Annotated in this window: 52 protein-coding genes, 4 pseudogenes and 1 riboswitch (2 of these 57 cut by a window edge); of the genes and pseudogenes, 26 read left to right on the top strand and 30 right to left on the bottom strand. The window is 35.9% G+C overall.

Annotated elements, in window-relative coordinates; genetic code table 11:
* Together A9G03_RS12450 and A9G03_RS07900 are read right to left on the bottom strand one after the other, a co-directional pair.
* Nucleotides 1–127: the 5' portion of a GyrI-like domain-containing protein gene (locus A9G03_RS12450; protein WP_143425834.1), read on the bottom strand. Its footprint begins 95 nt before the window's first position; only the first 127 of its 222 coding nucleotides appear in the window; it begins with the start codon at nt 125–127; its stop codon lies beyond the left edge, outside the window.
* Nucleotides 75–386: an AraC family transcriptional regulator gene (locus A9G03_RS07900; RefSeq protein WP_143425833.1), complete on the bottom strand. Its 312-nt coding sequence runs from the start codon at nt 384–386 to the stop codon at nt 75–77. Before A9G03_RS07900 ends, A9G03_RS12450 begins: the two co-directional genes overlap by 53 nt.
* 306 nt (nt 387–692) lie before the next feature.
* Between A9G03_RS07900 and A9G03_RS07895 the strand changes: the two genes are divergently transcribed.
* Both A9G03_RS07895 and A9G03_RS07890 read left to right on the top strand, forming a co-directional pair.
* Nucleotides 693–1,550, top strand: coding sequence for an RNA ligase family protein (locus A9G03_RS07895; RefSeq protein ID WP_179854750.1), 858 nt, complete (start codon nt 693–695; stop codon nt 1,548–1,550).
* A 3-nt stretch (nt 1,551–1,553) separates the two neighbouring features.
* A complete protein-coding gene (locus A9G03_RS07890) occupies nt 1,554–2,696 on the top strand; it encodes an AAA family ATPase (RefSeq protein WP_065798872.1) in 1,143 nt (380 codons plus the stop codon).
* Nucleotides 2,697–2,768: 72 nt separating this feature from the next.
* On the opposite strand, the gene A9G03_RS07885 is transcribed toward A9G03_RS07890, so the two are convergent.
* Nucleotides 2,769–4,166, bottom strand: coding sequence for a glycoside hydrolase family 1 protein (locus A9G03_RS07885; RefSeq protein WP_065798871.1), 1,398 nt, complete (start codon nt 4,164–4,166; stop codon nt 2,769–2,771).
* A gap of 10 nt (nt 4,167–4,176) precedes the next feature.
* Nucleotides 4,177–6,039: a beta-glucoside-specific PTS transporter subunit IIABC gene (locus A9G03_RS07880; protein ID WP_065798870.1), complete on the bottom strand. Its 1,863-nt coding sequence runs from the start codon at nt 6,037–6,039 to the stop codon at nt 4,177–4,179.
* Nucleotides 6,040–6,297: 258 nt separating this feature from the next.
* Here A9G03_RS07880 and A9G03_RS07875 point away from each other — a divergent pair, with 258 nt between their 5' ends.
* Complete coding sequence (locus tag A9G03_RS07875; protein ID WP_065798869.1) at nt 6,298–7,461, top strand: MFS transporter; 1,164 nt, start codon at nt 6,298–6,300, stop codon at nt 7,459–7,461.
* 161 nt (nt 7,462–7,622) lie between these two features.
* Here A9G03_RS07875 and citG read toward each other — a convergent pair whose 3' ends face one another.
* From citG to A9G03_RS07795, 17 genes and pseudogenes are all read right to left on the bottom strand, one after another.
* Nucleotides 7,623–8,510, bottom strand: a complete 888-nt coding sequence (gene citG, locus A9G03_RS07870; protein WP_065798868.1) for a triphosphoribosyl-dephospho-CoA synthase CitG — start codon at nt 8,508–8,510, stop codon at nt 7,623–7,625.
* 220 nt (nt 8,511–8,730) lie between these two features.
* Nucleotides 8,731–10,275 (bottom strand): annotated as a pseudogene (locus tag A9G03_RS12730) (DNA translocase FtsK); the annotation flags it as partial.
* 903 nt (nt 10,276–11,178) lie between these two features.
* Nucleotides 11,179–11,715 (bottom strand): annotated as a pseudogene (locus A9G03_RS12725) (DNA translocase FtsK 4TM domain-containing protein); the annotation flags it as partial.
* A 91-nt stretch (nt 11,716–11,806) separates the two neighbouring features.
* On the bottom strand, nt 11,807–12,343 hold the full coding sequence (locus A9G03_RS07860) for a gamma carbonic anhydrase family protein (RefSeq protein WP_065798867.1): 537 nt from the start codon (nt 12,341–12,343) through the stop codon (nt 11,807–11,809).
* A gap of 2 nt (nt 12,344–12,345) precedes the next feature.
* Nucleotides 12,346–13,644 carry a Bcr/CflA family multidrug efflux MFS transporter gene (locus A9G03_RS07855; RefSeq protein ID WP_065798866.1) on the bottom strand — a complete coding sequence of 433 codons (1,299 nt, stop codon included), beginning with the start codon at nt 13,642–13,644 and terminating at the stop codon, nt 12,346–12,348.
* Between the two features lie 93 nt (nt 13,645–13,737).
* Nucleotides 13,738–14,427 carry a 16S rRNA pseudouridine(516) synthase RsuA gene (gene rsuA, locus A9G03_RS07850; RefSeq protein ID WP_065798865.1) on the bottom strand — a complete coding sequence of 230 codons (690 nt, stop codon included), beginning with the start codon at nt 14,425–14,427 and terminating at the stop codon, nt 13,738–13,740.
* 23 nt (nt 14,428–14,450) lie between these two features.
* Entirely contained in the window at nt 14,451–15,179 is a 729-nt protein-coding gene (locus A9G03_RS07845; RefSeq protein ID WP_065634757.1) for a class I SAM-dependent methyltransferase, read from the bottom strand.
* Nucleotides 15,166–17,193 carry an oligopeptidase A gene (prlC, locus tag A9G03_RS07840; protein ID WP_065798864.1) on the bottom strand — a complete coding sequence of 676 codons (2,028 nt, stop codon included), beginning with the start codon at nt 17,191–17,193 and terminating at the stop codon, nt 15,166–15,168. Before prlC ends, A9G03_RS07845 begins: the two co-directional genes overlap by 14 nt.
* A gap of 94 nt (nt 17,194–17,287) precedes the next feature.
* Nucleotides 17,288–17,545 (bottom strand): BolA family protein, encoded by a 258-nt coding sequence (locus tag A9G03_RS07835; RefSeq protein ID WP_065634759.1) that lies wholly within the window; start codon nt 17,543–17,545, stop codon nt 17,288–17,290.
* 82 nt (nt 17,546–17,627) lie between these two features.
* On the bottom strand, nt 17,628–17,903 hold the full coding sequence (locus A9G03_RS07830) for an STAS domain-containing protein (RefSeq protein WP_065634760.1): 276 nt from the start codon (nt 17,901–17,903) through the stop codon (nt 17,628–17,630).
* A gap of 3 nt (nt 17,904–17,906) precedes the next feature.
* Complete coding sequence (gene mlaC / locus A9G03_RS07825; protein ID WP_065634761.1) at nt 17,907–18,551, bottom strand: phospholipid-binding protein MlaC; 645 nt, start codon at nt 18,549–18,551, stop codon at nt 17,907–17,909.
* 2 nt (nt 18,552–18,553) lie between these two features.
* On the bottom strand, nt 18,554–19,144 hold the full coding sequence (gene mlaD / locus A9G03_RS07820; RefSeq protein ID WP_065634762.1) for an outer membrane lipid asymmetry maintenance protein MlaD: 591 nt from the start codon (nt 19,142–19,144) through the stop codon (nt 18,554–18,556).
* Nucleotides 19,145–19,155: 11 nt separating this feature from the next.
* Nucleotides 19,156–19,935, bottom strand: a complete 780-nt coding sequence (gene mlaE, locus A9G03_RS07815) for a lipid asymmetry maintenance ABC transporter permease subunit MlaE (RefSeq protein ID WP_218056897.1) — start codon at nt 19,933–19,935, stop codon at nt 19,156–19,158.
* Entirely contained in the window at nt 19,935–20,750 is an 816-nt protein-coding gene (gene mlaF / locus A9G03_RS07810; RefSeq protein ID WP_218056898.1) for a phospholipid ABC transporter ATP-binding protein MlaF, read from the bottom strand. The genes mlaE and mlaF overlap by 1 nt, the downstream gene beginning before the upstream one ends.
* Before the next feature lie 279 nt (nt 20,751–21,029).
* Nucleotides 21,030–21,728, bottom strand: a complete 699-nt coding sequence (locus A9G03_RS07805) for a methionine ABC transporter permease (RefSeq protein ID WP_065634764.1) — start codon at nt 21,726–21,728, stop codon at nt 21,030–21,032.
* The gene (locus A9G03_RS07800; protein WP_065634765.1) at nt 21,729–22,772 is read right to left on the bottom strand and encodes a methionine ABC transporter ATP-binding protein; all 1,044 of its coding nucleotides are present in this window, start codon (nt 22,770–22,772) and stop codon (nt 21,729–21,731) included.
* Nucleotides 22,772–23,923, bottom strand: a complete 1,152-nt coding sequence (locus A9G03_RS07795) for an amidohydrolase (RefSeq protein ID WP_065798863.1) — start codon at nt 23,921–23,923, stop codon at nt 22,772–22,774. The genes A9G03_RS07800 and A9G03_RS07795 overlap by 1 nt, the downstream gene beginning before the upstream one ends.
* Before the next feature lie 180 nt (nt 23,924–24,103).
* Here A9G03_RS07795 and A9G03_RS07790 point away from each other — a divergent pair, with 180 nt between their 5' ends.
* On the top strand, nt 24,104–24,946 hold the full coding sequence (locus tag A9G03_RS07790) for a MetQ/NlpA family ABC transporter substrate-binding protein (protein ID WP_065798862.1): 843 nt from the start codon (nt 24,104–24,106) through the stop codon (nt 24,944–24,946).
* 42 nt (nt 24,947–24,988) lie between these two features.
* Here A9G03_RS07790 and A9G03_RS07785 read toward each other — a convergent pair whose 3' ends face one another.
* Nucleotides 24,989–25,321 carry a rhodanese-like domain-containing protein gene (locus A9G03_RS07785; protein ID WP_143425832.1) on the bottom strand — a complete coding sequence of 111 codons (333 nt, stop codon included), beginning with the start codon at nt 25,319–25,321 and terminating at the stop codon, nt 24,989–24,991.
* Nucleotides 25,322–25,442: 121 nt separating this feature from the next.
* Complete coding sequence (pepN, locus tag A9G03_RS07780; RefSeq protein ID WP_065798861.1) at nt 25,443–28,076, bottom strand: aminopeptidase N; 2,634 nt, start codon at nt 28,074–28,076, stop codon at nt 25,443–25,445.
* A 158-nt stretch (nt 28,077–28,234) separates the two neighbouring features.
* On the opposite strand from pepN, the gene pncB reads away from it, so the two are divergent.
* From pncB to mdtH, 6 genes are all read left to right on the top strand, one after another.
* On the top strand, nt 28,235–29,428 hold the full coding sequence (gene pncB / locus A9G03_RS07775; protein ID WP_065798860.1) for a nicotinate phosphoribosyltransferase: 1,194 nt from the start codon (nt 28,235–28,237) through the stop codon (nt 29,426–29,428).
* Between the two features lie 170 nt (nt 29,429–29,598).
* Complete coding sequence (gene asnS / locus A9G03_RS07770) at nt 29,599–30,999, top strand: asparagine--tRNA ligase (protein ID WP_065634806.1); 1,401 nt, start codon at nt 29,599–29,601, stop codon at nt 30,997–30,999.
* 292 nt (nt 31,000–31,291) lie between these two features.
* Complete coding sequence (locus A9G03_RS07765) at nt 31,292–32,497, top strand: porin (RefSeq protein WP_065798859.1); 1,206 nt, start codon at nt 31,292–31,294, stop codon at nt 32,495–32,497.
* 309 nt (nt 32,498–32,806) lie between these two features.
* A complete protein-coding gene (locus A9G03_RS07760; RefSeq protein WP_065798858.1) occupies nt 32,807–33,952 on the top strand; it encodes a porin in 1,146 nt (381 codons plus the stop codon).
* 133 nt (nt 33,953–34,085) lie between these two features.
* A complete protein-coding gene (locus A9G03_RS07755) occupies nt 34,086–34,544 on the top strand; it encodes a methylglyoxal synthase (RefSeq protein ID WP_065634807.1) in 459 nt (152 codons plus the stop codon).
* The gene (gene mdtH, locus A9G03_RS07750) at nt 34,545–35,756 is read left to right on the top strand and encodes a multidrug efflux MFS transporter MdtH (protein ID WP_065634772.1); all 1,212 of its coding nucleotides are present in this window, start codon (nt 34,545–34,547) and stop codon (nt 35,754–35,756) included.
* On the opposite strand, the gene A9G03_RS07745 is transcribed toward mdtH, so the two are convergent.
* Together A9G03_RS07745 and lpcA are read right to left on the bottom strand one after the other, a co-directional pair.
* Nucleotides 35,734–36,513 carry a class II glutamine amidotransferase gene (locus tag A9G03_RS07745; RefSeq protein ID WP_065634773.1) on the bottom strand — a complete coding sequence of 260 codons (780 nt, stop codon included), beginning with the start codon at nt 36,511–36,513 and terminating at the stop codon, nt 35,734–35,736. The two genes, mdtH and A9G03_RS07745, sit on opposite strands and share 23 nt — an antisense overlap.
* A gap of 1 nt (nt 36,514) precedes the next feature.
* Nucleotides 36,515–37,090, bottom strand: a complete 576-nt coding sequence (gene lpcA / locus A9G03_RS07740) for a D-sedoheptulose 7-phosphate isomerase (protein ID WP_065634774.1) — start codon at nt 37,088–37,090, stop codon at nt 36,515–36,517.
* 369 nt (nt 37,091–37,459) lie between these two features.
* Between lpcA and ribH the strand changes: the two genes are divergently transcribed.
* The 11 genes and pseudogenes from ribH to gorA all read left to right on the top strand — a co-directional run bounded on the left by ribH (nt 37,460) and on the right by gorA (nt 47,697).
* A complete protein-coding gene (ribH, locus tag A9G03_RS07735) occupies nt 37,460–37,930 on the top strand; it encodes a 6,7-dimethyl-8-ribityllumazine synthase (protein ID WP_065634775.1) in 471 nt (156 codons plus the stop codon).
* 4 nt (nt 37,931–37,934) lie between these two features.
* Nucleotides 37,935–38,354, top strand: coding sequence for a transcription antitermination factor NusB (nusB, locus tag A9G03_RS07730; RefSeq protein ID WP_065634776.1), 420 nt, complete (start codon nt 37,935–37,937; stop codon nt 38,352–38,354).
* Nucleotides 38,355–38,374: 20 nt separating this feature from the next.
* Nucleotides 38,375–39,436, top strand: coding sequence for a TrmH family RNA methyltransferase (locus A9G03_RS07725; RefSeq protein ID WP_065634777.1), 1,062 nt, complete (start codon nt 38,375–38,377; stop codon nt 39,434–39,436).
* Between the two features lie 149 nt (nt 39,437–39,585).
* A complete protein-coding gene (nadR, locus tag A9G03_RS07720; RefSeq protein WP_065798857.1) occupies nt 39,586–40,521 on the top strand; it encodes a multifunctional transcriptional regulator/nicotinamide-nucleotide adenylyltransferase/ribosylnicotinamide kinase NadR in 936 nt (311 codons plus the stop codon).
* Nucleotides 40,522–40,583: 62 nt separating this feature from the next.
* Entirely contained in the window at nt 40,584–41,360 is a 777-nt protein-coding gene (ubiE, locus tag A9G03_RS07715) for a bifunctional demethylmenaquinone methyltransferase/2-methoxy-6-polyprenyl-1,4-benzoquinol methylase UbiE (protein WP_065634779.1), read from the top strand.
* A gap of 20 nt (nt 41,361–41,380) precedes the next feature.
* Nucleotides 41,381–42,889 (top strand): annotated as a pseudogene (gene ubiB, locus A9G03_RS07710) (ubiquinone biosynthesis regulatory protein kinase UbiB); the annotation flags it as partial.
* Nucleotides 42,890–42,991: 102 nt separating this feature from the next.
* Complete coding sequence (gene tatA, locus A9G03_RS07705; RefSeq protein ID WP_065798855.1) at nt 42,992–43,207, top strand: twin-arginine translocase TatA/TatE family subunit; 216 nt, start codon at nt 42,992–42,994, stop codon at nt 43,205–43,207.
* A 3-nt stretch (nt 43,208–43,210) separates the two neighbouring features.
* Nucleotides 43,211–43,525: pseudogene (gene tatB, locus A9G03_RS07700) on the top strand (Sec-independent protein translocase protein TatB); the annotation flags it as partial.
* A 23-nt stretch (nt 43,526–43,548) separates the two neighbouring features.
* The gene (tatC, locus tag A9G03_RS07695) at nt 43,549–44,319 is read left to right on the top strand and encodes a twin-arginine translocase subunit TatC (RefSeq protein WP_065798854.1); all 771 of its coding nucleotides are present in this window, start codon (nt 43,549–43,551) and stop codon (nt 44,317–44,319) included.
* A gap of 47 nt (nt 44,320–44,366) precedes the next feature.
* The gene (hldE, locus tag A9G03_RS07690; protein WP_065798853.1) at nt 44,367–45,791 is read left to right on the top strand and encodes a bifunctional D-glycero-beta-D-manno-heptose-7-phosphate kinase/D-glycero-beta-D-manno-heptose 1-phosphate adenylyltransferase HldE; all 1,425 of its coding nucleotides are present in this window, start codon (nt 44,367–44,369) and stop codon (nt 45,789–45,791) included.
* A gap of 553 nt (nt 45,792–46,344) precedes the next feature.
* Nucleotides 46,345–47,697: a glutathione-disulfide reductase gene (gene gorA, locus A9G03_RS07685; RefSeq protein ID WP_065798852.1), complete on the top strand. Its 1,353-nt coding sequence runs from the start codon at nt 46,345–46,347 to the stop codon at nt 47,695–47,697.
* A 73-nt stretch (nt 47,698–47,770) separates the two neighbouring features.
* On the opposite strand, the gene A9G03_RS07680 is transcribed toward gorA, so the two are convergent.
* The gene (locus tag A9G03_RS07680) at nt 47,771–49,120 is read right to left on the bottom strand and encodes an MFS transporter (protein WP_141671571.1); all 1,350 of its coding nucleotides are present in this window, start codon (nt 49,118–49,120) and stop codon (nt 47,771–47,773) included.
* 201 nt (nt 49,121–49,321) lie between these two features.
* On the opposite strand from A9G03_RS07680, the gene A9G03_RS07675 reads away from it, so the two are divergent.
* The 5 genes from A9G03_RS07675 to A9G03_RS07655 all read left to right on the top strand — a co-directional run bounded on the left by A9G03_RS07675 (nt 49,322) and on the right by A9G03_RS07655 (nt 53,896).
* Entirely contained in the window at nt 49,322–49,930 is a 609-nt protein-coding gene (locus A9G03_RS07675; protein WP_255307736.1) for a DNA-3-methyladenine glycosylase I, read from the top strand.
* A gap of 5 nt (nt 49,931–49,935) precedes the next feature.
* Nucleotides 49,936–50,526 (top strand): YdcF family protein, encoded by a 591-nt coding sequence (locus tag A9G03_RS07670; RefSeq protein WP_065798851.1) that lies wholly within the window; start codon nt 49,936–49,938, stop codon nt 50,524–50,526.
* Nucleotides 50,527–50,712: 186 nt separating this feature from the next.
* Nucleotides 50,713–52,074: a tRNA uridine-5-carboxymethylaminomethyl(34) synthesis GTPase MnmE gene (gene mnmE / locus A9G03_RS07665; RefSeq protein ID WP_065798989.1), complete on the top strand. Its 1,362-nt coding sequence runs from the start codon at nt 50,713–50,715 to the stop codon at nt 52,072–52,074.
* Nucleotides 52,075–52,865: 791 nt separating this feature from the next.
* Nucleotides 52,866–53,069 (top strand): heavy-metal-associated domain-containing protein, encoded by a 204-nt coding sequence (locus A9G03_RS07660; RefSeq protein WP_065798850.1) that lies wholly within the window; start codon nt 52,866–52,868, stop codon nt 53,067–53,069.
* A 320-nt stretch (nt 53,070–53,389) separates the two neighbouring features.
* Nucleotides 53,390–53,896, top strand: a complete 507-nt coding sequence (locus A9G03_RS07655; protein ID WP_065798849.1) for an STY0301 family protein — start codon at nt 53,390–53,392, stop codon at nt 53,894–53,896.
* Nucleotides 53,897–54,015: 119 nt separating this feature from the next.
* On the opposite strand, the gene thiD is transcribed toward A9G03_RS07655, so the two are convergent.
* The 4 genes from thiD to trkA all read right to left on the bottom strand — a co-directional run.
* On the bottom strand, nt 54,016–54,810 hold the full coding sequence (thiD, locus tag A9G03_RS07650) for a bifunctional hydroxymethylpyrimidine kinase/phosphomethylpyrimidine kinase (RefSeq protein WP_065798848.1): 795 nt from the start codon (nt 54,808–54,810) through the stop codon (nt 54,016–54,018).
* 11 nt (nt 54,811–54,821) lie between these two features.
* On the bottom strand, nt 54,822–55,463 hold the full coding sequence (gene thiE, locus A9G03_RS07645) for a thiamine phosphate synthase (RefSeq protein WP_065798847.1): 642 nt from the start codon (nt 55,461–55,463) through the stop codon (nt 54,822–54,824).
* Nucleotides 55,464–55,472: 9 nt separating this feature from the next.
* Nucleotides 55,473–56,252, bottom strand: a complete 780-nt coding sequence (gene thiM, locus A9G03_RS07640) for a hydroxyethylthiazole kinase (RefSeq protein WP_065798988.1) — start codon at nt 56,250–56,252, stop codon at nt 55,473–55,475.
* Between the two features lie 68 nt (nt 56,253–56,320).
* Nucleotides 56,321–56,423: riboswitch (TPP riboswitch) on the bottom strand.
* 39 nt (nt 56,424–56,462) lie between these two features.
* Nucleotides 56,463–57,671 carry the 3' portion of a Trk system potassium transporter TrkA gene (gene trkA / locus A9G03_RS07635; RefSeq protein ID WP_255307739.1) on the bottom strand. The gene runs 195 nt beyond the window's last position, so 1,209 of the gene's 1,404 nt are visible here — the last part of the coding sequence; the start codon falls outside the window, past its right edge; it ends in the stop codon at nt 56,463–56,465.

Raw genomic sequence — 57,671 nt, 5'->3', positions numbered from 1 at the left:
TTTTCGCTTTACTTTGTGGTAACCACTGCTCAAGTAGATAGATGATAGCTTGGTTATTGTCTGGCGAACCAATATCACGTACTTTGGCACAACGGAGGCGCGGGAATGGTTTTACTGACAATACCATAGGGATTTTTAGCAATAGGCTTGTCTATTGAAATAGCAAAATCGACGTGATGCTGTTCTAAATGTGTGATAGCGGGATTGGTGTAATGGATACCATAACATCGGTATTTTTCGTTATCGAATAAGTTGTTCTCTTGTCGCCATTTAATGAGTTTATTGACAGTTTGATGTTCTAACAGTGGTGAACCATGATGTTCGATAACCGCTAAATTTGTTGTGGGAAATCGCACAATTTCAACATCCATAATAACCTTAGTCACGTCATCTTCGTTTACTACTTATAATCATACTGAAATTCTTTATTGTTACTAGCATTGATTGTTAAATTTTATAAATTGACTTGACAAGCTAGCTGCACAACCAGATAATGGCGCCGTTTTTTTAACCTAAACTTTTTATTATAGCGAGGTGGCAAAATGCCTGTAGTTAACACTTTATCTTAATGCCGACACGGTATTTTCTATCATATTGTATTTTTGCTTTTACCTCTCAAAGCATTCTCGTTACACTTCAATTTATAGATTTTTGCCTTGTCGGTTTTCCCTTATATTTTTGGAGAAAACATCATGACAATGGAATCTTATATTCAAAATTTAGAATTAATTAAATATCCAAGAACACCTCATTTACAGGGTTCACGCTTACAATTTGGTGATAGCACTGACGGACAGCGCGCTTATAACGAGTTATATAATTGTTATATTGTCGTTGAAGAAAAACTCGATGGTGCTAACTGTGCTATAAGCTTTTCGCAAAGTGGCGAACTGTTATTACAATCGCGCGGCCACTACTTAATGGGTGGGTCAAGAGAGCGTCAATTTAATCTATTAAAACACTGGGCTAGTGTACATGAACATTGGCTATTAGAGCGATTAGAAGATCGTTATATTATGTATGGTGAATGGTTACATAAAAAACACACTATATTTTATGATGCATTACCTCACTATTTTTGTGAATTTGATGTTTGGGATAGACAACAACAATGTTTTTTATCGACCCAAAAGCGGCACCAACTATTAGCTAATGGTCCGGTTTTATCGGTACCGGTGCTATTTGCGGGACAAGCACCGACTAAATTAGCTGACTTATTAGCATTAGTTAAACAATCTTTAGCTAAAACTCAGCATTGGCAGGCTTGTTTTGAAAAAATAGTAACACGTGAAAAGCTAGATTTAGCTAAAGCGTGGCAGCAGTGTGACCGCTCGGATTTAATGGAAGGACTGTATTTAAAGATCGAAAGTGAACATCACACAATCGATCGTTTAAAATGGGTGAGACAAGATTTTGTGCAAGCTATTTTAGACGCTGGCCAACACCATTTAGAGCAACCGTTTATTGCCAATCAACTGGCCGATAATGTCGATTTATACGCACCACAGTTAACCGTCAATTGGAATCAGCAAGTTGATGTAGGGAGATAAATAATGGACTATTTACAATTACAACAGCAAGTGGCTAACAGTATTGCTAAAGATAATTTTGATGACTGGTTAACGTGTATTCCAGCGTTAACTGCGCTTATTACCACACCACAAGACCCGTTACATCATGGTGAAGGTAATGTTTGGATACATACACAAATGGTATTGCGCGCATTAATTGAACAGACTGAGTTTGCAAAAGCTACTCAGGAGCAACAATTTGTGTTATTTATGACCGCATTGTTACATGATATTGCTAAACCAGAAACTACCGTGATTGATGAGGTCACGGGTAAAATCAGTCAACCAAGACACTCCCAAAAGGGGGAAATTCGTAGCAGAGTATTGTTGTGGCAAATGGCCGTACCTTTTGAACTACGTGAACAGATATGTCGTATTATCGCGGTTCATCAGGTTCCGTTTTTTGCGTTAAGTGATGCACATCAGCGCTATTCACCCCAATACCTTGTGCATCGTCTGTCATGGCAATTACCGGTTTGGATGCTATGCTTGCAAGCGAAAGCAGATATGCTGGGGCGTATCTGTACTGATAAAGCTAGAGTATTGGATGAAGTTGAGTTATTTAAACAACTTGCGTTGGAAGAAGATTGCCTTTATAAACCTCGTCAATTTGTTGATGATTATACGCGAGTACACTATTTTCGCGGCAGTAATGTCCTGCCTGATTATGCGCTATATCCACAACAAGGATCAAAAGTGATATTGATGTCTGGTTTACCGGCTTCGGGCAAAAATAGTTGGGTAAGCAAGCATTATCCAACATGGCCAGTTGCTTCTTATGATGATGCGCGCAGTGAACTCAAATTAAAGCATGGTGAAAATGAAGGATTAGTGATTCAATTTGTATTAGCTAAAGTGAAACAATGGTTACGAGATAAGCAGCCTTTTATTTGGAATGCCACACATTTATCACAAGACATGCGGCAAAAAGCACTCGATCTACTTTATGCCTATCACGCTGAGGTTGAAATCGTTTATATAGAACAACCGGAACAAGAGTTATATCGGCGTAATTTAAAACGCGATACAAGCTTAGCGAATAAAAAAATTCAGCGTATGTTTAGTAAATGGCAAGTTCCCTCACCGACCGAAGCACATCAGGTTAGCTATGTGATAAATCAGTAACTAGCACAATTTGCAACAAGAGAATGGGGCTTTATTTAGCCCCATATTTGTCAATTGATAGCTATGAAAGGGTTAAACTCCATTATCTTTAATTACTTTTTGATACCAATAGAAGCTATCTTTTTTAATTCGATTAAGTGTTTTTAAGTCATGATCATCTCGATCAACATAAACAAAGCCATAACGTTTTTTAAATCCTTGATGAGAACTTAATAAATCAATAACTGACCATGGGCAATAACCAAATAACTCAACACCATCTTCAATCGCATCATGACAAGCTGAAATATGAGCTTTAATATAATCAATGCGGTAATCATCATGCACTTTATTATCTGTTGTTAATTCGTCTGGTGTACCTAAGCCATTTTCAGTGATGATTAGGGGTAAGCGGTATTGTCGATAATATTCATTTAGGACTAAACGTAAACCCATTGGATCAATTTGCGCACCGTAAGTGCTTGCTGTTAAATTCGGGTTTTTTTCAATTTTAAAGTAACCATACAGATCAAAATCGATATCATTATGTTTAGTGCCAAATGGATGCTTTGCGTCTTCCGGTAAATAGCTTGCGACTAATGTTCGATAGTAATTTACCGCAATAAAATCCGGTTTAGCTTGTTTTAATATTTCGGCATCTTCTGGTTGTGTAATAGGGTAGATACCACAACGTTGCAAATAATGTTTATAGTATCCCGGATAATCTCCAAAACAGTACATTTCTAGGGCATAATTAGTTTTAAAATTATCATTCATTTTAGCTGCCCAAACATCCATTGGTTTATTACTTGCAGGATAAGTCATGGTGGATGATACCGCTGGTCCTACTTTGCTTCCAGCAATTAGTTCATGACAATCATTTGTTGCCATCGCATGCGCAACAAACATGTGATAATCCATTTGAGCTCTCACTTTTTCAGCATCGGCTGGTGCGACTTTATACATGTTCATTCGTTCGTTAACACGAATCATCAAATTTTGTTCATTATTGATTTGCCAATGTTTTACCCGATCACCAAATGCTTTATAGCAGATCTGAGCATAGCGTCTAAACGCATCGACACAACGACGGTCTTGCCAACCATTATATTTATCAACTAATGCAAAAGGTAAATCAAAATGATAAAGGGTAATAAATGGAATGATATCGTTTTTGATTAATTCGTTAATTACTCGATTATAAAAATCGATCCCAGCTTGATTTATTTCACCATCGCCATCAGGAATAATACGTGCCCAAGATATGGAAAAACGATAAGTTTTAAGTCCAAGCTCTTTAAACAACGCAATATCACTCTCTACATGGTGATAAAAATCACTGGCAACTTTGCTATCGGCTTGCACTGCTGAACGTTGAAATGAATTATAATCAGCAACGGTCATTCCCTTACCATCGGCATCCCATCCACCTTCAATTTGAAATGCAGAAGAGGATGCACCCCACCAAAAATCCTTAGCAAATGTTTTCATATTTTTACCTCTAAACTTGAATAAATAATAATTGGTCTTGATAATTAACGTCGATATCTTTGGTGTAGTCGACATTTTTATATTGTTCTGAATTAACGACAATTATTGATGTTGTTAAATCGTATTGTTGTTGCTTAATCTTATCGATGTCAAAGGATACAATTTTAGTTCCTTGTTTAATGTGTTGCCCCACTTCAACATAAGATTGAAAATATTTGCCTTGCAGTTTTACCGTATCGATACCAATATGTATTAATAGCTCTAATCCATTATCTAATTTTAAACCAATAGCATGTAAAGTGGGATAAAGTACTGTAACTGTGCAATCTGCTGGTGCAATGACTTCACCAATTTCTGGAGATATAGCGACACCTTTACCCATCGCGCCAGATGCAAACACTTCATCTTTAACTTCACTAAGCGCAATAACATGCCCTTTAATAGGGGAGGTAATAGTTTGATCGGAAAGTAATAAATCTGGGCTATGCGTTTGGTTTGATGTAGAATTTTCCTCACTGGGTAGATCTTGAAATCCAACAATCATCGTTAAAATGCATGAACCGAAAAAGGCAAAAGATATGCCAATTAAATAGCATAAAAATGCAGTTGTACCGGCTTCAGCGTAAACGGGAATAGTTAAAACCCCTTGATTGGCAAAAGCAGTACCATACGATCCTCCCCAGCCCATTAGTCCACCCGCGATAGCGCCACAAATAACCGCACAAATCATCGGCTTTTTTAATCTTAAATTCGCACCATAAATTGCGGGCTCAGTAATACCAAATAAAGCGGTAATGGTTGCCGATGCCGCAACTGTTTTTAAATTTTTATTTTTGGTTTTGAAAAATACACCTAATGCCGCGCCAGCTTGTGAAAAGTTTGCCGCTCCAGCGAAAGCAAGTAAGTTCTGGCGTCCAGTTTGCGCTACGTCATTAATGCCGATTGGTACAATTGCTCGATGCGCACCAAAGATGACTAATATACACCATACACCACCGATAAATGCCCCTAATAAAATAGGACTAACACCCATAATGTAGTAATAGATCCAGTTTATAAATTCGCCAATGTAGATACCAATAGGACCGAAAATAAGTAATGTAGCTGGTATCATAATCAGTAATGAAAAGGTTGGTACCATGATAATTTTCAATACTTCAGGGATGATAAATTCTAAAAATCTTTGTACGTAACTTAAAATAAATATGGCTAAAATAATTGGAATAACGCTAGAAGTATAACTTGCTTTGGTTAATTCAATAGTAAACAGCGTAACTTCAGTTTTACTTGCCATTAAATTGACAATTGATGGATAGCATAACGTTGCACCAATTATCATCGATATAAATTCGTGGGCTTTAAATACTTTAGCCGCAGTATAGCCTAGTATTATTGGCATGAAGTAGAAAACTGCATCTGATGCAGCATGTAAAATCGTGTAGGTGTTATAAGTTTTTATATCAGTTTGATAGTAATAATTACCAATCATAACAGCAATTGCTAAAATCCCTTTTAACATACCGGATGCGGCAATTGCCGGAATCACGGGCGTAAAAATAGCAGCAAAAGCGTTAAGAATTTTTACGCCAATTGATACTTTAGGGGGCGTTTGTTCGCTGGTCTCTAATTTTCCGAGCAATGGCATGATTTCTTGATAAATTTTGGTGACTTTATTTCCTAGTACCACTTGATATTGTCCACTGCTTTCTACAACCGAAATAACGCCCTCTGTTTGTAATAATTTTTCACGATTAGCTTTGTTGCTATCAACTAATTGAAACCTTAAACGAGTAAAGCAATGCGTTAAGCTAATAACATTAGCTTTACCGCCAACTAATTGTAAAATTTGTTGTGCAATTGTTTGATAATCCATTATTTTCTCCATTACATTACAGAATGGTTACACACTGATAAAAACTAAAACCCGCCAAATAAGGTATAGGGAATATCGGTTATAAAAATTTATAGAAGATATTTTCTGCTAATTTGTAAAATTATTTTTATCGTTGTTTGACTTACTTCAAGCTAACATAGTTTAAAAATTTAGACAAGATGGATTTGTTTGTTGCTAAATATCTAATTTAGATATATTTTTACATAAAGTAATTATAAGCAATAAAATGTTGTTCAAATGAAAGTGGCAAAAAAAAGATCGTATTTGTTGTTGTGTATTGTGTTTTTTTTCTGGTATGCACAATATATTTATATTCCTTATCAAACCCCTTATTTAGCTGCAATCCATATGACGACCAATTTTATTGGTATGGTGGTTAGCGCCTATGGTGTTTCACAGTTATTTTTACGCATACCTGTTGGATTATTAGCCAATGTTAAAGAAAAGCATAAGATATTTATCGTATTAGGATCGTTTTTAGCTGGATTTGCTTCAATTATTCGTCTTATACAACCTACTGGTTGGGGATTTTTGATTGGTAATATTATTTCGGGATTTGCCAGCGCCATGTGGATTTCATTTATGGTGTTGTTTATGGGGTTTTATCCTAAATCGAAAAAAAGTTATGCCACTAGCTTAATTATTATGGTGAATAATCTTGGTATTTTTTTAGCATTTTTATCAAGTACCTTGCTATTTGAATATTTTGGGATGCAATTTATCTGTTTACTCAGTTGTTTAAGCGGATTTATTGCTTTTATCTTAGCTATCAGACTGAAATACCCTGAAAGAATTCATCACAATTTTGATTATCATAATTTGTTTAACGTGTTTTTTGATCGTAAATTACTGTTTTTTTCTTTGTTGGCTTTAATTCAGCAAGGGATACAAATGTCGACAACTATGTCATTTACTAATCAGATATTAAGTGGATTAGGTGCTAGTTCAAGCTTAATTGGTTTATCTTCAATAAGTTATATGTTGGCATCAGTCTTGTTTGGTAAAGTAGGGGCAAGTAACTTGGTTAATAAATTGAGTATATCTACTTGGATTATCCTGTCTTTTATGTTGCTGGCGTTGTATTGCATTTTGATACCGAAAGTTTCATCACCTTATGCCATTTTATTACTACAAGTTATTCCTGGAATGGGCACAGGAATATTATTTTCTTTTCTAACTTTTGAAGCAACATCTACTATTCCAGCTTATGCGCGCTCGGCGGCGATGGGTTTATTTCAAGCGATTTACGCGTTGGGTATGACATTGTTTCCTGTTATTGTTGGATACGTGAGTTTACGATATTCAATGAGTCTCGCTTATTTTATTTTAGCTATTATGGCTATTTTAGGGGCTGTTTTGTATGGGATTTATCATTTAAAAAGAAATAAAAAACAGGATTGATGTTTTTGGTTACCGCCTTGATATATATGAATTTAACCACAAATGACGTGAATGTTATAAGTTAAAGTAATATAACACCATTTTGCATAGGGTTAAGTTAATCAAAGCCAATCAATAACCTTAATACGGTCAATCCATCTGATTATTGTTATACAGATGAATTAGTACTGTGATAAGAACCAAGTAATGGCGATAAGATCAGCTGAGCCACCAGGACTTAAATTGCGTTTTATTAACTCGTTATCAAGCTTATTTAAATTTTGTTGACCATGAGTATGAATCACACCGCCTTGTAAAATCAGTTTTTTAGCTTGTTGTTGGACAAAGGCCAATCCATCAAGTCCCCCTCTTGCAACCAAATTGGTATCTTGGTTAAATGCGAGCAGATATAACAAGGTTTGTAATAAGCAAGTTTCTTCATCGTAGCCACTTTGCTGCATATTTTTTAAAATAGGGAGTGAAATATTTTTAACTGTTGCGTAACCTGACTCCGCTTCTCCCCGTGCACCAGAAAGGTTGTGGAGTTTATACAGCTTTTCACCAATTGAATAAGATGGATTATTTTGTTTTAATTCCTTATTGACGATACCTTGGCATATTATTGATACTTGCTCGCAAATTGTTTGCATTTGACATGCTAAGCCGAGCTGTTCGAGTTTGCCTATAGCACCAAGTATTAAACCGAAAGCAAATATACCACCTTTATGAGTATTGATTTGATTGGTCGCATTAAACATAGCTTGTTCACATTGTATGCCTATGGGTCTAATACCGTTTAAAAATACAGTGGGTTCTAGATAGGCTGCTTGTTTACCATATTGATAGAACTGTTCAAACCAAGTTGAAATAGCTGAAATGCTTTGGATAAATGTTTGAAAATCCATATCACGGTGTGCGCCATTATTGTTCATATCAACTAGCCCTGGTTTAGGTGATAAGCAAATTTCCTTAATTAATGCCTTAATAGCTAGTTGCGCAGGTAAACTAAAGTTTTTATGGTTGATGAGTTGCGATTCTAATAATGTCACTTGCTGTGAATATTTACTCATTATTGTCTAATACCTATCAAACGGTTACTGTATTTTGGTTGTATTAACGAGATGCTTAGGTTGTGCTAAGTTGATCTCGTATTCGGGGTAACTTAATGTATTTTAAGTCTATTATTTAAAGCTCTGTAATAGGTGTTAACCATTTATACTAAAATCGGCGGATTGCACGCCTATTTCATCCACCTAATGATTTAGTAACTAGATGGATTTATTATTACGACTAAAAATCACCATGTGAATGTGGCACAATCACTTCTCGAGTGCCGTTATGACTTGGTGCACTAATGATGCCTTCAATCTCCATTTGTTCAACTATTCGCGCTGCTCGGTTATAACCAATTCTAAATTTTCGTTGCACACTAGAGATAGAAGCCCTGCGCGTTTCAACCACGAACTCTACAACTTGATCAAATAGCGGATCGAGATCTTCATCAATATTGTCAGCATGACTGCTATCATTATCCTCAGTTGATACCGTCACATTTTCAATATATTTTGGTTTGCCGCGAGCTTTCCAGTCTTGCACAACTGCATGAACTTCTTCATCACGGACAAAAGCACCATGTACACGAATAGGAATCGAACTATTCGGCGCTAAATACAGCATGTCCCCCATGCCAAGTAGTGATTCGGCGCCCATTTGATCTAAAATAGTACGTGAGTCGATTTTACTTGATACAGTAAAAGCAATACGGGTTGGTATGTTGGCTTTGATTAAACCAGTGATAACATCAACCGATGGACGCTGGGTGGCTAACACTAGGTGAATACCCGCAGCTCTTGCTTTTTGGGCTAGGCGTGCAATTAATTCTTCCACTTTTTTACCAACAGCCATAATTAAATCAGCAAATTCATCGACCATAACCACAATGTAAGGCAATTTTTCCAATGTTGGCATGTTAAGATCCATGCTATCAGTAGGTTTCCAAAGTGGGTCAGGAATAGGTCTACCCATCTCTTCTGCCTGTTTTATTTTTTCATTATAGCCGGCAATGTTGCGGACACCTAAAGCTGACATTAATCGGTAACGTCTTTCCATTTCGTTTACACACCAATTAAGTGCGTTCGCCGCATCTTTCATGTCGGTAACTACTTGCGTTAATAAGTGCGGTATACCTTCATAAATAGAGAGTTCAAGCATTTTAGGGTCGATCATAATGAACCTGACATCTTCAGGTTGTGATTTGTATAAGATGCTTAAAATCATGGCATTAACACCCACAGACTTACCAGAGCCTGTGGTGCCTGCGACTAATAAATGTGGCATCTTAGCCAAATCTGCAACAACCGATTGCCCTGAAATATCTTTTCCTAATACGATAGTCAATGGTGATTGTGCATTGCGAAATTGTGGGCTGTCTAATACTTCTCTAAAGTAGACAGTCTGCCTATTTTTATTAGGTAACTCGATACCGACATAAGGTTTACCCGGAATAACTTCTACAACTCGCACTGAAGGCATTGATAGTGAACGAGCAAGATCGCGATCAAGTGTTGATATTCGGGCAGCTTTAATACCGGGAGCTAGTTCAATTTCAAAGCGGGTGATCACAGGTCCTGGCATATAATCAACAACTTTGGCTTTAACACGATAGTCGGCTAAACTTTTTTCAATCAGTTCAGACATTGCATTTAATGCAGCATGATCGACTTCGATTCGAGTTGTTGGCGGTGCAGTTAATAAATCCAATGACGGTAGTGGCGTTGTTGGTTTTGGTAGTGGTTTATCATCTCGTCTTAATAATGGGTGAATTAAACTATCGTTTTCATCATCAATGGTAATTGGGTTATTGTGACTTTGTTCAACATCTGTATCGTCTAGATAGATGTCATCAATAACAGGGTTTTCATTTTTTAACGATTCAAGATCAACATCTTCGGGGATGTGTCTTTCAATCTCGGCTGTAGGATGTTCAATCTGAATTTCGGGTTCTTGATGTGTTGGTTGCTCATCGTCTTGAGTCGATGATTCTGGTTCGTTCGATATAAATTGGTTTGGAGCGATTGCATCGTTCGCTGAGGTAGATTCGTTATTATTTAACGTAAATAACGGTTTACTAGGCGCATCTGAAATGGTGTATTTATTTTCATCAAAAGGCTGCACTTTTTCTGAGTCTTTTGTTGTTTGGTTTGCTGTTGCTTGTAAATTATTGGCTAAATTTGATTGTGGCAACGTAGTATTAGTTTGATCTTGTGAAAGCGCTAACTTTCGTTCATTCATATTTTTTATAATCACTTCCATACGCGCTAAAATATCGTTTGGATCCAGATCTTTTTTAGGCTCATCATTAACTGGTGTGCTAGATAAATCAGGTTGATTGTTAGTCGTTTGCTCAAGCGACTGTAACAATTGCTCTGCTGTTTGGATTAATGCTTCATCATCCTTATTGAGTGTTATAGGATTGTTTTGTTCAAGCTGATTAGTGTCATCTAAATGACTAATCACTTTTTCTTCATTGGCTGTTATAGATAAAGGTTGCTCTGTATCTAAATTGACTTTATTGCTCTCTAATGGAATAACAACAGGCTGCTCTTTTGTTTGCGTTGTTAGTGCAATGTCTTTATCCCGCTGTTTGGTAACAGTGTGAGTGCTTGCACTGGCTTTATGTGATGAAAATAACCAGGTAATCGGCGTTAAAAGCAGCATGACTAATGCCCCAAGTTTTTCCATCAATAGTAACCATGATAATCCCGTTAATAGGGTTATACAGGCAAGGCTAACAATGAGTAATATAATCGATGCTGTAAAGCCATTCATTATAGGTAATAGGCTTTCGATAACAATTGAACCTAGGTATCCTCCAGCTTGGAATTGTTCTGCATCACGAATATTTAAAGTGAAAAAACCAGTACTACTAAAGATAAATGCTAAAATACCAATAATTCTGAATGATAAACTAAAATAGTTGATAGGTGCATTAGCGTGACGATAAAAATAGATCACTAATTGCAAACTAAAAAATAGCGCAAAAAAAGGAACGCTGTAAGCAATAAAGCCTAAAAATTGGAATAGTATATCCGATGCATATGCACCAATATAGCCGCAATAATTGCTGATAGGGGTATGCCAAGCAGTGCGTGACCAGCCGGGATCTGATGCATTGTAAGAAAATAGTGATAAAAATAAGCAGGCAGATAACGCTATTATTATTAATAAAATGAATTGGCTAAATATCTGTCTTCTGGTTGTTTTTGGCTTTTTCAAGTACGTACCTAAAAACGATTGCAATTAAAATTGTTGGCATTTTATCATAAATTACTTTTGCTCACAGAGTGAATAAAATATAAAACGTAATTTATTGTGACTGTGAGCGATTAATTGCCATTAGATTTTTATTAAACCTTTGTCCATTTTTGACATAATTTTGGGCATTTTTAATATTTGCTGCAATTTCGGCTTCGGTAAGTTGCCGAATTATTTTCGCTGGTGATCCCATAATTAAGCAGCCTTCTTGATAAGGTAAACTATGAGTAACTAAAGAATTAGCACCGACCAGACAGTTTTTAGCAATTTTGGCATGATTTAAAATAGTACTTCCCATTCCGATTAAGACATTGTCTTCAATTGTGCAGCTGTGAAGAATCACATTATGACCAATCGTGACATTTTCACCAACAATACACGGTATGTTAGTCTCAATATGTACGGTACAATTATCTTGAATGTTGCTGTTTTTGCCAATATGAATACTTGCAATATCACCTCGTAAAACGGCGTTAAACCAGATGGATACTCCTTGTTCTAGAGTCACATTACCAATGATATCAGCCGATTCGGCAATAAAACAATCTGGGTGAATTTGTGGGCATAAATCATCTAATTGATAAATCATGGTTATTTCCTTTTAATATTTTTGACACTCAAAAATAAGCCAACCGCGAGAAAATTACACAGTACCATAGAACCGATCATTAACCACTCTGTGGTATTATCATTAATTGGTGTTATCGTTTTATGAATCGAGACTAGCATTGATAATGATATACCAATTGCTCCAGCTATGGCGAATCGAATCGTACCAGCAAGTGACGATGCTGTACCGGCAATATGCGGATAGAAGTCTAATACCACAGCCATACTATTACCGCCAACTGTTGACATGCATCCAATGTAACCTGCAATACACACGACTAAATAGATAAATCCAAAATTAAATAATGTTCCAATTAAAAGCCCTATCGCCATGATAAATTGGATTAACAGCCCTAATTGCATCATTTTGATAGAACCAACAAGTTTAACAAAGCGGCTATTTAAGGTATTCATCAATACCATTACCATAATATTAAGTGCAAAATAGTAACCAAAATTGGTGGATGCAACGCCATGTAAGTTCATGTAAACAAAAGGCCCTAAACTTAAAAATGAAAATAATCCAGCACCAGCAAATGCGCCTATTAGCATGTAAGTTAAGGCTTGGCGATGTCGAAATAGTGTAATGAAATTACTTAATATTCGAATGATACTAAATTTATCACGTTTAGCTTTGGCAAGTGTTTCTGGAATATAACTTACCACCAAGCCAAAGCAAATGATTGCCATTAGGCAAATGGTATAAAAGTTTGCTTGCCAATTAAACCAATACAAAATAAAACCACCAATGATCGGCGCTAATAATGGTGCTACGTTAGAGATTAACATCACAAAGGACATCATTTTTGAAAACTCATCACGGTCACGATAGATATCTTTCATTAAAGCATTAATCACTATTGTGGTTGCAGCAGCTGCAATCCCATGGAAAAAACGTGCAGTTATCAATTGATTAATATTGCCAGCAATAGCACAACCAAAGGCGGCAAAAACAAAAATAATCAGACCAATAATAAGAATATTTCGCCGGCCATAACTGTCTGTAAGTGGTCCAAATAAAAGTTGGCCAAAGGAAAACCCTAATAAATAACAGCTAATTGTAAGTTGAACGGTTGCATCAGCTACATTAAAGTCGTGAGCAATTGTTGGCATACTCGGTAAATACATATCAATGGATAAAGGCATTAACATAGATAGCAATCCAAGGATAAAGATCAGTGCTTTTTTAGAAATTTTAAATTCTACTTGCGTATTTGAGTTTTGCACGTTTGGGTTCCTATAAAATTCTTCAACTAAAAGTGCATGATGATGTGGCAACATAATCGATAATACCGTTAATTATGACTTAACGGTGTTTATTGACTTTAAGAGACAATCATTTATTCACTTTTATTATTACGATAAAATTTGAAGCTAACTAAAAGAGTTGATTTCTTCTTCAGTAAGTGGACGGTATTCGCCCTCAGGAATATCTAACATAATGTTGCCAATTTGTTTTCGATGTAACTGAACAACATGATTATTAACTGCGGCAAACATACGTTTAACTTGATGGTATCGACCTTCACTAATGGTTAGCTCTGCGTGATATGGGTCAATAATATTTAGTTTAGACGGCTTTGTGAGTGACTTCTCACTTTTTAGTTGAATGCCTTTGGCAAATATATCGATGAGTTCGATGCTTAGGGGGTGTTCAACCGTGACTTGATAGACTTTTTCACAATGATGTTTGGGTGAAGTAATACGATGTGACCACTTACCATCGTCTGTTAATAGTACTAAACCTGTTGTATCAAGATCCAATCTGCCGGCTGCGTGCAACTTTTCAGACATTGGTTCATCGATAAAATATAGAATAGTTGGATGATCGGGATCATCGGTTGAGCAAACATAACCTTGTGGTTTATTGAGCATAAAATAACGATGTTCGGTGATTGGCACAATTTCGAAGCCATCGTACTCAACCACTTGTGTAGGTGATAATTGGTAGGCGCCTGATTTTATTATGTCGCCATCAACAGTCACTTTTTGTGCTCTAAGTTCTTTATTCACGATTGTTCTGCTTATACCTAAGTGATGAGCTAGAAATTTATCTAATCGCATAATCTGGGTAATCTTCCTCTGTTTTAAAAAGGTGTATAAATATCAAAACGGTGATTTTTAGTTTTAATTTCGGCTGTTGGTTTTTGCTCGGCTAAAAATGGCGCATAATCAGGTCGTTTAACGACTACGCGTTTTTTAGCTAATCGTCTAGCTGGTTCAAGTAAACTATCTGAATCTAAGTCACTACCCACTAACTGTTGAAAAATGCGCATCTCTTTTTTGACTAATGCACTTTTTTGTCGATGTGGAAACATTGGATCAAGATAAACCACATCGGGTTTTTCGTGCAATGACAATAGACCTGTTTGGCTTGAATTATAAATCAGGTTTAACCGTTGCTGTAACCAATTGCCTATTATTGGATCTTGGTAACCTCGCTGTAAACCATCAGCTAATAATGCAGCCACAACGGGATGCCTTTCAAACATAGTGACATGACAACCGATTGCTGCTAATACAAATGCATCACGACCAAGTCCAGCTGTTGCATCTACTACTGTTGGTAAATACTCACCTTTTACGCCTACTGCTTTGGCAATGGCTTCACCACGCCCACCACCAAACTGACGACGATGAGCCATTGTGCCAGATACAAAATCTACTGTTACAGCCCCGAGTTTTGGTTCGTCGGTTTTTTGTAATACGAGTTGAGCGGTATCAGTCACTAAAGCAAAGGGAACAGTGGGATGCGTGGATAACCACTGCTCAGCTAATAATTTTAGCTGAGCTGGATTAGAACTAGTGGATACCATAGTGACGAAGTAGTGCCTCAAGTTGCGGTTCACGTCCACGGAAATTTTTAAATAATGTCATAGGTTCATCACTGCCACCTTGTGACAAAATATTGTCCAAAAATGCATTACCGGTTTTAGCATTAAAAATGCCTTCTTCTTCGAAGCGTGAAAAAGCATCGGCTGATAACACTTCGGCCCATAAATAACTGTAATAACCAGCGGCATATCCGCCTGCAAAAATATGACTAAAAGCGTGAGGGAATCGCCCCCATTCAACCGTTGGTACGACAGCAACTTGTTTTCTAACCTCCGCCAAAGTGGTTAAGATATCAGGCGTTTTCTGGCTATGAAGTTTAAAATCAAATAAACCGAACTCTAATTGACGTAATATAAATAATGCAGCTTGATAGTTTTTCGCATCGAGCATTTTTTCTAGCATTTCTGGCGGTAAAGGCTCACCGGTTTGATAGTGTCCTGAAATGAAGGCCAACGCTTCGGGTTGCCAACACCAGTTTTCTAAAAATTGACTTGGTAATTCAACCGCATCCCAAGCTACACCATTGATACCTGCAACTGATGATACGTCAATTTCGGTTAACATATGATGCAAGCCATGACCAAATTCGTGAAATAGGGTGGTTACTTCGTCATGAGTAAATAACGCGGGTTTATCACCGATTGGTCGATTAAAGTTACAAGTTAAATAAGCAACGGGTTTTTGTATGTGACCATCTGCAAAACGCATGCGACCAATACAATCATCCATCCATGCACCACCACGTTTATGTTCACGAGCATACAAATCAAGATAAAAACTGCCTTTTAGTTCACCATTGGCATTAAATAAATCATAAAATTTGACTTCAGGGTGCCACACTTCAACGCCAAGCCGTTCTTTAGCGGTAATCCCAAAAATACGATGGACGACTTCAAATAAGCCATTTATCACTCGTTGTTCAGGAAAATAAGGTCGGAGTTCTTCGTTATTAATGGTATAAAGGTATTGTTTTTGTTTTTCACTGTAATAGGCAATATCCCAAGGTTTGATATCGCTGGCACCAAAAAATTCATAGGCGTAGCGTTTCAAATCCGCTAATTCTTTTTCACCTTGTGGTTTAGCTTTATTGGCTAAATCAGTCAAAAACTCAGTAACTTGATGGACTGATTGCGCCATTTTAGTGGCTAGAGATTTGTCAGCATAAGTATCAAAACCAAGTAATTTAGCGAGTTCATCTCTTAATGTTAAAATCTGCTCGATGATTTGTGTATTATCCCATTTACCTGCATTTGGTCCTTGATCTGAAGCCCGCGTATTATAAGCTTGATAGAGCTCAAAACGTAACTCACGGTTATCACAATAAGTCATAACTGGTTGGTAACTTGGAATATCTAAAGTAATTAACCAGCCGTCTTGTCCTTTTGATTTGGCTTGTTCTTTTGCCGCGGCAAGCGCACTTTCAGGCATACCAGACAACTGTTTTTCATCTGTTATTAGTTTTGTCCAGCCCATCGTTGCATCTAATACATTGTTGCTATATTGTGAGGATAATTCTGATAATTTGGCAACAATTTCACCATAGCGTTTTTGTTTATCATCAGCTAAGCCTATTCCCGACAATTCAAAATCACGCAGTGCATTGTCGATCACTTTTTTCTGTGCTTTACTTAAAGTATTGTAATTTTCGCTTTGTTTTAGTTGCTTATAAGCTTGATATAAAGGTTTATGTTGTCCAACCCATGTGCTGTATTCTGATAATAATGGTAAACATGCTTCATAAGCTTTACGTAATTCAGGGCTATTTTTTACAGAATTAAGGTGGCTGACCGGTGACCAAACTCGTCCAAATTTTTCATCCATTTCATCAATGGGTTGAATTAAGTTGTCCCAAGTATACTCACTATTTTGTTTTAGCACTGTTTCAATTGTGTTGCGACAATTATTTAGGGCCTGCTGTACAGCAGGTAGAACGTGCTCAGGCTTGATTTGAGAAAATAGCGGTAATGGAGCATTGGTTAATAATGGATTGGTCATGTTGCGATACCTTTCTACAAAGATTTTGTTTAGTGATTAAACATTATGTGCGGGTAAAAAAACGCAAGTCAAGTATTTTGTGTTAAGGAATAGTTTATAATCCCATTAATTTGCGTTCACGTTGCCATTCTGTTGGTGTATAGGTTTTGATAGATAATGCATGGATACGGTTATCATTAATAAATTCGGCTAAAGGTGCATAAATTAATTGTTGTTTTTTGACTCGGCTCAAATCTGCAAATAGTTCACTGACTGCAATAACCTGAAAATGACTACCATCGTCAGTCATAACATATACATTGTCAAGGTTAAGAGAACTATTTAATTTGTCTATAATTTGTTGTTTGTCCATGATTGTAACTCAGTATGAATATTCTAACTTTATATTAAGTTGTTTAAGCTAATATTTATGTTTGGTAATAACACAATATGAATTAAGCCATAATAACTGGCTGTAAGTCATACAGTGCAATTAAAGTTTGTAATTGTGGATTAATGCCCATTAATTTGGTTTGATATTTAGTACAAAAATAAACTAATGTTGCTAGTCCAGAAGAGTCAACTCGAGTTAACTGAGCAACATCAATAGTTGTAACGCCATTTAAAATACTATGCTGAGTTGACCATATTTCATTAAGGGAGTGAGCATCTAGCTCACCCTTTAAATATAAGACATTATCTTGTTTGTCTGCTTTGATTCGCGACATCATAGGTTAGCCTTTTGGTTTAGCATTAGGATCAATTTTACGATTTGAAAGATCAGTTAATTGCTTAGTTAATGCATCAATACCATCTTGACGTAATATAGTCGACCACTCATTTTGTTTAGTGGTAATCATACTTACACCTTCAGCAATTAAGTCGTATGCCTTCCATTCCCCTGTGACAGTGTTTTTACGCCATTGAAAATCAATACGTAATGGTTGCTGGCTTTTATCTGGTTGGATTAATAATACGCGAATTGAAACTAAGCTTTTACCTGTTAGGTCTTTTGCTGCTTCAACTTGATAAGTTTGACCGTTGTACATAGATAGCGCTTGGGCAAAAGCTTGAACTAAGTAGTTTTCAAATGCATCGAAATAAGCAGTACGTTGCGCCTCAGAAGCACTTTTGTAGTAATTACCTAAAATTAACGCACCAGCATATTTAACTTGCACATAAGGTAATAAATCAGTTCTAACTATTTCCTTCAATTTATTCGGATTGGTCTTGATTGTAGCTGATTGAGATTTAATGGTATTAAAAATCTTATCTGCTGCAACTTGCATATCTTTGTATGGGTCGTTATCAGCAAGCGCAAATGTGCTGAATGCTAATGCGAATACGAAAAAAATTGCTTGTTTAAATCTGATTAACATAATTACTCCTTACTTTCATTGGTATCTGGTGTAGTTTGTTTTTTGTCCTTATCTGAAGAACCACCTGCACTATAAAGGAATTGCCCAATTAAATCCTCTATAACCATAGCCGGTTTTGTATTGTTAATAACTAGGCCTTCTTGAAAATAAGCAGGCTTATTATCTTTTGCTATTGGTGTACTACTAGGAATATCGGCGTCTAATGCATCTAGATCATGTTCAAGGTTTTGGTCCAGTCCGAAATTGATATCAATAAACTGTTCGCCTAATAAACCAGAGGTTTTAATCGATAATGCGCTTGAGCTAGGAATTTTATCATATTGTGCATCAATATCTATTGCCACATAAGGTTTATACACATCATTTTCAGATGATTGTAATGTGATGTTATTGACCCGACCAATTACAACTCCACCTATTTTGATTGGTGAACGTGCTTTTAATCCACCAATATTATCAAATACAGCATAAACACGATAAGTGTTATGACTGCTAAATGATGTGGGGTCAGTCACTCTAAAGCATAAAAATAGTACTGAAAGAATAACCAGCACCATAAATAATCCAACGGTAATTTCGACTTTACGACTCATGTTTAATGACCTCAATTACTAAACATTAATGCGGTTAGGATAAAATCTAACCCCAAAATAACTAATGATGAATAGACAACGGTGTTTGTTGTTGCCCGGCTAATTCCTTCAGACGTTGGTACACAATCGTAACCATTAAATAGTGCAATCCAAGTACTGGCGATTGCAAAGGCGAAGCTTTTAATAAAACAATTGCCTAAATCGTGCCACCAATCAACATTACTTTGAATGGATGACCAAAAAAAGCCAGCGTCAATTCCTTTCCAGTCTACACCAACTAAAACACCACCCAAAATGCCAACAGTGACAAAAATAGCCGTTAAAAAAGGCATACTAAAAAAGCCCGCCCAAAAGCGTGGTGCAATGATTCGTCGTAGCGGATCGATTGCCATCATTTCCATGCTTGATAACTGTTCTGTGGCTTTCATAAGACCTATTTCAGCTGTTAAGGCAGAACCCGCACGACCTGCAAATAATAAGCCAGCAACGACTGGACCAAGCTCTCTAAGTAGGGCAAGCGCAACCATCATTCCTAAACTTGCTTCAGCACCAAAGGTGGTTAAAATAAAGTAACCTTGAAGAGCAAGTACCATACCGATGAAAAGACCTGATACGATAATAATAGTCAGTGATTGTACACCGACAAAATAAAATTGTTTGATAAGTAAGGGGAATTGTTTACCAAATTGTGGTCGGCCAATCAGTGCGCCAAATAGCATCATTCCCGAACGCCCAACCATTGCAATGGTATTAATGGTTGCTTGTCCAAGTTTTGCAAGTAAATTCAACATTATTTTATACCTCTGCTTAGGTCTAATTTATAATCATCAGCAGGATAATGAAATGGAACCGGACCATCAGCCAGTCCTTCCAGAAATTGTTTTACACGCAAATCATCATTATTGCGTAATTCTTCAGATGTACCACCAGCAATAATATGTTGTTCTGCAACAATATAAGCATAATCAGCAATACTTAGTACTTCATTCACATCGTGGCTAACAACAATACAGGTTAATCCAAGTGATTGGTTAATTTCAGATATAAGTTTAACTATGACGCCCATAGATATGGGGTCTTGCCCTGCAAATGGTTCGTCAAACATAATGAGATCTGGATCAAGTGCTATTGCTCTGGCTAAAGCTGCCCGCCGTGCCATACCGCCAGATAATTCTGAAGGCATCATCTGCGCTGCACCGCGTAAACCAACGGACTGTAATTTCATTAACACTAAATTGTGCAATATGGGCTCTGGTAGATTAAGGTGCTCACGAAGAGGATAAGCCACATTATCAAAGACTGATAAATCAGTAAACAATGCCCCAGATTGGAATAACATACTCATGCGTTTACGAACTTCATATAGTCTTGAACGGGACATGCTAGGTATGTCTTCACCATCAAATAAAATTTTTCCCGCTTGAGGTTTAAGTTGACCACCAATTAGGCGAAGCAGTGTTGTTTTACCTATTCCAGATGGCCCCATAATGGCAGTTACTTTGCCTTTAGGTACATTTAAATTCATATTTTTGTAAATCGGCCTGCTACCTCGATAAAAAGACATATCGTGTATTTCGACCAAATTCTGTTGTAATGTGTTCGTCACATCGATTTCCTACACTACCATAATGAAAGTTGAGCTTATTTTACTTGATATTTGCGAATAATGAAATCTATTAAATAGATTAGCCAATTATTGGCGAATTTTAGTAGATAAGAGTAACTAATTAAAAATTAATAGAAAAATTTTCATAATTAAGTGGTTTATCGACAGGTAATCATTAAAATTCAATAGAGTAAACGTTTTGTGAATAATTATAAATGAGGGCCGTAACCCTCATCTTTTGATTCTAAAGTCATTACTTGTGATAATTGGTTACGTTAGTTATTCATGTCTTGCTTTTCGTGCTAAATAATTACCAAGACTTTGTACGAGTTGCACAGTGATGATCAATATCACAACTGTAATAATGACAACAGTTGTATCAAAGCGTTGATAACCATAGGATATAGCTAAATCTCCGATCCCGCCAGCCCCAACTGCACCAGCCATAGCTGTTGCGCTAATTAAGCCTATTGTTGCAGTGGTAAGGGTTAAAATTAAAGAGCTAAAAGCTTCGGGCAACATAAAATGCCAAATAATTTGTAACGGTGTTGCTCCCATAGACTCAGCTGCTTCTATAATGCCACTATTGACTTCTAGGAGTGAATTTTCCACTAATCGTGCAATATAAGGCGCGACGTATACTGTTAGGGGTACAATTGCTGCTGCTGTGCCGATCGAACTGCCTACAATGAGTTTTGTAAAAGGTAAGATCGCTACTAATAAAATAATAAACGGTAAAGAGCGTAGCAGATTAATTATTGGGTTGATGATCCGATATACTTTACGACTTTCTAATAATCCTGATGGTCGTGTGGTGACTAAACAGATACCTAGAGGAATACCCAGTAACGAACCTAGTACCAAAGCAAAAAACACCATTATTAAGGTTTCGTACGACGCTTGAATAAATTGTTCAGCGGTTAGTGTAGTGGCAAAATAAGAACTTAAGTAATTGATAATATTATTTAAGGTTTCCATTTAATTCCTCTCCCATTGTTTAATCTCGGTGACTTGTACACCACACTGACGTAGATATAGTACTGATTCTTCAATATCATTGTTGTTGCCTTTTAATTGAACAAACATACTGCCAAGTACTGTTTTTTCAATTTCAGACATATGGGCAAACAAAATGTTGACGACTACTTTTTGCTTTAATATCAGCGAATTGATAACAGGCTCTGAGGCTGATCTTCCTAAAAATTCGAGTTTGAATAATTGGATATTATCTTTATCACCTTCTATTTCAATTAAGTTTTCGACAACACCAGTTGGGATCTGGTCATTAATCACGGAACTGACAAAGTTTTGAGTAGTATGATGCTTTGGATGACCAAATACGTCCAGTACATTACCATGCTCAACAATCTGACCTTTTTCCATTACCGCGACTTTATGACAAATTTGCTCAATCACATGCATTTCATGAGTAATAAGTACTACAGTGATCTTATATTTTTCATTGATTTTTTTGATTAAATCTAAAATTGATTGTGTTGTTTGTGGATCAAGCGCTGAAGTCGCTTCATCACAAAGTAAAATATCAGGGTCATTCGCCAATGCACGGGCAATACCAATGCGCTGTTTTTGCCCGCCAGAAAGCTCTTTAGGATAGCTATTGGCTTTATCACTTAATCCCACAAATTCTAATAGCTCATAAACTTTTTGTTTTATTGTTTGCTTATCTTTTTTAATTAAAATTAGAGGAATAGCGATATTTTCAAATACAGTTTTAGATTCAAGTAAATTAAAATGTTGAAAAATCATGCCAATTTTTTGTCTTACATGACGTAAGTCAGCATTTGATAGTTGATTTAGTTGTTGATCTTGGACAATTACATTTCCTGTTGTCGGTTTTTCAAGAAAGTTAATTAAGCGAACTAAGGTACTTTTTCCCGCTCCACTATAGCCAATAATGCCATAGATATCACCTTTATCAATGGTTAAATTAATATTGTGCAGCGCCTGAGTGGTGATGCCGTTTCGCTCATATTGCTTAGAGACATTTTCGAATTTAATCATTATTTAATACCTGTTGATTGGTGTTCTAATTCAATTAATGCTTGCTTAGCAAGTATATATAAATAATTTACAGCTGGCATTATCATGTCTATGTTGATTTCAAATTTTGGATGATGAAGCGCATAAGAGCTTTGTGATCCAAGATTGATAAACGCACCCGGTACTTGATGTAGATAGTGGGCAAAATCTTCACCACCTAGTTGCGGTTTAAAATCGATTACTTCGTAATTCATTTGCTTGGCGATGGACTGAGTAAATTCAACCCATTTGTCATCGTTAATGACAGAAGGTGGTCCATCAAACCATCTTAATTCAGCTTTTGCGCCCATGGCAATCGCGATGTTTTCAATAATACTTTGTAGCTGTTGTTTTACTTTTGCCCTCACTTGTGGCGTTAAAGTTCGCACAGTGCCTTCCATTTCTACTGTTTCGGGGATGACATTCCAAGTGTTACCACCTTGAAATTTAGTGATGCTAACAATAACTGCATCAAGCCCACTTATTGTACGGCTAGAGATTGTTTGAATGGCACTAACAATTTGAGCCCCTATCACTATGGGATCGATTCCCGATTCTGGTCTTGCCGCATGGGCCCCAACCCCTTTTATTGTGATTTCAATGCGATCAACATTGGCCGAAAAAGGGCCAGCACGCGATGCCATCTGATTGATGGCTAAATTGGGATTATTATGGAGCCCCAATATTGCATCAACCCCTTTCAACGCACCAATATCTATAAATTGTAATGCGCCGCTAAAGTTTTCTTCTGCGGGTTGAAATAATAAGCGAATCGTACCTTTTAACTCTTGTTCGTGTTGTTTAAGCAAGTAAGCTGCGCCCATTAGAATTGACGTATGTACATCGTGCCCACAAGCATGCATGACATCGGGCGTTTGAGATTTATAATTGCAGGCTGTTTGTTCATTAATGGGTAATGCATCAATATCTGCACGTAATGCGAGCACTGGTGAACCTGAGCCTATTTCAGCTATGACGCCTGTTTTTGCTCCAAGTTCTAAAATTCGAATATGCGCTTTTTGTAAATAAGATCTAATTGTTTTAGTTGTTTCATATTCTTGATTAGAAAGCTCGGGATGTTGATGTAATTTTCTAAAAAGCTGATGAATACTGTCTGCAATTGATTCACTCATGGTATATCCAACAAATAATTATAGATAGTATTAACGTAGCATAGCTTGATTTAGCCACCTAATAATCGTTTTTTATATCTTATTCCAAAAAGTTATAAGATAGAATAACTTGGAATAAATGAACTATTTTTTCTATGCTAGAGTATGGTTAAGTTACATAGCTTATTGGGGATAGTTAATATGAAGCATCGTTTTACAAAATTGCATAAAAATATTTTAGTTTTATCGATATTAAGTTTTCTGTTTTTACTAACAGCTTGTGATAATTCTTCAAAGCAAGCCAATAATCAAACTAAAAAAGAGATTAGTATGGGGGTATCACCCGGGCCTTATAACGAATTATTTAAAGACGCGGTAAAACCCATACTTGAGTCTGAAGGTTATAAGGTGAAATTGGTTAGCTTTCCACATTTACTTGAGTCAGATGTCGCTTTAAGTGAGGGCAGTATTGATTTGACCGTGGCACAGCACACCGCTTATATGAATGTGTTTAATACCCAACGTAAGGCTAACTTGAAACCCGTTTTACATGTGCCATCTGTACCCGCTGCGATATTTTCAAACAAATATAATTCGTTACAGCAGGTGTTTAAAGGTGCGAAAGTTGCAATTCCACAAGATGCATCTAATGCTGCTCGTTCGTATAATTTGCTTGAAAAAGCTGGTTGGATAAAGTTAAAACCGAATACCAATCCTATTATTGTAAGTAAAAATGATATTGAGCAAAATATTGCCGGCATCAATATTATCGAGATGGATTCGGCTAATATTCCTCGCGTGATGAATGATTTAGATTTTGCCGTTATTCCTGGAAGCATTGTTTACTCAGCGAATATTGATCCGAATAAAGCATTACTGTTAGAAACGATAATTCCAGATCTAGAAATTATGGTGGTCGTTAATGCGGGCAATGAAAATAGTCAATGGGCCCAAGATGTGAAACGTATTTATCAATCTCAACAGTTTAAAGATTATATGCAAGCGCACAACCAAAACGGTTATTGGGTGATGCCACAAGAGTAGTTTAATCGCTTATTTTAACAAGCTCAGTTTGTTACGAGCTTGTTAATATCTTGGCATGTTTTTGTCAACCATTAATGCCCAAGCATCTATACCTCCAGTCAAATTATAGAGATAATCAGTATCAAAGCCATTTTCAGCCAAATAATTTGCGACATTTAAACTTCTTACGCCATGATGACAATAAATCACAATATCTATTTCATCAGGGATTTTATCTAAATAAAGCGGGATCAGATTCATTGGAATGTGCATTGCTCCCTCAATTTTGCAGAAATTGACTTCGCTAGGTTCGCGCACGTCAAGTAGAACCAGTTTGTGTTGTTGTTTTAGTTTTTGATCAAGCTCAATAGCAGTGATGGGCTTTATTGGTATCATATTAAAAACTCTAAAAAATGTTGTTAACAAGTTTAAGCTAAATACTTTTTTTGAAAAAAAAACAGCACTATTTATTACAAGTTATCATCCTATTAATGATTAATAGGATGATAATAATCATTTAAGCGGCTAATGCTTTACTGATTTTTTCATAGAGATCTTTAGATAGATGTTCTATTTTTAGTAACGCATTGAGTGCTTGTCGCATTTGCTCTTGTCGTTTTTCATCATAACGTTTTAAACGAATAAGTGGATCGATTAAACGTGCTGCAACTTGCGGATTTTTCTGATTTAATTCTGTCAAAATTTCAACCAAAAATTGATAACCACTGCCATCTTGTGCATGGAAGGCAACAGGATTGTTATTGACAAATGCACCGATTAAAGAGCGAATGCGATTTGGGTTAGTTAGCGAAAATGAACGGTGATTTAATAGTTTTTTAACCGTCGCTAGTACTTGCTTATCAGGGCTTGTGGCATTTAAAGCTAACCACTTATCCATCACAAGTCCATCTTGATGCCATTTATTATCAAAATCAGTTAGTAGATCTTTTTGGCAATTAAGTTGAGCTTTAACAGCCGTTGTTAATGCAGCAAATGCATCTGTCATGTTATCTGCATGATAATATTGCTCGCTAACTAGATGTGTTACTTGTGACTTATCATCAGCGTAAGCAAGTAGTGTTAAACACGCATTTTTTAATGAGCGTTTTGCAATATCAGCATGAATAATTTGATATTGTGTTGTTTTATTATGTTGATAAACCGCCTGTAATTCATCATAAAGTTCATTTGCAAAACAGGTTAATAGAAAGTGGCGCACTTCATAAATAGCCATTGGATCAACAACAGCAAAAAGATTAGCTATTTCATTTTCTGAAGGTAAAGTTAATATTTGGGCGATAAGAGCAGGATCGGTTGATTCTGATAATAACACTGCTCTAAAGGCATCTAACACTGTTTGCGGTAAGGCTAGATCCTTTTTATGTTGGTAATTATCAACATTACTACGTATATATTTTGCTAAAAGCATCTGTGCAGCATCGTAGCGACTAAATGCATTGGTTGCATGTTGCATTAAGAAAATGAGTTCATCATCTTGATAATGATATGTTAATTTAACTGGCGCTGAAAAATCACGTAGCAATGAAATAATCGGTTTTTCATCTATATGATCAAAAACAAATTGCTGTTTAGTCTGGGTAAGATTTAATACATGGTTAATCGATTTACCTTGTGATTGCAACGCAATGACATCACCATTGCGTCGATACAGTTCAATATCAACTGGGATATGTAACGCTTGTTTTTGCTGTTGATCTTGGGTTGCAGGCGTATGTTGCTCAATTGTTAAAGTATAGTGTTGACTTGTTTTATCATAACTATCAGTAACGGTGAGCTCTGGGGTACCTGATTGACTATACCATAATTTAAATTGGGTTAAATCAATGCCTGAGGCATCTTGCATAGCTGCAACAAAATCATCGCAGGTAGCCGCACTGCCATCGTGACGTTTGAAATAGAGCTTCATGCCAGCTTGGAATTTTTCTTCGCCTAATAGTGTATGCATCATACGAATAACTTCTGCCCCTTTTTCATAAACGGTAACAGTATAGAAATTATTCATTTCAATAACTTGTTCAGGACGAATAGGGTGAGACATTGGGCTTGCATCTTCAGCAAATTGTACTGTGCGCATAATTTTAACATCATTGATTCGCTTAACCGCTCTTGATCCCATATCAGAACTAAATTCTTGATCACGAAAAACTGTTAAACCTTCTTTCAAACTGAGTTGAAACCAATCCCGACAGGTAACACGGTTGCCTGTCCAGTTATGAAAATATTCGTGACCAATAACGCCTTCAATTCCTAAGTAATCATCATCAGTGGCTGTTTCGGGTTTAGCTAGTACATATTTTGAATTGAAAATATTAAGCCCTTTGTTTTCCATTGCCCCCATGTTGAAAAAATCGACGGCAACAATCATAAAAATATCTAAGTCATATTCTAAGCCAAAACGGGTTTCGTCCCAGCGCATCGCATTTTTTAAGCTGGTCATGGCCCATTTTGCACGATCTAAATTACCTTTATCGACATAAATTTCTAGTTCAACGTTACGTTTTGATTGAGTGATAAAATGATCTTTTAAAATATCAAAATCACCTGCAACTAAGGCAAATAGATAAGCCGGTTTTGGAAACGGGTCTTGCCACTGTACCCAATGACGATCGTTGTCAAGTTCACCTTGAGCAATGCGATTACCATTAGAAAGTAAATAAGGATATTGTTTTTTATTGGCCGTAATTCGAGTTGAAAATCTGGCTAACACATCGGGTCTATCTAAATAGTAAGTAATGTGACGAAATCCTTCAGCTTCACATTGTGTACAAAGTGCATCTCCTGAAATATATAGTCCTTCAAGCGCGGTGTTATTAATCGGTCTGATTTCGTTAACAATGGTTAAGGTAAATTCAGATGGAACATTTTTAATGATTAATCCTGTTGTTGTAATTTGATAATCAGTCCAAGGTTGTTCATCAATATTTACTGAAACCAACTTAAGTTCTTCACCATCTAAAATTAAATTGTCAGCGTGAAGATTTTTTTTGATAACATGACTACGGGCGATAACTGTGGTTATTTCTGCCGCTAAATCAAAATCAAGGTCGATGTCAGTAATTGTAAAGTCGGGTGTTTTATAATCTAAGCGATGTTTAGCTGTAGGTTGTAATTCAAGTGTTTGGCTATTCATTGTTATTAAGACCTTTTCGTATTTGCTTAATTTGTTAGCTGTGTTGTTTTTATTATAGCTGATTAAAAATAATCTGACTTAGATAATTAAGCTATATCTTCATTATTATTCTGCTATAATCTTGAGAATTTCATTTAGAGTATTAACAATAAGTTCACATGTTACCAGCTATAATTACATCAATTTTAGATACTGATGCTTATAAGTTGCATATGCAGCAAGCCGTTTTTCATCGTTACCCTGATGTTACTGTTGTTGCCGAGTTCCGTTGTCGAAGTGATGATTTACTAGGAAAATATGTTGATGAAATTAGGCATCAAGTTAAATTAATGGAATCGCTAGCACTTTCTGATGATGAGTTTACTTATTTGTCGGGCATCTCTTTTTTTAAAACTGATTATTTAAATTGGCTTAGAAATTGGCGCTTTGATAGCCATTTATTGACGATAAATAATGAAGATGGGGCGTTAGTCATTCGCATTGAAGGAAAATGGTTAGATGTTATTTTGTGGGAAGTGCCGTTATTAGCTGTAATTAGTGAAATAGTACATAAAGATCGCTCACCAAATATTGGAGTACCGGAAGCATTAAACCGACTCAAGCAAAAATTGGCAAAGTTTGCAGATCAAACAGCTAATATTGATATGTCCGGTTTTAATTTAATGGATTTTGGTACTCGTAGGCGTTATTCCTTTGCTGTACAAGAAGCTGTTGTGAGTTATCTAAAATCACACTTTGATAATTTTCATAGTACTAGTAATTATTTATTGGCTTATCGTTTAGGATTAACACCGGTCGGCACTCAGGCTCATGAATGGTTTCAAGCTCATCAACGCTTAAGTTCAAACTTACAAGATTGCCAAAAAACAGCTTTGCAAGTGTGGTTAGACGAATACCCAAAAGATTTAGGTGTTGCGTTAACCGATTGCATTACAATGGATGCCTTTTTACGGGATTTTGATTATTATTTTGCCTCTCATTATCAAGGACTTCGTCATGATTCTGGCGATCCCATCGAATGGGGCGAAAAAGCGATCAGCCATTATCAAGCACTAGGTATTGATCCTAAAACTAAACTATTAGTCTTTTCTGATAGTTTAAATTTTGATAAAGCGCTCAATATTTATAAACACTTTAATCATCGAGTACAACTATCGTTTGGTGTAGGCGGTTTTTTAGCGTGTGATATTCCATCAGACGATGTAAATACTAAAGCGTTAAATATTGTCTTAAAATTAACCGAATGTAATAACCAATCGGTTGCTAAGTTATCTGATAGTCCAGGTAAAACGATATCGCAAGATTTAGCTTTTATTGATGAGTTAAAGCGTACATTTAGTGTCAAACATTAATAATAATTGATGCTTTAAATATTATTAATATGACAAAATCAACATGAGTATTATGGATGATATTTGCTTAATATTGCTTGATTACACGATGATTGTAATTTCAAGGTAAATCATCCTGAGATACTTAAATATTATTTGATAAACTACTATAGAGATGGATAATTAAAATGATTTCAGTTGCACCTATTGTTGATGTGTTACAAGGCAAGATAGCTGTTGGAAGCACTATTTCAGTTCAAGGTTGGGTCAGGACCCGACGTGATTCAAAAGCTGGTATTTCGTTCCTAGCTGTGTATGATGGTTCATGTTTTGACCCAATCCAAGCGGTAATTGAAAAAGATCTACCGAATTACGAACAAGATATTTTGCGTTTAACTGCGGGCTGCTCAGTCAAAGTCACAGGTACTGTTGTTGAATCTCCAGGACAAGGTCAGCAATATGAATTGCAAGCAACACAAGTTGAAATTTATGGTTTTGTTGATGATCCAGAAACTTATCCTATGGCGGCTAAACGTCACTCAATTGAGTATTTACGTGAAGTTGCTCACTTAAGAGCTAGAACCAATATTGTTGGAGCAATTACGCGCGTTCGTCATACACTTGCTCAAGCAATCCATCAGTTTTTTGATGAGCGAGGCTTTTTTTGGCTTTCTACACCAATCATTACCGCATCAGATACTGAAGGTGCGGGCGAAATGTTTCGAGTTTCGACACTGGATCTGTTAAATCTGCCTAAAACTGACAAAGGTAATATTGATTTTGATAAAGATTTTTTTGGTAAAGAGGCTTTCTTAACGGTTTCAGGGCAGCTCAACGCTGAAACTTATGCTTGTGCATTATCTAAAGTTTACACTTTTGGCCCTACTTTTAGAGCAGAAAATTCAAATACAACCCGTCATTTAGCTGAGTTTTGGATGATGGAGCCAGAAGTCGCTTTTGCAGATCTTGATGATAACGCCAAACTAGCCGAAGATATGTTGAAGTATGTTTTCAAAACCGTGCTTGAAAAACGTGCTGATGATATGCAATTTTTTGCCCAGCATATCGATAAAGATGCGATTAATCGTTTAGAAAGCTTCATCAACGCAGATTTTGCACAAGTTGATTATACTGATGCCATTACTATTTTACAAAATTGTGATGCTAAATTCGAAAATCCAGTAAGCTGGGGAATTGATTTAGCTTCTGAGCATGAACGCTATTTAGCTGAACAACACTTTAAAGCACCCGTGGTAGTTAAAAATTATCCAAAAGATATCAAAGCATTTTATATGCGTATGAATGATGATGGTAAAACCGTTGCTGCTATGGACGTATTAGCACCAGGTATTGGTGAAATTATTGGTGGTTCACAACGTGAAGAACGCTTAGATATGTTAGATAAACGTATGGATGAAATGGGACTTAAAAAAGAAGATTATTGGTGGTATCGTGATTTGCGCCGCTATGGTACTGTGCCTCACTCAGGATTCGGTCTCGGTTTTGAGCGCTTAATTGTATATGTTACTGGTGTACAAAATGTGCGTGATGTTATTCCTTTTCCAAGAACTCCACGCAATGCAAATTTTTAATATGATTAAATTGTAAACCATTCGCTTACTAGGTTTATTAAAAAAACGATTTGTATAGATTTTATTGAAATAATGATTAAAAAATAATCAAACAGGTGTGATTTTAAGGTTAGACATCTTATTTACTAAAAAGTTCTCTTGATTTTAAAAAAAATTTATACATAATTTACGGTACTGTAAAAAGTAGATGAAAATAATAGAAGTACTATTGTTTTTGGATGAATGATTTTTGTACAAATGACACATGACTTAATGGATAGTGTCAATATTAAAATAACCGTGAGGGTAAAAAATGAAACGTAATCTATTAGCAATCGCTATTCCTGCACTTTTAGTTGCAGCTGGCGCAAATGCATCTATCGAAGTTTGGAATAAAGATGGTAATAAAGTTGACTTTTATGGTCGTGTAAAAGCAGCTAACAACATCACTGATCGTAATCAAGATGGTGAAGGTGATGATACTTCTGCTCGTTTAGGTATGTCTGGTCAAACTCAAATTACTGACAGTGTAACGGGTTATGGTCGTTGGGAATACCAAGCAAACGCTGGTAAAAATTCATCTAACGAAGTGCGTTATGCATTTGCTGGTTTAAACTTTGGTGATTTTGGTTCATTCGATTATGGTCGTAATGATGGTGTGTTAAAAGCAATTACAGCTTATACCGACGTATTACCACAATTTGGTGGCGATGCAGCAAATAATGCATGGAATGTACTTTCTAGTCGAACTAAAGCGGTTGCAACTTACCGTAATAATAATTTCTTTGGTTTAACTGATGATGTTAGCTTTGCATTACAATATGCTGATAACGGTGATAATTCAGCAACTAATGATGGTAAACGTTTCAAAGCTAACTATGATGAAGATGGCGATTTTTCAGGTTATTCTGGGGATAGTCGAGAAGCATTTGGTGCAAATGTTCAATGGCGTATTTTTGATACAGGTTTAACTGCTGGTGCTGGTTACGCGCAAACATCTGGTAAAGGCAAAGCTTACCGCGATGAAGATGGTGATATTTATGGTGGTACCAAAAATGTTAAGACTTGGGGGGCAGGTATTAAATATGACAACTATAATTTATATTTAGCTGCTACTTATTTCCAATCTAAATTCAATAATTATCGCGAATATGATGAAGACCATCATCATAATCCAAAAATTAAAGGTATTGAATTGGTTGCTCAATATGGTATTGATTTAGAAGTTGGTCGTCTAACACCTTCTTTAGCTTATGTACAACATAAAAATAGTAATACTGGCGACATATATTATGATGATACTCATAGACAAGGTCGTGATTTGGCTAAATATGTTTCACTTGGCGCAACTTATGATTTAAATAAAAACTTTAGTGCTATTGTAGAATATAAATTTAATCTACTTGATAAGCGTGATATTGGAGCTGAAAATAACACAGCTCGTGACTCTAATGGTCGTTACCCTTACAAACCAGGTACTAAAGATGTGTTAGGTGTTGGTTTAATTTACCAATTCTAATTTATATTCTTAATATCTTATAAAAAGGCACTTAGGTGCCTTTTTTCATAATTATTGAAATTTATTTCATATCAAAACACATTTTATGCTTAAAAAATTTTATAGTAAGTATTAAAATTATCGTAAATTTTTAGAATTTATTAAATAAACATTGTTAAATATACTACGTGCATTATTTATTGGTCATTGTTGGTTAATATTAATAACGCATAAAACGTATAATTACTCTGGATTAGTAGTAATTTATGGGTCAAAAGCAAAATATTTTGCCTTATTTAGTAATATAAAAATACCTACGAGGGTAAAAAAATGAAACGTAATCTATTAGCTATTGCTATTCCTGCATTATTAGTAGCAGGTACGGCGAGTGCTTCTATCGAAGTATGGAATAAAGACGGTAATAAAGTTGATTTTTATGGGCGTGTTTATGCGCTAAATTATATCACCGACCGTGATAATCAAACTGGTGAAGGTGATAAAACCACTGCACGTTTAGGTATGTCAGGTCAAACTCAAGTTACTGAGAACATTACCGGTTATGGTCGCTGGGAATACGAGGCAAAAACTGGTTCAAACGCTGAAAACGAAACGCGTTATGCCTATGCAGGTATGAACTTTGGTGATCTAGGTTCATTTGACTATGGTCGTAATGATGGTGTGTTAAAAACGTTAACTTCTTATACTGACGTATTACCTGAGTTTGGTGGTGATGCATCGGACAATGATCTTTATGCATTAAGTGCTCGTACTAAAGCGGTTGCAACTTATCGTAATAGTGATTTCTTTGGTTTAGTAAACGGTTTACGTTTTGCTGTTCAATATGCCGATAATGGCGATAACAGCTCAACAAGCTATTTTAATAAACATGATCGTGATGGTAACAATAGTGCTGAAGCTTGGGGTTCAGTAGTTGATTGGGATGTATTAGATACAGGCCTATCTATTGGTGCAGGTTATGCGCAAACTGGTGGTCATAAAGATGCAAAAGCATGGTCAGCCGGTGTGAAATATGATAATAATAACCTTTATTTAGCCGCATTATATATTCAAGGCAAACAAAAATATGGTTGGGATAATGCTTCAGCTACCCATAGTGCCGATGATTTAAAAACTAAAGGTTACGAAGTCGTTGCACAATATGGTATCGACTTTGATATTGGTCGCTTAACCCCATCTGTTGCTTACATTCAACATCGTGTACAAGACGCTTCAAGCTTTTCAAGAAGTGGTGATGCAGGACTTAAAGGAAATGACTTAATTAAGTATGTTGATGTTGGTTTGACTTATGACTTCAACAAAAATTTACAAGCTATCCTTGATTATAAAATCAACTTGTTAGATAAAGATGACATCGGTGCTCGCCGTGCTTTATATGATGATAGCTCATTTAGTCGATCACAAATTAAAGCAACGACTAAAGATACTGTTGCATTAGGTTTAATTTACCAATTCTAATTACCCGTAAATTAGGTTTTTAAAAGGCACTTAGGTGCCTTTTTTATTGTCTTAAATCTAAGCAAATAACGCTTGCACTTTAATACATACTCTGTTAAAAACTATCGAATAATCATCGATAGGGACAATAATGATGCTTTACACAACGCGTAAATTGGCTGCTAAAAAAAATATTGCTTTAGTTGCTCATGATCACTTAAAAAGTACTTTATTAAATTGGTGCAGAAAAAACCGAGCAGAACTTGCACATCATAATCTATGTGGTACCGGCACGACAGGGAATTTAATTAAAAAAGAGATAGGGTTAAATATTACTCCAATGTTAAGTGGTCCAATGGGTGGCGATCAACAAATTGGTGCATTAATTGCCGAAGGTAAAATTGATATACTCATCTTTTTTTGGGATCCACTTAATGCAGTACCGCATGACCCCGATGTTAAAGCATTATTGCGTTTATCAACAGTTTGGAATATACCTGTTGCGACAAATGAAGCAACAGCTAATGCACTGATTCAATCAGCCATTTTTACCCAAGAAGTTGAAATTGAAATTCCTGATTACCAAAGATATTTAGCTGAAAGAGTAAAATAAGTGCCAATACCGTCGCAAATTCGTAAAACCGGTAAACAAATATTACTACTAGATAATTTATTTATTGTTCTAGGATTTTATGTTGTTTTTCCATTGGTTTCGACACACTTTGTTAGTCAAGTTGGTTGGAGTGCTTTGTTTGTCGGTTTTGCTTTAGGATTCAGACAATTTGTACAACAAGGATTTGGTATTATTGGTGGTGCTATTGCTGATCGCTTTGGTGCTAAACCGATGATTGTTTGTGGAATGTTTTTACGTTGCGTCGGGTTTATATCAATGGCTATTGCTAGTCAACCTTGGCTTTTATTACTATCTTGCTTACTTTCTGCTTTAGGTGGATTACTGTTTGATCCACCACGTATGGGACTGACCATCAAGTTTACCCGCCCACATGAGCGCGGTAAGTTTATTTCGCTGTTAATGATACAAGATAATGCCGGTGCAGTGATTGGTGCACTTATTGGTGGTATTTTGATTGATTATGATTTTCATTTAGTTTGTTGGTGTGGCGCATTTATTTTTTTCTTATGTGGTCTTTTCAACCTTTTCTTTTTGCCTGCTTATCATATTGCTATTGGTAAAGCTCCCATTGTCAATGGTATGAAAATGGTGCTTAAAGATAAAAAATTTACACGTTATGTCTTAACACTAACGGGTTATTATGTGCTTGGGGTACAAGTCATGTTGATGCTACCGCTAACTATTACCAATATTTCAGGAAGTTCAAGCTATGTGAAATGGATGTACGTGATTGAAGCAACTATTTCACTAATTCTGCTTTATCCTCTTGCCCGTTTTAGTGAAAAACATTTTAGATTAGATCAACGCCTTAAATTTGGATTACTTCTGATGTCGGTTGCTTTTATAATAATTGGATTTACATCCCAATTATCTATTTTGCTATCTCTCATAGCGCTTTTTTACCTTGGTGCAATTATTGCAGAGCCGGCTAGAGAAACTTTAGCAACGGTGTTAACTAATCCAAAAGCCAAAGGTAGTTATATGGGATTTAGTCGATTAGGGCTTGCTTTAGGCGGATTTATTGGTTATACCGGTGCTGGATGGCTTTATGAAATTGCAATCAAGATGGGTTTTCCGCATTTGCCGTGGATTATTTTAACGTTAATTGGATTATTAACGTTAGGTTATTTACAATATCTATTTAAAGATGAACCACCTTTTAATTTAGTCAAGATGAAAAAAATTGATTAATCTCACCATATTTAAATAAAATTGCTTCACCAGTGTTTAATTTATGCCAAGTTTCATTTGAAGTTAACGGCATAGTTGAAATAATAGTAACAATATCATTTGGTGTAGTATGCTTTTGAAAATCGATTTCAACATCTTCATCAATTAACTTTGCTTTACCAAAAGGTGCTTTGCGCGTAATCCAATGTAAATTAGTTGAACAATAAGCAAAAACATATTGCCCATTAGAAAGTAGCATATTAAATATGCCAAGTTGATTAAGTTCAAGTGCACATTGTTGGATATAAGTAAAAAGCTCAATATCATCAGTGGGTTGTTTTGGGTATTTTTTATGTAACTGATTAATTAAGTAACAAAAAGCATATTCACTGTCGGTTAATCCAACAGGTTGAAAAATTCCCATATCCAGCTTTTCGTAATCAGTTAATTGCCCATTGTGGGCAAAAGTCCAATTTTTACCCCACAATTCTCGGGTAAAGGGGTGCGTGTTTTCAAGCGCTACCCCCCCACGATTTGCTTGACGAATATGGGCGATAACAGCCTTAGATTTAATTGGGTATTGCTGTACCATCTTAGCGATAGGTGAATAGCTACAAGGCTCAGGATCTTTAAACGTTCTGCAGCCTTTACCTTCATAAAAGGTAATACCCCAACCGTCTTTATGTGGTCCTTTATCTCCGCCACGTTTAATCAAACTCGTGAAGCTAAAACAAATATCAGTTGGCACGTTTGCGCTCATACCCAATAATTCACACATTTTAAGCCATCTCTTTTTCAATTAACATAATTAAAATATGAATAACTTTGATATGGATTTCTTGTACACGGTCAGCATAACCAAAATGTGGTACACGAATATCGACATCAGCCAGTCCATTCATTTTACCGCCGTCTTTACCGGTTAAGGTAATGATTTTCATCCCTTTTTGTTTAGCTGCGTCTATTGCTTTTAATACATTAGCTGAATTCCCTGAAGTTGAAATACCTAATAATACATCGCCTTTTTGTCCAACACCTTCAACATAACGTGAAAATATAGAATCAAATCCGAAATCATTGCCTACACAAGATATATGACTAACATCTGATATAGCTATTGCAGGATAAGCTGGACGATTATCACGGTAACGACCGGTTAACTCTTCAGCAAAATGCATAGCATCACAATGGGAACCACCATTGCCACATGATAAAACTTTACCACCTTGTTTAAATGCGTTAGCTATAAGCACAGCTGCTTGTTGGATTTTGTGAAGATTGCCATCATCCGAAACAAAATTTACCAATACATTTAGTGCTTGGTTGAGTTCATCACGAATAGCATCAATATACATCTAAATTACCTCATAAATGAAAAATCTTACTACCATTGTAGTGCGTTCAAAACTGCTTGCAAGGGGTAATAAAAATAAAATGATAGATAGTGAAAAAAGTTGAAGTAAATTTGATTTATTAGCGTAGATATCAATCATAAAAAATTAACAAAATTGTTTAATTAAAATTTTTTTATATTACTCAAACTATTTAAGTTCTAATAAATAAAATCTTTGTATTTATTTTCCAATAAATTGTTAATCAAAACGAGGTTGTAGCGTTATTTGCTGATAGGATAAGCCTTCAAATCATGATATAATAAGCAAATATTGTCACCTACAATTAATCAAAGTGAAATTGCATTTATAATCGAACGATAAGGAATCACTATGCAAACAGTTAAAGGTAAAGTTGCTGCACCAAAAGCTAAAGTAGCTATAATTGTGGCACGTTTTAATCATTTTATTAATGAAAGTTTAGTAAACGGTGCTGTTGATGCGTTAACGCGTATTGGTCAAGTTGATGAAAAAAATATTACGGTTATTTGGGTACCGGGCGCTTATGAAATTCCGCTTACTGCAAAAGTTGCTGCACAATCTAAAAAATATGATGCTATCGTGGCTTTGGGGACAGTAATTAGAGGAAGCACTGCACATTTTGATTTTGTTGCAGGCGAGTCAAGCTCTGGCCTATTAAGTGCTAGTTTAGAATTTTCAATTCCAGTCGGTTTTGGCATTTTAACGACTGAAAGCATAGAACAAGCCGTTGAACGTGCTGGTACTAAAGCAGGTAATAAAGGTGCTGAAGCTGCATTAACTGCACTAGAAATGCTCAACGTTATCAAAACAATTAAGGAGTAATTTAGTGGCATTAGTTAATCCTCGTCGTCGAGCAAGAGAATGCGCCGTTCAAGCAATTTACTCTTGGCAAATATCTAGAAATGATCTTGCTGATGTTGAGACAAGTTTTATGACTGAACAAGATATGAAAGGTGTTGATACGAAATATTTTCGAGAGTTACTTCATGGTGTTGCTAAAAACACTACAGAGTTAGATGAAAAAATGGCACCTTATCTTACTGAAAGAACAGTAGATGAGCTTGGTCAAGTTGAGTTAGCCGTATTGAGAATTGCACTCTATGAATTAATGAAACGTCACGATGTGCCTTATAAGGTTGTTATTAATGAAGCTATCGATTTAACTAAAACTTTCGGAGCAGAAGATAGCCATAAATTTGTCAACGGTGTTTTAGATAAAATTGCGCCAACCATTCGTACACGATAACCAATTATTTTGAGATAACTATGAACGATAATACTGAAAAAAATAAACCAGCTATTTTTTACGCTACAACTAATGAGCCTAAAAAGCATTCTCGAACCAATAAAGAAAAAATTAGTGGGCATAAAGATAAGCGCAAAGATAATTCTTTTCAGTTTAACGCTAAAGGAAGAGATAAGCGTAATAATGATCGAATTGAAACGTTCAAACCTAAAACGAACTTTGTCAAACAAAGTATTATTGTTGAAGTAAATAAATCTGCGTACGATTTACAAGATGAAAATGAATCCCCTTGGCGCAAAAAAGTACGGGATAATGATCAAAGCCCTACATTTGGTTATGATGGCTATCGTCAACGTAAAGAAGAAACTTTAGTTTATAGTGAAAACAGTTGTAAATCGGTCTTTAAGCACCGCCGCGCGGCAATTGTAAAATTGTTCATTACGCAAGAAATGACTTATCAATTTAGGGATTTAATTAATTGGTTAGTTAAACAACGTTTAGGCTACGATATTGTTTCAAATGAGCAAATTGCCAAAATAACTCAAACTTCGCATCATGGTGGTGTTTGTTTGATTGTTAAAAAACGTGTTGCTATCACTATGTTTGACTATTTAGACAAATATCATGATAAACAGCAAGATTGTATTTTAGCGATTGATGATGTAAATAATCCTCATAATTTGGGGGGATTAATTCGTAGCGCTGCATTTTATAAAGTAAATGCTGTTATGCTACGACAAACTAATTTACTTGATAGTGGCGCAGCTATGCGGGTGGCAGAAGGGGGAATTGAAGCGGTTGAATCAATAAAAAGCGATGATTTTATTGTTTCACTTGATCAATTCAAACAGCATGGTTATCAGATTATTGTCTTATTACCTTGTCAGGTAAAATCAATTGCCTCAACAGAATTAGCAAAAGTTGAGTTTCATAAAAAAACGGTATTAGTCATATTCCAACAAATAAATATAAAATTAGTACAATGTGCTGATGTGGTTGTTCATTTGAAGGGGAATGATAACATGCCTTCACTTAATATCTCTGTTGCAACAGGTATTACTTTATCCTCAATGCAATATTAAAATATTTTATGTTATTGTTGACTATTTACTATGTTGAATAGTCAAAGTAACAAAAATACTACAAAAACATTAAAATAGCATCAATTCATTAGACAATGTTAATATTTTCTGTACATTGTTAGCAGGATTTCAATGCGTTGGTAATAGTCATGGTATCTAAACATAAAGTTGGTTTGATTTTCGGTAAATTTTACCCTTTACATTGTGGTCATATCTATCTAATTGAAAAAGCGATGACACAAGTTGATGAACTCCATATCATGTTAGGTTGTGAGGCAAATCGTGATAAACAACTTTTTGCAAGCAGTCGCCTACCTAAACAACCGCAAGTGTGTGACCGTTTTTCGTGGTTACAAGAAACGTTTAAAGATCGCCATAATATCCATGTACATATTTTAGATGAATCTAACATTGAATATTATCCAAATGGTTGGCAAGATTGGAGTGATCGGGTAAAACAGATTTTAACTGAGTATAAAATAGAACCTACTGTGGTTTTTACCAGTGAACCGCAAGACATTAAAAATCATGAATTATATTTTCATTGTCCAGTCGTGTTAGTCGATGCTAATCGCGATTTTATTAACATTAGTGCGACTCAAATTCGTGAAAATCCATATCAAAATTGGTCTTTTATTGCCAAAGCTGCTAAACCTTTTTTTGTCAAAAAAATAGCAATTATTGGACAGGGAAAATTCAATGAGCTTTCTTTACAATTAGCTAATATCTATAACACACAATATGTAACAAATGGTTATATTAATTACATTGAACGTGAAATATCAACCCCTTATAATCAGCGTTATTTGAGTGAAACTGATTATATCCGTATTGCAATGTTACATGTGGAGCGGTTATCAAAAGCGATTGAAACGAGTAATAAGGTGCTTTTTACTTCAATCGATTTCGAAACACTGTCTCAATACTATACGCAAATCTTTCAAAAAGAACATGAGGTTTTAAACGGATTGAAACAGAGCTATCATTTCGATTTAGTTATTCATCAGCAAGATCTTAATTCGTCTAATACGATGTTACAAAATTTTGAAGCTATTTCTAAAATGGTTGAGTCATTGTTGATTTAGTTCATCACATTTACAGTGGCTTATGCTAAAATAAGCTAACTCGATGTGATAGGTAAATTTTTATGTCTCAATCCCCTGATAAACAAGATAATAAAGAACAAGAAAAAATTGATTTTGGTTATACACAAGTTCTAAAGCAAGAAAAAGTCAAACGAGTTGCAGAAGTATTTCATTCCGTTGCTGATAAGTACGATGTAATGAATGATCTTATGTCATTTGGTATTCATCGTATCTGGAAGAAGGTTACCATTGAATATAGTAGCGTACGTAAGGGCCAAAAAGTATTGGATTTAGCGGGTGGAACAGGTGATCTAACAGCTAAGTTTTCTCAACTAGTGGGGGATGATGGGCTAGTAGTGTTGGCTGATATTAATGAATCCATGCTAAAAGTTGGTCGAGACAAGTTACGCGACAAAGGCTTATTTAAAAATATAGAGTATGTACAAGCGAATGCAGAAGAACTGCCTTTTGCTGATAACTATTTTGATTGTATTACCATATCGTTTGGACTGCGTAATGTTACTGATAAACAAAAAGCATTATGTTCGATGTGGCGGGTATTAAAACCAGGTGGTCGTTTACTTATTCTTGAGTTTTCTAAACCTCAATACAAAATTCTAAATAAAGCTTACGATTTGTATTCTTTCACGATGCTGCCATTAATGGGTAAAGTTGTGGCGAACGATGCCGATAGTTATCGTTATCTAGCTGAATCTATTCGTATGCATCCTGACCAAAAAACATTAAAGAAAATGATGGAAGATGCCGGTTTTGTTGATGTTAAATATCACAATATGACAGGCGGTATTGTGGCTTTGCATACTGGTTTTAAATTTTAAGGCGACATGCGACAACGATTATGACATTTTTTCGACTTTATAAAATATTGGCAGTATTTCGTGCATATCGATTAGATGAATTATTGCCAAAACACCATTCAGTAAGATGGCCTAAATTTTTGTCAAAGTGTTTATTTTGGATCCGCCCCAAAGCAAAACACCAAGAAATAGGGGAAAGACTACGTCAAGCTTTGCAAGAGTTAGGTCCAGTTTGGATTAAATTTGGACAGATGATTTCAACTAGGCGTGATGTTTTGCCGATACATATTGCAGATGCGCTGGCTAAATTACAAGATCAAGTCGACCCTTTTGATGGTAAAATTGCTAAACAACTAATTGAAAGTGCATTAGAACAACCCCTAGATTACTATTTTTCTAATTTTGATGAAAAACCGCTAGCATCCGCATCCATTGCTCAAGTGCATACAGCAATATTAAAGCGCAGCCAAGCTGAGATAATAATAAAAGTATTACGTCCTAATATTTTACCGGTCATTCGCTCCGATATTGACCTAATGTATTGGGCTGCTAATCAGTTGACTAAACGCGTTAAATCGGGCGAAAAATTACGTGCTTTAGAGATTGTACGCGATTACGAAAGTACCTTATTAAAAGAGCTAGACTTACAGCAAGAAGCTTATAATACAGCTAGATTACGTGATAATTTCATCAATAGTGATATTTTGTATATACCGTATGTCTACCAAGATCTATGTCGAAAAAACATATTAGTTGAAGAGCGAATTAGAGGTGTTCCAATAGCCGATATTGAACAACTCAAGCATAAAAAAGTTAATATGAAATTACTGGCTGAACGTGGTGTTCAAGCATTTTTTACCCAAGTGTTTCGTGATAATTTTTTTCATGCAGATATGCATCCCGGTAATATCTTTGTTGATATTACTGATGTACAAAATCCAAGATACATCGGCATTGATTGTGCTATTGTCGGCGTGTTAAGTGAAGATGATCAACGTTATCTTGCTGAAAACTTTCTTGCTTTTTTTAATCGGGATTATCGCAAAATCGCTGAAACTTATATCGCTTCGGGTTGGGTGCCTGAAACAACTGACGCAACTGCTCTTGAAATGGCAATGCGTAATGTTTGCGAGCCTGCTTTTGCCAAACCATTGTCAGCGATATCTTTTTCACAAATTTTACTACAATTATTTCAAGTTGCCCGTCAATTTAATATGGATATACAACCTCAATTAACTTTACTTGAAAAAACGTTATTTTACATAGAAGGATTAGGACGTCAGCTCTATCCCGAACTTGATTTATGGCAAACTGCTAAACCATTTTTAGAAAAATGGTATGAAGATAAGTATAGCGCTAAAAAAATATTACAACAATTTTGGACAGCATTACCGCAGTGGCGCACAATTTTGCCTGAATTACCTGCTAGACTAAATGATAATGCGCGCATGACAAAGCAGTTGAGTCAACAATTAATGCAAATCCAGCAAGAGATAAAACAGAGTAAAAAGCGCGAATCTTATCTCTTGGGATTCACGGTTGTTATCAGTCTATTATGTATAATGGCGCTGATCATTCATTAGCATGTTATTTTAAAATCTTATAAATTAAGTGTATAATTTGTTTACCTAAGCTTGTTGGAGAAAGTTATCATGATGCCAAGTTTACCCCAACTATTAATATTGATTGCTGTTGTTGTATTATTATTTGGAACTAAAAAATTACGTTCATTAGGATCGGATCTTGGTGCGTCTATCAAAGGCTTTAAAAAAGCGATGAATGACGATGATGACAAACAAGATCGTAATGATTCACAACAAGTTGAAAATCTTGATTCTTCCGATAATAATACTAATAAAAAAGAGTAGCCTGTGTTTGATATTAGCTTTGGGCAATTACTATTAGTGATGATTCTTGGGCTGGTTGTATTAGGTCCCGAGCGTTTGCCTGTGGCAATTAAAACCGTCGCTGGCTGGATCAAAGTACTTCGTCGCATGTCAGCGACTGTACAATTAGAGTTAAATAAAGAACTTAAATTACAAGAGTTACAAGATAGTTTAAAAAAAGCTGAACAAAGTGGCTTAAAAACGCTCACTCCCGAGATTCAAGCGTCAATTGACGATTTAAAACGCGTTACCGAATCATTACAAAAAGAAATTGATTCAGCCGCTCACATTGATACTCCAACTCATTCTGATAAAGATAAATCATGACAGAAGACGCTACACAACCGTTAATTGGACATCTCATCGAGCTTCGGACTCGACTTTTACGCTGTATTATCTGTATTTTACTGGTATTAATTTGTTTACTCTATTTCTCAAATGATATTTATCATATTGTAGCAAATCCTTTAATTAGCCAATTACCGCAAGGCAGCAGTATGATTGCGACCGATATCGCGGCTCCTTTTTTTACCCCAATTAAACTCACCGCTATAGTCGCTATTTTTATTTCGATTCCTTATGTACTTTACCAAGTTTGGGGATTTATTGCTCCTGCCCTCTATCAGCATGAAAAACGTTTGGTTATGCCACTGATAGTATCAAGTACTGTACTTTTTTATATGGGGATAGCTTTTGCTTATTTTGTGGTGTTTCCATTAGCATTTTACTTTTTTATTCACACTGCACCAGTTGATGTTGCGATTAATACCGATATTACGAAGTATCTTGATTTTGTCATGACACTTTTTATTGTATTTGGTTTTGCTTTTGAAGTGCCTGTAGCCATTATATTGCTCTGTTGGACAGGTGTTACCACACCCAAAAATTTAAGAAAAAAACGCCCATATATTATTGTTGGTGTATTTGCTGTCGCTATGTTTGTGACCCCACCTGATGTATTTTCACAAATTCTTTTAGCGATTCCTATCTGTTTATTGTTTGAAATTGGTACTTTTTTTGCGAGGTTTTATCGCCCAAGAACCACAGATATCAAAGACGATGAAGATGATAGTGAATCAAATAAAACTGAATAAGTCGTTATATAAAAATATAAATGATAAGTAAAGGATAATTATTGATAATGAAAACTTCATTACCTGATTTTAGTCAAGCCAATGTATTAGTTGTTGGTGATATCATGTTAGATCGCTATTGGTATGGTGGAACCAATCGTATATCGCCTGAAGCGCCTGTACCTGTGGTTAAAATTGATGCATTAGAAGAGCGGCCAGGTGGCGCTGCCAATGTAGCAATGAATATTACTTCATTAAGTGGTAATGTTCGTTTAATTGGCTTAACAGGTATTGATGAAGCCGCTAAAATTTTAGATGAAGAATTAAGCAAACATCATGTTCATTGTGATTTTGTTGCTGTTTCTACTCATCCAACCATAACTAAACTAAGAGTACTTTCGCGAAATCAACAATTAATTCGAATCGATTTTGAAGAAGGATTTGATAAAGTTGATGCTAGCCCAATTTTAGAGCGTATACAAACTGCATTAACTACACATAAAGTATTAGTTTTATCTGATTATGCAAAAGGTGCTTTATCATCAATACAAAAGATGATTGATCTTGCTAATCAGGCTAATGTTCCTATTTTGGTTGATCCTAAAGGAACTGACTTTGAGCGTTACCGCGGCGCAACGTTACTGACGCCAAATATGTCAGAATTTGAAGCAGTGGTAGGGCACTGTGATAGTGAGCAAGAAATTGTCGAAAAAGGGCTTGCACTTATCAAAAAATATCAACTAAAAGCACTACTTGTTACGCGTAGTGAAAAAGGCATGACACTATTACAGTTAGACAAACCAACTTATCATTTACCGACCCAAGCTAAAGAAGTTTTTGATGTCACTGGTGCTGGCGATACTGTGATAGCCACATTAGCAGCGGCTTTAGCATCAGGTCAATCGCTCGAAGATAGCTGTTATTTAGCCAATGCGGCTGCGGGGGTAGTAGTCGGTAAATTAGGTACCTCTACAGTATCACAAGTCGAGCTGGAAAATGCTATTCGCGCTCGAAAAGATAATGGTTTTGGTGTTATGACTGAGGATGAGCTAAAAGAAGAAGTTAAAAAAGCGAGACAACGTGGTGAAAAAATTGTCATGACTAATGGTTGCTTTGATATTTTACATGCCGGTCATGTTTCTTATCTTGCCAATGCTCGAAAATTGGGAGATCGATTAATTGTAGCGGTTAATAGCGATGCATCGGTAAAACAATTAAAAGGTGAATCAAGACCGATTAACCCTCTTATGCAACGTATGATTGTTTTAGGTGCGCTTGATTCAGTTGATTGGGTGGTACCATTTGACGAACAAACACCGCAAAGACTTATCGCTAATATATTACCTGATGTATTAGTTAAAGGCGGTGACTATAAACCAGAGGATATTGCTGGGGGGAAAGAGGTGATTGATGCTGGCGGCATTGTCAAAGTACTTAATTTTGAAGATGGTTGTTCAACGACAAATATTATTAACAAGATTAAAAGTCGTTAAATATCATTTTATTAATAAGACTACTTGAGTTAAGCAGGTAGTCTTATTAGCTGTAAAAATTTTTTTTACGCTTTAATTAATATAACACCAGCGTTAATCGTTTCAACTGCTACTAATAAGTTTGTGCTAACTAGAATCATTATATGATGTGTAATAATGTATATGGTTAGTGCGACCACTAAACGTTTTGGATAACAAGTAAAATTATCATTGTTAGAATTAAGTTTAGCTATTACTATTGAGTGGTAGCTTAACCACCTAATATCGCAGCAGTTAATATCAATAAAATAGCTATATTTGGTTAATATCTCTGTAATCCCCATTGAATTTTTTGATTAAAAATCAGATCAATAGACATTGTTATTACATAATAGTATTAATTTAATTATTTAAATTATCCTTTTTTACTTTTGAAGTTACTAGGAAATACAAATCTAGGTCGCGTAATCAATCGTTAATAACTATCATTAAATTTTAAATTTAATACTTTTTTTATTATCTCGTTTGTGCAAAGCTATAGTTAAATGAAGACAACGAGTATTAAGGATATTGAATGACGAAACATTATGATTATATTGCCATCGGTGGTGGTAGTGGTGGTATTGCGTCAGTTAACAGAGCGGCGTCATACGGAAAAAAATGTGCAATTATTGAAGCAAAATTATTAGGTGGTACCTGTGTAAATGTTGGTTGTGTACCTAAAAAGGTGATGTGGTATGGTGCACAAATTGCCGAAGCAATAAAACATTATGGTCCAGATTATGGATTTGATACAACGATAAATCAATTTAATTGGGATAAATTAATTGAGAGTAGAAGTGCTTATATTGATCGTATTCATCAATCTTATGATAACGTGCTACGTAAAAATAAGGTAGATGTGATTCAAGGATATGCTAAATTTATTGATTCACATACGGTTGAAGTAAATGGTGAATGTTATAGCGCGGATCATATTTTAATTGCAGTTGGTGGTAAACCAACTATACCTAACATTCCTGGTGCGCAGTATGGTATTACTTCTGATGGTTTTTTTGCATTGAAAGCATTACCAAAGCGTGTTGCAGTTGTTGGAGCGGGTTATATAGCTTGTGAAATTGCCAGTGTATTACATTCATTAGGCGCACAAACTCATCAATTTATTCGTAAAGCAACACCATTACGTTCTTTTGATCCACTTATTGTTGAGACATTAATGGAGGTTATTAAGACAGAAGGTCAAACTTTGCATACTTTTGCTATTCTTCAGTCTGTTACTAAAAATAGTGATAATTCATTAACATTAACGTTAGAAAATGGCGAAAGTTATACTGTTGATTGTGTGATTTGGGCAATTGGCCGAGAACCAGCAACCAACGATCTAAACTTATCCGCAGCAGGGGTAAAAACTAATGATAATGGCTTTGTTGTGGTCGATAAATATCAAAATACCAATGTTCCTGGTATTTATTCTGTTGGTGATGATACAGGTGCTATCGCTCTAACACCTGTTGCCGTGGCAGCTGGACGACGCTTATCTGAACGATTATTTAATAATAAAGTGGATGAGCATTTAGACTATACTAACATTCCAACAGTTGTATTTACTCATCCAGCAATCGGTACGGTTGGTTTAACTGAACCTGAAGCAATTGCACAATTTGGTGAGCAAAATGTAAAAGTATACACCTCAACTTTTACTGCAATGTATACTGCGGTCACAACGCATCGCCAACCATGTCGAATGAAGTTAGTGTGTGTTGGTAAAGACGAAAAAATTGTCGGAATCCATGGCATGGGTTATGGTATGGACGAAATGCTGCAAGGTTTTGCTGTGGCGCTTAAAATGGGTGCAACCAAAAAAGATTTTGATAATACTGTCGCTATTCATCCAACAGCGGCTGAAGAATTTGTAACAATGCGATGATAATATTCAAATTCTAAAGTGACAACTTAATGAAAAAGCAGATCTATTTGATCTGCTTTTTTTACTAAAATGATTAATGATCCGCTTCGTTTTGCCAGCCGTTTTTAGCCAAAGGATAAAAACCAACAGCAACAGCAATTAGCGCAACAAATGAGATGTAAATTCCCGCACCTAAATAGCTATATTTACCTAATAAATGGTCAGGACTTAATAAATAAATGGTTAATGTAGGTGTAAAAGCACTAAATAGTGCATACGCTAAATTATAAGAAAATGATAAGCCTGAATAGCGAATAGCTGGTGGAAATGTTCTGGTACCAATAATTGGTGTCATGGCAATAGAACCAATAAACAGACCAAATATTGCCCAATTCCAATACAGTTTAGTTAATGACATATCTGGAGTTAATGAACTATAAAAATAGATGCTTGCAATAGCAAGGCCACCCCACGTAATAACTACCGTTTTTGTAGTGCCTAATTTATCATCTAACCAACCAGAAATGACACAGCCTATGGTTAAAGTTAATGCCGCAATACAACCACCGATACGCCAATCAAGATTGGCAAAGTGATACATTCCTCCAACAATACGGCCAGGTGTAATTAAAATACCGACCATGATTGCAGTGGATAATGACCAAGTTAATAAAGCTACAATAATACATGCAGTTTTATGTTTTTGTAGTACTGTAACCACAGGAATATTTTTTTCGATAGCCTTACGGGCAGCTAATTCTTTAAAAATTGGGGTTTCTGATAGGAATCGACGTAAATAAACTGAAATCACACCAAAAATACCACCAATAATAAATGGAATACGCCAAGCATAATCTAAAATATTTTCTTTGGTAAAATAAAGATCAATAATAATTGTTACAATAAAGCCGAGCATAATTCCACCAGTAATGCCTGATGTTAATGTGCCGACACCTAAACCATAGCGCTGTTTTGGCACATGTTCGGCAATAAACACCCATGCACCTGGCATTTCACCACCAATAGCTGCGCCTTGCAGCATACGCATCACTAATAGCAATAATGGTGCAAAAATACCTATCATTTCATAAGTAGGTAAAACACCAATGATAAATGTCGGTAACGCCATCATTGCCACACTTAAAGTGAACATTTTTTTACGTCCTACTTTATCGCCAAAGTGAGCCATAATAATGCCACCAACTGGCCTTACCAAATAACCAGCAGCGAAGATACCCCACGCAAAAAGATCTAAAGTCAATGGCGATAAAGTGTGAGGTAAAAATAGCGGTTTGACAATGGTATCAATATATAGCGCGTAGATAACAAAGTCATAAAATTCTAACGTTCCTCCTAAAGAGGATAAGACTAATGTTTTTAAATCTTTACTGTTTAATGGCCGGGCATTAGGTTGCCACTGCGCATTGATTTCAGATTGACTCATGAAAAGACCTTATAATTATTGTTAAATTAAGATAGATAATAAAGAAACATACTTATTTTTGATTAAAACTAAATATAAAGCGCTCATTTTGCCACAAAAAAATGTGTTTTTTTTTATCATAAAAAAATTTAATGGATGTTATAAAACCGACTATTTGATTTATAATTTACTATAGCTAAATTATGTATAATGTTTTTTTAAATGAATATTAAAAAAATTCATTTATTAGGTAATAACTTAATGAAAAATAATGAAATAACACGTTGTAGTTGGGTTTCAAATGATCCGTTGTATATTGACTATCATGATAATGAGTGGGGTATTGCACAATACGATAGTCTTAAATTATTTGAAAAAATTTGTTTGGAAGGTCAGCAAGCAGGCTTATCTTGGATTACCGTACTAAAAAAACGTGATGAATATCGTCGCTGTTTTTTTAATTTTGATCCTAAAAAGATTATTCAACTAACAGCGCAAGATATCGATAAATTACTTACCAATAAGGGATTAATTCGAAATAAATTAAAACTTAATAGTATTATAAAAAATGCCAAAGCTTATCTTGCAATGCAAAATAACGGTGAAGATTTTTCACAATTTATTTGGTCATTTGTGGGTGGCAAACCAATCATTAATCATTTTAAAGATAAAAGTGAAGTCCCTATTACTACTGATATATCGGATAAAATGTCTAAAGCTCTTAAAAAACGAGGTTTTTCATTTGTTGGTTCGACGATCTGCTATGCTTTTATGCAGTCAATGGGATTAGTGAACGATCATTTTCAAAATTGTCATAAAAGAGGGTATTAATTTAAATGGGTATCTTAAAACTTTTAAAATACTGTGTAATTATCGTTGTTGCTTATTTTATTATTTGCAATATTGTTATTTTTTACTATGCACAGCAAAAACCAGCAAGTCATGCTGACAATTTGATAATATTAGGCTCACAAGTGGTCGGTAATCCTGCGGAGGCACCACCGACTCTACAGGCACGTTTAGATGTCGCTATTACTTACTTAAACGAAAATCCTGAAACCAAAGTTGTGGTGTGTGGTGGTCAGGGTAAAGATGAATCAGCGACCGAAGCAAGTGTTATGGCACATTACTTAATTAGTAAAGGGATCGATTTACCAAGAATCTACATTGAAGATAAATCCATGCGTACCGCCGAACAGTTTGTTAATGTGATGAAGATTTTACCACCAGGCAAAACTGTCGTTGTTACAAATGATTTTCATATACTGCGTTCAATTATGTTAGCAAAACGTTCAGGAATTGAGGATGTGTCGGGGTTATCTGCTGCTTTGAGTTTTGATAATGTTGATAAATATGTGGCGTTTGTGCGAGAACCACTGGCATTACTTAATTCATGGCTCTTCGATCATCCCAACGATCCAAGATAGTCACAACCATAAAAAATGGTAATGCTGAATACTCCCGAACTAATTAATTTATCAATAATTTGTTGATTACCAAACAGTGAGTTTGCTAGTTTGTTAACAGTAAACACTCGACAAATACTGTATTTGCAATGTGTACATGGTATGATGAACACATTGCTTTTTAATTTTTTTAGAAAAAATACAAATATGAAATCAGATACAATTGTTGCACAAGCAACACCACCTGGTCGTGGTGGTGTTGGCATATTACGTATTTCTGGCCCTAAAGCTCAAGAGGTTGCCAAAGCAGTTTTAGGCATTTTACCTAAGCCACGATATGCGCACTATCTACCTTTTTTAGCTTCTGACGGGACAACGTTAGATGAAGGCATTGCTTTATTCTTCCCCAATCCACATTCATTTACTGGTGAAGATGTACTTGAACTTCAAGGCCACGGTGGACCCGTTATTTTAGATCTACTGTTGAAACGTATTTTAGAAATTGCTGACGTGCGTATAGCAAGACCTGGTGAATTTTCCGAACGTGCTTTTATGAATGATAAATTGGATCTGGCACAAGCGGAAGCGATAGCCGATTTGATTGATGCCAGTTCTGAGCAAGCTGCAAAATCGGCAATTTCATCATTACAAGGGGTATTTTCACAAAAAGTTAATGCATTGGTTGAATCGTTAATTCATTTAAGGATTTTTACTGAAGCTGCCATCGATTTTCCTGAAGAAGAAATTGACTTTTTATCGGACGGCAAAATTGAAGCGCAGCTTAATGAAGTGATTGCTCGCTTAAATGAAGTCAGGCAAGAAGCTAAACAAGGTTCGTTATTACGTGATGGCATGAAAGTCGTCATAGCAGGGCGTCCCAATGCCGGTAAATCGAGCTTACTTAATGCATTAGCAGGGCGCGATGCGGCTATTGTTACTGATATCGCCGGCACTACCCGTGATGTATTACGTGAACATATCCATATTGATGGCATGCCATTGCATATTATTGACACAGCAGGGTTACGTGAAGCCAGTGACGAAGTCGAACGTATTGGTATTGAACGGGCTTGGCAAGAAATAAACCAAGCTGATCGCGTACTATTTATGGTTGATAGTACTACGACAACCGAAACCAACCCAGAAAAATTATGGCCTGAGTTTATTGAACGTTTACCTAAGAATATACCGATGACAGTTATCCGTAATAAAGCTGATCTTACGGGTGAACAACTTGGTCTTAGTGAAGTAAATGGCTACTCACTGATTCAACTTTCTGCACGGACAGGTGAGGGTATTGAACTATTACGTGAACATCTTAAACAAGCCATGGGCTATACCAGTAGCACAGAAAGTGGATTTTTAGCCCGTCGTCGCCATTTACAGGCACTAGAAAAAGCCGCTGAACATTTAAATAACGGTAAGTACCAACTAACGACATTTCATGCAGGTGAACTATTAGCTGAAGAATTAAGGTTAGCACAAGAAGCTTTAAGTGAAATAACGGGTCAATTTACTTCGGATGATTTACTTGGACGGATATTTAGTTCGTTTTGTATTGGAAAATAACATAAATCGATAATTATTCTAATTATTGCCATAATTTTCACTGTATAAATTAAACTGGGCTGTATTTGAAATATAAGATTTAATGCTCAAAAGAGGTGAATATTATCAATATAACAAGGATAGTTTGTTGTATTAACATTAGATTCTAACTAGAAGAAACGTAATTATAATAACTTTATATAGAATAGAAATAATCTAGTATGCGTGTAATGCGATTACTGTATAAGTTGGATGATTTATGAAAAACTATTTAGTCAAATTTTTCTTTTAATTATACTAACTTAATTAACTGGTTGTAGCCTTATAGGCTATAAAAAAGTTATCCAATATGTAGAGCCAAGTGCTAATGAACCAAGGGCAAGGGTTATGCTTGTAGGGGATTATGATAGTTGGTATCATTTTAGTATTATCAATTTTGATGTAATAAAACCTAATTTTGGTTATCTATATACTGAAGGTAAAACAACAAATAGACCAAAAGTAAAAAATTTGGGAATGAACGTTACTCTCATTGTATTCGTGGTAAAACTATGACTCTAGAGCAAAATATTGATTATGTTCTTTCCTTTGCAAAGTTGCATTAAATCATAAAAAATATTGCCTTCTTTAGCTATACAAAGTTATTAATAAAACTCAGCTTGAATTTATTAAAAATTAGTTATATATAATGCTATATAGGTACAACCGAAAACAATTATTTAAAAGAATGGTTCTTTGTGTAACATTTAAATGATGTTAAATGAATTTTTATTTAATAGTAGATTTTATCAGATTGATTAGAGAGGTCTATCATGAAATTAATAGTCGATAATATGACTTGTCAGCATTGTGTTAAAGCAATTACTAAGGCGATTAATGATATCGATCCCAAAGCTAAGGTGACTGTTGATTTAGCCAAACATGAAGTTGATATTGAGGGTGGTAGCATTTCACAAGAATCGGCAATTGCAGCTGTCAATGAAGCTGGTTATGAATTTGTGGGCATTTCATATTAATTTTTAATTTGTTTAATAAGCAGATACATATCGGGTGATTTTGCTGTGTAAAGGGTGGCAAAATATTACGCTAAATTTAAAGGGGACTTTAGCTAAAGTCCTTTTTTTGTTTTCCACTATATCCTTGTTGACTATTCATGGTTGCAATGGATTTCACTTAAAGCAATCTCAATAAAAGGCAACCGAAAATCATGATAATGCTACGTGCAGTGATCAGTGATTAAATCTACTTGACTAAGTCGATATTCTTGCCATAATTACAGGAAATGTTGAATATTTCAATAAGTTATTAACCTACAAAAAGTAAAAGGATGAACAATATGCAAGGAAAAACGTTAAATGCGATCGTTACAATCATTGTTGGGTTTGCAATGGTTTTTACCGTCAATGCTTACCAAATTGATTGTCCAAAATCGATCGATGTTCGAGAAAAAATGGTAAACATGCCAGAAGGTTGGGACCTGATTGGTAAGAGCAAATATGCTGATGCTTCTGATATCGATCAGTCTATCCTTTCACAGGAGTTTTGGGGTATTAATGTTTATCTAGACGATCCGGCGGTGATACAAGAACCCGATCAACGTTTGCTGAGTAAAAAGAATGGCGTTAAAAAATATCAGTTTATCTGGGAGGTTGAACAATTTAAACCTAATGAGAACTTTTATGTTCGTTGTGACTACTCCGGAAGTAGGGTTAAATTGGTGCAAAAAATTGACTCATCGATGAAAAGCTGTTGGATTTTTTATTCTGAGGATAAGTACGGCAAGGAAGTATCTCATGAAAATACACTTTATTGCAGTACAAATAAAGCCGAAGATGTTAAATAATCCTATGTGGGATTGCAAAGCTTGGCAATCCCACACCCGTTCAATTCACAAACTGCCATGATATTCCCTAATAATGGGTAATCAAACATCAAGCAATCCATTATTTTGCTCGCTAGCTTTTACCACCATTGATAAAAATGGTGGGTTGGACCAATTCCTTTGCCAATCGATAAATCATCGGCATGACTAATTGCACCTTGTAAGTAGTTCTTTGCTTGTTGAATGGCATCTGGCAAACTGTTTTGCGGTAATAATGCGGTAATTGCAGCTGATAATGTGCACCCAGTACCATGCGTATTTTTAGTTTGGATACGAGGCGATACCATTCTAATTGTTTGGCTTGGAGTAATTAAATAATCTGGGCTTTCTTGACTAAGTAAATGCCCACCTTTGATTAATACCGCTTTACAACCTAATTTTAGCAAGGCATGTCCTTGTACCTGCATTTCATCCTCATTTTGAGCCTCTTGACAATCGAGCAGGGCAGCAGCTTCTGGTAGATTCGGGGTGATAACGGTAGCTAATGGTAATAGTAATTCACGGATTGCATTCACCGCATCGGATTTCAGTAGTGGATGACCGCCTTTAGCCACCATGACAGTATCAAGTACGATGTTGGCAATCGGATGTTTTTTTAAGAGATGATGAACCACTGTCACAATCTCTTTATTCATTAACATACCCATTTTTACACTATTAATGTTGATATCCTGATACAGAGTATTAAATTGGGCTTCTACAAATTCAGGCGAGACAGGTAAAACAGCATCGACGCCTTGCGTGCTTTGTGCGGTTAATGCGGTGATCACTGACATGCCATAAGCACCTAACGCTGAAAAGGTTTTTAAATCTGCTTGTATACCAGCGCCACCGCTAGGATCGGAGCCGGCAATGGTTAATGCAACTGTTGTCATTCTTTGATTTCCTATCTTGCTTGTTGAATTTTGGTCAGTAGCGATTGACTGGCATTAGCAATATCTGTTTGACCACAAATAGCGGATACTACTGCGACACCTTCAATACCAGTTTTTATGACCTCAGTGACATTGGATAAACCAATTCCGCCAATGGCAACCGCAGGACACTGTTTGAGTTTCACCAGTTCAGCTAATTGTGCAGTACCTATGGCAGAAGCTGCATCTTTTTTGGTTGAAGTTGGGAAGATTGGCCCGATACCCAAATAATCAACCAATTTCCATTCAACGGCATCAAGTTGTTGTTGATTACTAACAGAAAAGCCGAGCCATTTATTTGCACCGATTAATTGACGCGTGACGGCAACAGGTAGATCACGCTGTCCAATATGTACGCCGTCAGCGTCTATTGCTAATGCGATATCGACATGATCATTAATAAGTAGCGGTACTGGTGTGTCTTTTAAAAGGTGTTTGAGTTGCATAGCCGCGTGATACCAATCTTTACCTGATAGTTCTTGTTCTGATCTTAATTGTACGGTAGTTACACCATTTTCGATGGCAATTTTGGTGGTATTAAGCATGCCTTGAATACCGCCACACAATTGCGGATCGAGCACTAAATAGAGGGTTAAATCGAGTTGTTTTTTCATCTGCTTGCCTTATTTTGAACCATCAACAAAAAGTGAAAGCTGATCGATAAGCGACACAGCAAAACTGCCTAGTCCTTTCTGTTTATTGGCTCGCTCGCCAGCTGTTTTCATCATATAACAAGCACTGGCTGTGGCAGCTAAACTATCAGCACCACAAGCAATAAACGCAGCTACCATCGCGGATAATGAACAACCTGTACCGGTGACATAAGTTAATGCAATATCTCCACCCGCAATGCGATAGGTGTTCTCACCGTCAGTGATATAGTCAATATCGCCTGTCATGGCGACAATGGTTTGATAACGACGAGCCAATTGTTGAGCTGCTGTTAATGCAACCGTTGTCGAATCTTGGCTATCGGTACCTTTAGAACATGAATGTTCGCCATTTAGCGCTAAAATTTCAGAGGCATTACCACGAATCACTGTCGGTTGATAGTTTAACAGTTGTTGAGCGATATCAGTGCGGTAAGCTAGGGCAGGTCCAACGGCAACCGGATCAAGCACCCAGCGTGTTCGGCTTTGTTGGGCTTGTTCGGCTGCTAACAGCATACTTTCAGCAATATTGCTATGTAGTGTTCCAATATTGATTAATAAGCTATTGGCAATATCGACAAATGGTTTTACTTCTTGTTTGGCAATAATCATCGCTGGCGATGCACCAATCGCCAATAAGATATTGGCAGTAAAATTTTGCACGACTTCATTGGTGATGCAATGTACTAATGGGCGTTGCTGCTTAACAAGGTGAATAAATGGTGTGGCGTGCTCAGCCTGAAAGGTTTTTATCTCTGACATATTCTTTCCTTAACGATTAATACAACTTATAACAGGTTAGGAAGAATTTGCCAATCAGAAGGTTAACGGCTAGACTTCCCTACGCTGGTATAATCCAGATCAGGTTCAACGGGTAAAATCTCAGTTTTTTGTATCAAACAAAAAACACCCCGAGTCAAAACAATTTGTGTATTATGAACTGAGTATAAGTTTTAAACAAGATTATTGTAATAATCTTTCAATATCGGTAATGGCTTTTCTATCAGGTAAAAAGATGATTAAATGGTCATTATCTTCAATAGTTAAATCAGTATTAACAATAATCACATCTTCACCTCGTACTACTGCACCAATTGTTGCAGCTGAAGGTAATTTTAATCCATTGATATTTTTACCAACAAGTTTTGATGTATCACTATTGCCTTTCGCTACAACTTCAATAATTTCGGATTCCCCTTGTCTGAGTGAAACGACTTTGACGATACCCGTTTGTCTTACATGGCTTAAAAGCTCAGAGATTGTGGCATGCTGTGGTGAAATAGCAATATCAATCACACTATCATTGATCAATTCAAGATAAGCTTGCCGTTGAATCAGTACAATCACTTTTTTAGCGCCCATTCGTTTAGCCAGCATTGATGACATAATATTAGATTCATCATCACTGGTGACAGCGATAAAGAGATCGGTTAATTCTACCTGTTCTTGTGAGAGTAGTTCTTGGTCTGAAGATTCGCCATGTAATACGGTTGTATTGACCAACTGTTCAGCAATAAACTCAGCTCGTTGAGCATTACGTTCAATTAACTTTACTTGATAATCGTTTTCTAAGCGTTTGGCTAGAGCGACAGCAACACCGCCTCCGCCACTAATAATGATACGTTTATAGGGCTTTTCTAAGCGTTGTAATTCACTTGTTACGGCTTTTATGTTCACCGGAGGGGTAATAAAATAGACCATATCACCCGCTTCAATTAAGGTTGAACCGATTGGGCGAATAAAACGATTTTTTCGATATATCGCAACCACTCGAGCTTCGACATGCGGTAAATGCTCTTTTAGTTCAGATAATTCACTGCCCACTAATGCACCGCCATAATAAGCAGTGACTGCAACGAGACAGACACGATTATCATAAAAAGAGGCAAATTGTAAAGCGCCTGGATATTGTACTAACCGGCTGACATGATTAGTGATTAAATTTTCGGGTGCAATGATGTGGTCAATATTAATACAATCTTTGTTAAAGAAGGGATATTTTTCGTCGTTATATTCAGGCGCTCGAATACGTGCAACTTTTTGCGGTATTTTAAACATGACATGACCAATTTGACAGGCCATCATGTTAACTTCATCAGAATTGGTTACAGCAACAAGCATATCAGCGGATTCGGCACCGGCGCTTTCTAATACCTGAGGGTATGAAGATTT

Origin of the sequence: Gilliamella sp. wkB171, from assembly GCF_001693755.1 — a bacterium.
Classification (GTDB): domain Bacteria; phylum Pseudomonadota; class Gammaproteobacteria; order Enterobacterales; family Orbaceae; genus Gilliamella; species Gilliamella apicola_F.
The sequence above is the reverse complement of the archived record's forward strand: the minus strand, read 5'-3'. Positions and strand labels throughout refer to the sequence as shown.

Coding starts and splice junctions, on each gene's coding strand:
- A9G03_RS07795 (WP_065798863.1), bottom strand. CDS start 23,923: ATGAGTGAATCAATTGCAGACAGTATTCATCAGCTTTTTAGAAAATTA.
- hldE (WP_065798853.1), top strand. CDS start 44,367: ATGAAAACTTCATTACCTGATTTTAGTCAAGCCAATGTATTAGTTGTT.
- thiE (WP_065798847.1), bottom strand. CDS start 55,463: ATGAAAAAACAACTCGATTTAACCCTCTATTTAGTGCTCGATCCGCAA.
- A9G03_RS07875 (WP_065798869.1), top strand. CDS start 6,298: ATGAAAGTGGCAAAAAAAAGATCGTATTTGTTGTTGTGTATTGTGTTT.
- gorA (WP_065798852.1), top strand. CDS start 46,345: ATGACGAAACATTATGATTATATTGCCATCGGTGGTGGTAGTGGTGGT.
- A9G03_RS07895 (WP_179854750.1), top strand. CDS start 693: ATGACAATGGAATCTTATATTCAAAATTTAGAATTAATTAAATATCCA.
- A9G03_RS07745 (WP_065634773.1), bottom strand. CDS start 36,513: ATGTGTGAATTATTGGGTATGAGCGCAAACGTGCCAACTGATATTTGT.
- mlaD (WP_065634762.1), bottom strand. CDS start 19,144: ATGAGTCGTAAAGTCGAAATTACCGTTGGATTATTTATGGTGCTGGTT.
- A9G03_RS07800 (WP_065634765.1), bottom strand. CDS start 22,772: ATGATTAAATTCGAAAATGTCTCTAAGCAATATGAGCGAAACGGCATC.
- mlaE (WP_218056897.1), bottom strand. CDS start 19,935: ATGTTGAATTTACTTGCAAAACTTGGACAAGCAACCATTAATACCATT.
- ubiE (WP_065634779.1), top strand. CDS start 40,584: ATGTCTCAATCCCCTGATAAACAAGATAATAAAGAACAAGAAAAAATT.
- A9G03_RS07835 (WP_065634759.1), bottom strand. CDS start 17,545: ATGGACAAACAACAAATTATAGACAAATTAAATAGTTCTCTTAACCTT.
- mlaC (WP_065634761.1), bottom strand. CDS start 18,551: ATGTTAATCAGATTTAAACAAGCAATTTTTTTCGTATTCGCATTAGCA.
- A9G03_RS07855 (WP_065798866.1), bottom strand. CDS start 13,644: ATGTTGCCACATCATCATGCACTTTTAGTTGAAGAATTTTATAGGAAC.
- A9G03_RS07830 (WP_065634760.1), bottom strand. CDS start 17,903: ATGATGTCGCGAATCAAAGCAGACAAACAAGATAATGTCTTATATTTA.
- A9G03_RS07765 (WP_065798859.1), top strand. CDS start 31,292: ATGAAACGTAATCTATTAGCAATCGCTATTCCTGCACTTTTAGTTGCA.
- A9G03_RS07675 (WP_255307736.1), top strand. CDS start 49,322: ATGAATATTAAAAAAATTCATTTATTAGGTAATAACTTAATGAAAAAT.
- tatC (WP_065798854.1), top strand. CDS start 43,549: ATGACAGAAGACGCTACACAACCGTTAATTGGACATCTCATCGAGCTT.
- rsuA (WP_065798865.1), bottom strand. CDS start 14,427: ATGCGATTAGATAAATTTCTAGCTCATCACTTAGGTATAAGCAGAACA.
- thiD (WP_065798848.1), bottom strand. CDS start 54,810: ATGACAACAGTTGCATTAACCATTGCCGGCTCCGATCCTAGCGGTGGC.
- A9G03_RS07790 (WP_065798862.1), top strand. CDS start 24,104: ATGAAGCATCGTTTTACAAAATTGCATAAAAATATTTTAGTTTTATCG.
- citG (WP_065798868.1), bottom strand. CDS start 8,510: ATGAGTAAATATTCACAGCAAGTGACATTATTAGAATCGCAACTCATC.
- lpcA (WP_065634774.1), bottom strand. CDS start 37,090: ATGTATATTGATGCTATTCGTGATGAACTCAACCAAGCACTAAATGTA.
- pepN (WP_065798861.1), bottom strand. CDS start 28,076: ATGAATAGCCAAACACTTGAATTACAACCTACAGCTAAACATCGCTTA.
- A9G03_RS07725 (WP_065634777.1), top strand. CDS start 38,375: ATGAACGATAATACTGAAAAAAATAAACCAGCTATTTTTTACGCTACA.
- tatA (WP_065798855.1), top strand. CDS start 42,992: ATGATGCCAAGTTTACCCCAACTATTAATATTGATTGCTGTTGTTGTA.
- prlC (WP_065798864.1), bottom strand. CDS start 17,193: ATGACCAATCCATTATTAACCAATGCTCCATTACCGCTATTTTCTCAA.
- mnmE (WP_065798989.1), top strand. CDS start 50,713: ATGAAATCAGATACAATTGTTGCACAAGCAACACCACCTGGTCGTGGT.
- A9G03_RS07885 (WP_065798871.1), bottom strand. CDS start 4,166: ATGAAAACATTTGCTAAGGATTTTTGGTGGGGTGCATCCTCTTCTGCA.
- A9G03_RS07660 (WP_065798850.1), top strand. CDS start 52,866: ATGAAATTAATAGTCGATAATATGACTTGTCAGCATTGTGTTAAAGCA.
- A9G03_RS07755 (WP_065634807.1), top strand. CDS start 34,086: ATGCTTTACACAACGCGTAAATTGGCTGCTAAAAAAAATATTGCTTTA.
- A9G03_RS07760 (WP_065798858.1), top strand. CDS start 32,807: ATGAAACGTAATCTATTAGCTATTGCTATTCCTGCATTATTAGTAGCA.
- A9G03_RS07670 (WP_065798851.1), top strand. CDS start 49,936: ATGGGTATCTTAAAACTTTTAAAATACTGTGTAATTATCGTTGTTGCT.
- ribH (WP_065634775.1), top strand. CDS start 37,460: ATGCAAACAGTTAAAGGTAAAGTTGCTGCACCAAAAGCTAAAGTAGCT.
- A9G03_RS07845 (WP_065634757.1), bottom strand. CDS start 15,179: ATGGTATCCACTAGTTCTAATCCAGCTCAGCTAAAATTATTAGCTGAG.
- A9G03_RS07860 (WP_065798867.1), bottom strand. CDS start 12,343: ATGATTTATCAATTAGATGATTTATGCCCACAAATTCACCCAGATTGT.
- A9G03_RS07680 (WP_141671571.1), bottom strand. CDS start 49,120: ATGAGTCAATCTGAAATCAATGCGCAGTGGCAACCTAATGCCCGGCCA.
- A9G03_RS07805 (WP_065634764.1), bottom strand. CDS start 21,728: ATGGAAACCTTAAATAATATTATCAATTACTTAAGTTCTTATTTTGCC.
- A9G03_RS07880 (WP_065798870.1), bottom strand. CDS start 6,039: ATGGATTATCAAACAATTGCACAACAAATTTTACAATTAGTTGGCGGT.
- A9G03_RS07655 (WP_065798849.1), top strand. CDS start 53,390: ATGCAAGGAAAAACGTTAAATGCGATCGTTACAATCATTGTTGGGTTT.
- A9G03_RS07890 (WP_065798872.1), top strand. CDS start 1,554: ATGGACTATTTACAATTACAACAGCAAGTGGCTAACAGTATTGCTAAA.
- nadR (WP_065798857.1), top strand. CDS start 39,586: ATGGTATCTAAACATAAAGTTGGTTTGATTTTCGGTAAATTTTACCCT.
- pncB (WP_065798860.1), top strand. CDS start 28,235: ATGTTACCAGCTATAATTACATCAATTTTAGATACTGATGCTTATAAG.
- A9G03_RS07785 (WP_143425832.1), bottom strand. CDS start 25,321: ATGATACCAATAAAGCCCATCACTGCTATTGAGCTTGATCAAAAACTA.